Source organism: Virgibacillus sp. DJP39 (assembly GCF_049310925.1).
GTDB lineage: Bacteria > Bacillota > Bacilli > Bacillales > Amphibacillaceae > Virgibacillus_F.
Genome location: NZ_JBMERP010000019.1, coordinates 1 through 54,454, shown reverse-complemented (window position 1 = coordinate 54,454; position 54,454 = coordinate 1). Strand labels below are relative to the sequence as shown.

49 protein-coding genes and 1 pseudogene are annotated in these 54,454 nt (G+C 37.9%); 17 read left to right on the top strand and 33 right to left on the bottom strand.

Features of this window, described 5'->3' with window-relative positions; translation table 11 throughout:
- Nucleotides 1-47 precede the first annotated feature (47 nt).
- The 5 genes from perR to ACOI1D_RS08635 form a co-directional block, all read right to left on the bottom strand.
- A complete protein-coding gene (perR, locus tag ACOI1D_RS08655) occupies nt 48-491 on the bottom strand; it encodes a peroxide-responsive transcriptional repressor PerR (RefSeq protein ID WP_422500866.1) in 444 nt (147 codons plus the stop codon).
- A gap of 156 nt (nt 492-647) precedes the next feature.
- Complete coding sequence (locus ACOI1D_RS08650; protein ID WP_422500864.1) at nt 648-1,205, bottom strand: cob(I)yrinic acid a,c-diamide adenosyltransferase; 558 nt, start codon at nt 1,203-1,205, stop codon at nt 648-650.
- A 2-nt stretch (nt 1,206-1,207) separates the two neighbouring features.
- Entirely contained in the window at nt 1,208-2,158 is a 951-nt protein-coding gene (locus tag ACOI1D_RS08645; RefSeq protein WP_422500863.1) for a D-2-hydroxyacid dehydrogenase, read from the bottom strand.
- A gap of 155 nt (nt 2,159-2,313) precedes the next feature.
- Nucleotides 2,314-2,724, bottom strand: a complete 411-nt coding sequence (gene bcp, locus ACOI1D_RS08640) for a thioredoxin-dependent thiol peroxidase (RefSeq protein WP_422500862.1) — start codon at nt 2,722-2,724, stop codon at nt 2,314-2,316.
- A gap of 60 nt (nt 2,725-2,784) precedes the next feature.
- Complete coding sequence (locus tag ACOI1D_RS08635) at nt 2,785-3,192, bottom strand: ion channel (protein WP_422500861.1); 408 nt, start codon at nt 3,190-3,192, stop codon at nt 2,785-2,787.
- 139 nt (nt 3,193-3,331) lie between these two features.
- Here ACOI1D_RS08635 and ACOI1D_RS08630 point away from each other — a divergent pair, with 139 nt between their 5' ends.
- Nucleotides 3,332-4,633: a glutamate-1-semialdehyde 2,1-aminomutase gene (locus ACOI1D_RS08630; RefSeq protein WP_422500859.1), complete on the top strand. Its 1,302-nt coding sequence runs from the start codon at nt 3,332-3,334 to the stop codon at nt 4,631-4,633.
- 130 nt (nt 4,634-4,763) lie between these two features.
- Here the strand turns inward: ACOI1D_RS08630 and ACOI1D_RS08625 are convergent, their stop codons facing one another.
- From ACOI1D_RS08625 to mutY, 4 genes are all read right to left on the bottom strand, one after another.
- Nucleotides 4,764-6,530 (bottom strand): ABC transporter ATP-binding protein, encoded by a 1,767-nt coding sequence (locus ACOI1D_RS08625; protein ID WP_422500857.1) that lies wholly within the window; start codon nt 6,528-6,530, stop codon nt 4,764-4,766.
- A 371-nt stretch (nt 6,531-6,901) separates the two neighbouring features.
- Entirely contained in the window at nt 6,902-7,429 is a 528-nt protein-coding gene (locus ACOI1D_RS08620) for a DUF402 domain-containing protein (protein ID WP_422500855.1), read from the bottom strand.
- Between the two features lie 260 nt (nt 7,430-7,689).
- Nucleotides 7,690-7,899 carry a gamma-type small acid-soluble spore protein gene (locus ACOI1D_RS08615; protein WP_422500853.1) on the bottom strand — a complete coding sequence of 70 codons (210 nt, stop codon included), beginning with the start codon at nt 7,897-7,899 and terminating at the stop codon, nt 7,690-7,692.
- A gap of 160 nt (nt 7,900-8,059) precedes the next feature.
- Entirely contained in the window at nt 8,060-9,124 is a 1,065-nt protein-coding gene (gene mutY, locus ACOI1D_RS08610; protein ID WP_422500852.1) for an A/G-specific adenine glycosylase, read from the bottom strand.
- Between the two features lie 85 nt (nt 9,125-9,209).
- Here mutY and ACOI1D_RS08605 point away from each other — a divergent pair, with 85 nt between their 5' ends.
- The gene (locus ACOI1D_RS08605; protein WP_422500851.1) at nt 9,210-10,196 is read left to right on the top strand and encodes a metal-dependent hydrolase; all 987 of its coding nucleotides are present in this window, start codon (nt 9,210-9,212) and stop codon (nt 10,194-10,196) included.
- Between the two features lie 33 nt (nt 10,197-10,229).
- Here the strand turns inward: ACOI1D_RS08605 and ACOI1D_RS08600 are convergent, their stop codons facing one another.
- Nucleotides 10,230-10,562 (bottom strand): YfhH family protein, encoded by a 333-nt coding sequence (locus tag ACOI1D_RS08600; RefSeq protein WP_422500850.1) that lies wholly within the window; start codon nt 10,560-10,562, stop codon nt 10,230-10,232.
- A 99-nt stretch (nt 10,563-10,661) separates the two neighbouring features.
- On the opposite strand from ACOI1D_RS08600, the gene ACOI1D_RS08595 reads away from it, so the two are divergent.
- Nucleotides 10,662-11,318, top strand: a complete 657-nt coding sequence (locus ACOI1D_RS08595; RefSeq protein WP_422500849.1) for an SDR family NAD(P)-dependent oxidoreductase — start codon at nt 10,662-10,664, stop codon at nt 11,316-11,318.
- Nucleotides 11,319-11,465: 147 nt separating this feature from the next.
- On the opposite strand, the gene recX is transcribed toward ACOI1D_RS08595, so the two are convergent.
- Nucleotides 11,466-12,287, bottom strand: coding sequence for a recombination regulator RecX (recX, locus tag ACOI1D_RS08590; RefSeq protein WP_422500848.1), 822 nt, complete (start codon nt 12,285-12,287; stop codon nt 11,466-11,468).
- 1,513 nt (nt 12,288-13,800) lie between these two features.
- Between recX and ACOI1D_RS08585 the strand changes: the two genes are divergently transcribed.
- The 6 genes from ACOI1D_RS08585 to ACOI1D_RS08560 all read left to right on the top strand — a co-directional run bounded on the left by ACOI1D_RS08585 (nt 13,801) and on the right by ACOI1D_RS08560 (nt 17,926).
- On the top strand, nt 13,801-14,724 hold the full coding sequence (locus tag ACOI1D_RS08585) for a TIGR01777 family oxidoreductase (protein ID WP_422500847.1): 924 nt from the start codon (nt 13,801-13,803) through the stop codon (nt 14,722-14,724).
- Nucleotides 14,725-14,937: 213 nt separating this feature from the next.
- Nucleotides 14,938-15,495 carry a GNAT family N-acetyltransferase gene (locus ACOI1D_RS08580; protein ID WP_422500845.1) on the top strand — a complete coding sequence of 186 codons (558 nt, stop codon included), beginning with the start codon at nt 14,938-14,940 and terminating at the stop codon, nt 15,493-15,495.
- Between the two features lie 58 nt (nt 15,496-15,553).
- Nucleotides 15,554-15,694: a YfhE family protein gene (locus ACOI1D_RS08575; RefSeq protein ID WP_422500844.1), complete on the top strand. Its 141-nt coding sequence runs from the start codon at nt 15,554-15,556 to the stop codon at nt 15,692-15,694.
- A gap of 343 nt (nt 15,695-16,037) precedes the next feature.
- The gene (locus ACOI1D_RS08570; RefSeq protein ID WP_422500842.1) at nt 16,038-16,241 is read left to right on the top strand and encodes a PLD nuclease N-terminal domain-containing protein; all 204 of its coding nucleotides are present in this window, start codon (nt 16,038-16,040) and stop codon (nt 16,239-16,241) included.
- The gene (locus ACOI1D_RS08565; RefSeq protein WP_422500840.1) at nt 16,242-17,150 is read left to right on the top strand and encodes an ABC transporter ATP-binding protein; all 909 of its coding nucleotides are present in this window, start codon (nt 16,242-16,244) and stop codon (nt 17,148-17,150) included.
- Nucleotides 17,150-17,926: an ABC transporter permease gene (locus ACOI1D_RS08560; RefSeq protein ID WP_422500839.1), complete on the top strand. Its 777-nt coding sequence runs from the start codon at nt 17,150-17,152 to the stop codon at nt 17,924-17,926. Before ACOI1D_RS08565 ends, ACOI1D_RS08560 begins: the two co-directional genes overlap by 1 nt.
- Nucleotides 17,927-18,105: 179 nt before the next feature.
- Here ACOI1D_RS08560 and ACOI1D_RS08555 read toward each other — a convergent pair whose 3' ends face one another.
- The 3 genes from ACOI1D_RS08555 to mbcS all read right to left on the bottom strand — a co-directional run bounded on the left by ACOI1D_RS08555 (nt 18,106) and on the right by mbcS (nt 23,195).
- Nucleotides 18,106-18,978 (bottom strand): ComEC/Rec2 family competence protein, encoded by an 873-nt coding sequence (locus ACOI1D_RS08555; protein WP_422500838.1) that lies wholly within the window; start codon nt 18,976-18,978, stop codon nt 18,106-18,108.
- A gap of 305 nt (nt 18,979-19,283) precedes the next feature.
- Complete coding sequence (locus ACOI1D_RS08550) at nt 19,284-21,416, bottom strand: AAA family ATPase (protein WP_422500836.1); 2,133 nt, start codon at nt 21,414-21,416, stop codon at nt 19,284-19,286.
- Between the two features lie 201 nt (nt 21,417-21,617).
- Entirely contained in the window at nt 21,618-23,195 is a 1,578-nt protein-coding gene (gene mbcS / locus ACOI1D_RS08545; RefSeq protein WP_422500835.1) for an acyl-CoA synthetase MbcS, read from the bottom strand.
- 224 nt (nt 23,196-23,419) lie between these two features.
- On the opposite strand from mbcS, the gene ACOI1D_RS08540 reads away from it, so the two are divergent.
- Nucleotides 23,420-24,121 carry a hypothetical protein gene (locus tag ACOI1D_RS08540; protein ID WP_422500834.1) on the top strand — a complete coding sequence of 234 codons (702 nt, stop codon included), beginning with the start codon at nt 23,420-23,422 and terminating at the stop codon, nt 24,119-24,121.
- An 88-nt stretch (nt 24,122-24,209) separates the two neighbouring features.
- On the opposite strand, the gene pdaA is transcribed toward ACOI1D_RS08540, so the two are convergent.
- The 4 genes and pseudogenes from pdaA to ACOI1D_RS08520 form a co-directional block, all read right to left on the bottom strand.
- Nucleotides 24,210-24,995: a delta-lactam-biosynthetic de-N-acetylase gene (gene pdaA, locus ACOI1D_RS08535; protein WP_422500870.1), complete on the bottom strand. Its 786-nt coding sequence runs from the start codon at nt 24,993-24,995 to the stop codon at nt 24,210-24,212.
- 54 nt (nt 24,996-25,049) lie between these two features.
- A pseudogene (locus tag ACOI1D_RS08530) lies at nt 25,050-26,366 on the bottom strand (Na+/H+ antiporter family protein).
- Between the two features lie 112 nt (nt 26,367-26,478).
- Nucleotides 26,479-27,282, bottom strand: coding sequence for a YfkD family protein (locus ACOI1D_RS08525; RefSeq protein WP_422500832.1), 804 nt, complete (start codon nt 27,280-27,282; stop codon nt 26,479-26,481).
- A 67-nt stretch (nt 27,283-27,349) separates the two neighbouring features.
- Complete coding sequence (locus tag ACOI1D_RS08520) at nt 27,350-27,739, bottom strand: OsmC family protein (protein ID WP_422500830.1); 390 nt, start codon at nt 27,737-27,739, stop codon at nt 27,350-27,352.
- 258 nt (nt 27,740-27,997) lie between these two features.
- On the opposite strand from ACOI1D_RS08520, the gene ACOI1D_RS08515 reads away from it, so the two are divergent.
- On the top strand, nt 27,998-29,158 hold the full coding sequence (locus ACOI1D_RS08515; protein ID WP_422500828.1) for an MFS transporter: 1,161 nt from the start codon (nt 27,998-28,000) through the stop codon (nt 29,156-29,158).
- A gap of 61 nt (nt 29,159-29,219) precedes the next feature.
- On the opposite strand, the gene ACOI1D_RS08510 is transcribed toward ACOI1D_RS08515, so the two are convergent.
- A complete protein-coding gene (locus ACOI1D_RS08510) occupies nt 29,220-29,912 on the bottom strand; it encodes an amino acid ABC transporter permease (RefSeq protein ID WP_422500827.1) in 693 nt (230 codons plus the stop codon).
- Nucleotides 29,913-29,922: 10 nt separating this feature from the next.
- Nucleotides 29,923-30,798 (bottom strand): transporter substrate-binding domain-containing protein, encoded by an 876-nt coding sequence (locus ACOI1D_RS08505; RefSeq protein ID WP_422500825.1) that lies wholly within the window; start codon nt 30,796-30,798, stop codon nt 29,923-29,925.
- A 225-nt stretch (nt 30,799-31,023) separates the two neighbouring features.
- Here ACOI1D_RS08505 and ACOI1D_RS08500 point away from each other — a divergent pair, with 225 nt between their 5' ends.
- Entirely contained in the window at nt 31,024-32,964 is a 1,941-nt protein-coding gene (locus ACOI1D_RS08500) for a heavy metal translocating P-type ATPase (protein WP_422500823.1), read from the top strand.
- 166 nt (nt 32,965-33,130) lie between these two features.
- Here the strand turns inward: ACOI1D_RS08500 and ACOI1D_RS08495 are convergent, their stop codons facing one another.
- Together ACOI1D_RS08495 and ACOI1D_RS08490 are read right to left on the bottom strand one after the other, a co-directional pair.
- Nucleotides 33,131-33,958 (bottom strand): YihY/virulence factor BrkB family protein, encoded by an 828-nt coding sequence (locus ACOI1D_RS08495; RefSeq protein ID WP_422500821.1) that lies wholly within the window; start codon nt 33,956-33,958, stop codon nt 33,131-33,133.
- 25 nt (nt 33,959-33,983) lie between these two features.
- Entirely contained in the window at nt 33,984-34,298 is a 315-nt protein-coding gene (locus tag ACOI1D_RS08490) for a YtxH domain-containing protein (protein ID WP_422500820.1), read from the bottom strand.
- Between the two features lie 235 nt (nt 34,299-34,533).
- Between ACOI1D_RS08490 and ACOI1D_RS08485 the strand changes: the two genes are divergently transcribed.
- On the top strand, nt 34,534-35,895 hold the full coding sequence (locus tag ACOI1D_RS08485; protein ID WP_422500818.1) for an alanine/glycine:cation symporter family protein: 1,362 nt from the start codon (nt 34,534-34,536) through the stop codon (nt 35,893-35,895).
- A 434-nt stretch (nt 35,896-36,329) separates the two neighbouring features.
- On the opposite strand, the gene ACOI1D_RS08480 is transcribed toward ACOI1D_RS08485, so the two are convergent.
- The 4 genes from ACOI1D_RS08480 to ACOI1D_RS08465 all read right to left on the bottom strand — a co-directional run bounded on the left by ACOI1D_RS08480 (nt 36,330) and on the right by ACOI1D_RS08465 (nt 39,846).
- On the bottom strand, nt 36,330-37,004 hold the full coding sequence (locus tag ACOI1D_RS08480) for an SOS response-associated peptidase (protein WP_422500816.1): 675 nt from the start codon (nt 37,002-37,004) through the stop codon (nt 36,330-36,332).
- Nucleotides 37,005-37,037: 33 nt separating this feature from the next.
- Complete coding sequence (locus ACOI1D_RS08475) at nt 37,038-38,033, bottom strand: glutaminase (RefSeq protein ID WP_422500815.1); 996 nt, start codon at nt 38,031-38,033, stop codon at nt 37,038-37,040.
- A gap of 202 nt (nt 38,034-38,235) precedes the next feature.
- Nucleotides 38,236-38,958 carry a lysophospholipid acyltransferase family protein gene (locus ACOI1D_RS08470; protein WP_422500813.1) on the bottom strand — a complete coding sequence of 241 codons (723 nt, stop codon included), beginning with the start codon at nt 38,956-38,958 and terminating at the stop codon, nt 38,236-38,238.
- A 105-nt stretch (nt 38,959-39,063) separates the two neighbouring features.
- The gene (locus tag ACOI1D_RS08465; RefSeq protein WP_422500811.1) at nt 39,064-39,846 is read right to left on the bottom strand and encodes a CAP domain-containing protein; all 783 of its coding nucleotides are present in this window, start codon (nt 39,844-39,846) and stop codon (nt 39,064-39,066) included.
- 461 nt (nt 39,847-40,307) lie between these two features.
- On the opposite strand from ACOI1D_RS08465, the gene mreBH reads away from it, so the two are divergent.
- From mreBH to ACOI1D_RS08445, 4 genes are all read left to right on the top strand, one after another.
- Nucleotides 40,308-41,315 carry a rod-share determining protein MreBH gene (mreBH, locus tag ACOI1D_RS08460; RefSeq protein ID WP_422500809.1) on the top strand — a complete coding sequence of 336 codons (1,008 nt, stop codon included), beginning with the start codon at nt 40,308-40,310 and terminating at the stop codon, nt 41,313-41,315.
- Between the two features lie 941 nt (nt 41,316-42,256).
- Nucleotides 42,257-43,402, top strand: a complete 1,146-nt coding sequence (locus tag ACOI1D_RS08455; protein WP_422500869.1) for a CaiB/BaiF CoA transferase family protein — start codon at nt 42,257-42,259, stop codon at nt 43,400-43,402.
- Nucleotides 43,403-43,516: 114 nt separating this feature from the next.
- Nucleotides 43,517-44,704, top strand: a complete 1,188-nt coding sequence (locus tag ACOI1D_RS08450) for an acyl-CoA dehydrogenase family protein (RefSeq protein WP_422500808.1) — start codon at nt 43,517-43,519, stop codon at nt 44,702-44,704.
- A gap of 44 nt (nt 44,705-44,748) precedes the next feature.
- Nucleotides 44,749-46,194, top strand: coding sequence for an NAD-dependent succinate-semialdehyde dehydrogenase (locus ACOI1D_RS08445; RefSeq protein WP_422500806.1), 1,446 nt, complete (start codon nt 44,749-44,751; stop codon nt 46,192-46,194).
- Between the two features lie 68 nt (nt 46,195-46,262).
- On the opposite strand, the gene ACOI1D_RS08440 is transcribed toward ACOI1D_RS08445, so the two are convergent.
- The 7 genes from ACOI1D_RS08440 to ACOI1D_RS08410 form a co-directional block, all read right to left on the bottom strand.
- Nucleotides 46,263-46,574, bottom strand: coding sequence for a DUF3870 domain-containing protein (locus tag ACOI1D_RS08440; protein WP_422500805.1), 312 nt, complete (start codon nt 46,572-46,574; stop codon nt 46,263-46,265).
- Between the two features lie 13 nt (nt 46,575-46,587).
- Complete coding sequence (locus tag ACOI1D_RS08435; RefSeq protein ID WP_422500804.1) at nt 46,588-47,358, bottom strand: IclR family transcriptional regulator; 771 nt, start codon at nt 47,356-47,358, stop codon at nt 46,588-46,590.
- A 145-nt stretch (nt 47,359-47,503) separates the two neighbouring features.
- Nucleotides 47,504-48,676 carry a saccharopine dehydrogenase C-terminal domain-containing protein gene (locus tag ACOI1D_RS08430; RefSeq protein ID WP_422500803.1) on the bottom strand — a complete coding sequence of 391 codons (1,173 nt, stop codon included), beginning with the start codon at nt 48,674-48,676 and terminating at the stop codon, nt 47,504-47,506.
- Between the two features lie 31 nt (nt 48,677-48,707).
- On the bottom strand, nt 48,708-50,207 hold the full coding sequence (locus ACOI1D_RS08425) for an aldehyde dehydrogenase family protein (RefSeq protein WP_422500802.1): 1,500 nt from the start codon (nt 50,205-50,207) through the stop codon (nt 48,708-48,710).
- A 43-nt stretch (nt 50,208-50,250) separates the two neighbouring features.
- Nucleotides 50,251-51,888, bottom strand: coding sequence for a thiamine pyrophosphate-binding protein (locus ACOI1D_RS08420; protein ID WP_422500868.1), 1,638 nt, complete (start codon nt 51,886-51,888; stop codon nt 50,251-50,253).
- Between the two features lie 66 nt (nt 51,889-51,954).
- Nucleotides 51,955-53,127, bottom strand: a complete 1,173-nt coding sequence (locus ACOI1D_RS08415; RefSeq protein WP_422500801.1) for an aminotransferase class I/II-fold pyridoxal phosphate-dependent enzyme — start codon at nt 53,125-53,127, stop codon at nt 51,955-51,957.
- 351 nt (nt 53,128-53,478) lie between these two features.
- On the bottom strand, nt 53,479-54,454 hold a 976-nt coding region (locus ACOI1D_RS08410), incomplete at its 5' end, for a Na+/H+ antiporter NhaC family protein (protein ID WP_422500800.1).

The window sequence follows — 54,454 nt, the reverse complement described above, 5'->3', positions numbered from 1 at the left end:
TAATAAAAACCCCTGCACATTAAGTTGCAGGGGTTTTTATCATTGGCCTAATGCTTTTGCGTCCCAACTTTTTGACAAGATTCACATTTACCATAAACTTCCATTCGATGATGACTGACGTCAAATCCGGTAACCTGTTCAGCTAGAGATTCAACTTCGTTCAGTGGTGGATAATGGAAATCAACAATTTTACCACAGGAATCACAAATAATGTGATAGTGGTCAGATGTGTTGCAGTCAAACCTACTGGACGAATCTCCATAAGGTAACTCTCTAACAAGTCCAATTTCTTTTAAAACGCGTAGATTATTGTATACGGTGGCTACACTCATATTAGGAAATCTTCCTTCAAGTGCTTTATATATATCGTCTGCTGTTGGGTGAATGATGGAATTAAGAAGAAATTCAAGAACCGCATGACGTTGCGGTGTAATCCGTACGCCTGATTCTTTTAATGTACCAATAGCTTCACGTAGTTTTTGTTCAGACATCGTCATGCACCTCACTTTCATTTATAATTAATTGCATTTACTACTATTATTACATTGTAATTACTATAATTAGTGTACCTGCTACAATGGTCATCTGTCAATAAAAGTATATGCAATTAAATCTATCTTAGCATCTATTCACCGATTTTATAGAACCTATACATCCGCTTGCAAAGGAATTTCTTCTCCCCCTAAGCTATGATTCACGTACCTTGCTGCTACAAATAGAAAGTCAGAGAGTCGATTCAGATAAGATACCACTAACGGATTGGTAATTTCATCTTCAAGTCCAACTGCAGTTCGCTCTGCTCTTCTTGTTACAGTACGAGCAGTATGCAGGGCACTTGACGTGCAATGACCAGATGGAAGGATAAAGTTTTTTAACGGTGCTAGTTCTTTGTCCCACTCGTCAATTTGATTCTCCAGCTCCTGGATATATTCATCTTTTAATTTCCATTTCACTTCTTTATCACTTGGTGTAGCAAGTTCTGCCCCAACATGGAAGAGTATTGTTTGCACACGGTGCATTACTTTTAGGAAGGATTCCTTTTCTCCCCACTCTTCCTTTTCCAGGAAACTTAGCGCAAGACCGATCATCGAGTTTGCTTCATCACATGTCCCATAGGCCTCTACACGTAAGTCGTTTTTCGATACACGTTGTCCATATATTAATGAGGTTTTACCCTTATCACCAGATCTTGTATAAATTCGCATCATTAATACCCCCTTGTAATATCAATCCTGTTTATAAAGTTTGTTCCATTCTGTCTATAAGTATGAAGGTTTTGTTCAAAAATTTCTAATGCTCGTATTTGATAATTAGGTGTCAGCCCAGACAAATGTGGTGTAATTGTAATATTTTCTTCCAACCAAAGCGGATGCTCAGCTGGCAGTGGTTCCTTTTCAAACACATCCAGTATTGCGTGTGCAATCTCCTTGGATTGAATGGCTTCCAGGATAACCTCACCTGATACAGCACTACCCCGTCCCATGTTTAGAAATACAGCATGATTCGGTAAGGATTCAAAATGCTCCTTTGTAAAAAATCCCTTTGTTTCAGGTGTATTTGGCAAGACTGATATAATAAAGTCCACTTCCGGCAACAGAGTTTCCATTTCGTGTGGTCTCACACTTTTATCAAAAAACTCAAGTTCTCCCCCACTTCTGGATACGCCATACGTTTGCATACGAAATGCTTTTGCTAAACGGGCAACTTCTTGTCCAATTGCTCCAGCACCTACCACTAACATTGTTTTACCTGTTATCTCTTGTGCACGAACAGTACGGTCCCACTTCTGATTTTTTTGGTTTTCCAGCAGTTGTTTTGTTTGTTTAGAAACCTGGAGAATGTGTGATATCGCATATTCCGCCATTGGAATCTTATGGATACCTCTGGCATTTGTTACTAAAATATCCCTTTTACTAATAGCAGTAAATGGCATCTGATCTAATCCCGCAGATATTACCATAATCCATTTCAGATTTTTTGCATTTTCAATCATTACATCTGTTAAATCTTCACCGTATGTTACAAGCACTTCCGCTGTAGCCAAGTGCTCTTCTGCAGCCCCCATATTATCGCAAAAAACAAACGTTTCGTCTGTAAAAAGTTGTTTCAACTTGTCTCGGTGAGGTGCTGTTATTTTGGCTGAAAAAATAATGTTCAACTTGCTTCCTCCTCGTACACGCGTATATGTAGTTATACTTTAATTCTTGGTCAAATGACAAGACAGCCCGCTATAAACAAGGGGACTGCCTTCATTAACTATAGACTTTCACGAATAAATGTTAATGCATCTTCAACATGACCCTTAACACTTACTTAACGATATTCTTTTTGTAGTTTTCCATCTTTATCAATAATAAATGTCGACCTTTCAATACCGTAATATTCCTTGCCAAAGTTTTTCTTTAGCTTCCACACGCCATATTCATCAGCAACTTTATGTTCTTCATCAGCAAGTAATAAAAAAGGTAGATCGTGTTTATCAATAAACTGTTGATGCCTATCGACTGGATCTGGGCTAACCCCTATTATTACTGCGTCAAGATCCTCGAAACTTGTATAGCTATCACGAAAGTCACATGCCTCCGTTGTACAGCCTGGTGTCATGTCTTTTGGATAAAAATACAACACAACGTGCTTTCCTTTAAAATCTGTTAAACTGACCTTTTCACCTTTTTGATTTGGCAGTGTAAATGTTGGTGCTATTTTTCCTGTTTCAACTGTCATTCCAAGTCCCCCAAACGAGTTATTTCATTATTTCTACTATAGCATAGTTTCTTATTTACCCTAATCATCTTGCTTATTTTGTACAATTCGAATTACAAATGCTGTCGGTAAAATATATCCAATTAATGCCTGGATTAAAGCGATTAAACGTCCAAATCCGACTGGTGTAATGTCACCATATCCAATCGTCAGCATAGTAACACCACTAAAATAAGCAGAGTGCATTAGAGATCCCGTCACACTAACCTGCCTAAGCTCGCCACCTTCTACTAAGACAACCCTATGAAAGGAAAGAACAAAGTAAATAAGCGCAAACCCAAGAATGACAATAATGTAAACCACAAGTAAAGTATAAAATATATCCATTGAAAAATTTCGTTCATTATTGCCACTTTTAATAAAGTAGACAACACTGCCTACCATAGTTATACTAACTCCGCTAACCAACAACCATGAAACTATTGTCATCTTATCCCCTTCTTTTTATTACAATACGTCTTGTCCAAGTCGTCTATGTCATTTATTTTCTTATGCATTTGAGTTAGGATAAACACAAGCAGGAAATGCCAAAGTTTTTTTGTTAGTTAATTTGCAGGAGGAATAACAGATGAAATCTTATACTAAATCCAAAGCATTACATGAAGAAGCCTTACAACACATAGTTGGAGGTGTAAACTCCCCATCCAGAGCCTATAAAGCTGTTGGTGGAGGGGCACCGGTATATATGGAGCGTGCAAAAGGCGCATATTTTTGGGATGTAGATGGGAACAAATACATTGATTATCTAGCCGCATACGGACCAATAATCACTGGTCATGCTCATCCCCATATTACAAAAGCGATCTCTGATGCTGCTTCAAATGGTGTGTTGTACGGAACCCCGACAAAGCTTGAAAACAAGTTTGCAAAAATGATTAAAGCCGCAATCCCATCACTTGAAAAAGTTAGGTTCACCAATTCAGGTACAGAAGCTGTAATGACAACAATTAGAGTTGCACGTGCCTATACGGATCGTACAAAAGTTATTAAGTTCGCGGGTTGCTACCATGGCCATTTTGACGCAGTTCTGGTTCAGGCGGGCTCAGGTCCCGCTACTCTCGGCACACCTGATTCTGCCGGAATTCCTAAAGCTGTTGCGGCAGACGTAATCACTGTTCCTTTTAATGATCTCGGAGCTTTTGAAGAGGCAATTAAAAAATGGGGAGATGAAGTCGCAGCTGTACTAGTTGAACCAATCGTAGGCAACTTCGGTATTGTAGAACCACATGAAGGATTTCTACAGGCAGTAAATGATATAACACATAATGCAGGTGCACTAGTGATTTACGATGAAGTAATCACTGCGTTCCGCTTCACCTATGGTAGTGCGCAGCAAATATACGGTATTGAGCCCGACATGACTGCCATGGGTAAGATCCTGGGTGGCGGCCTACCAATTGGAGCATACGGAGGCAGACTCGATATTATGGAGCAGGTAGCACCACTTGGCCCTGCTTATCAAGCTGGTACAATGGCTGGTAATCCTGCGTCGATGGCATCTGGTATTGCCTGTTTAGAAGTATTACAACAGGACGGCGTTTATGAAAATTTGGATAAGCTTGGCGCTCAACTTGAAAAAGGAATTTTAGAGAGGGCAAACGAACATGGCGTCACCATTTCCTTAAATCGTTTGTGCGGCGCACTCACTGTTTATTTTGGTGAAGGTACGATTACCAATTATGATCAGGCAGAGGCAAGTGATGGTGAAGCTTTTGCTCAATTCTTCAGATTAATGCTAGAACAAGGTATTAATTTAGCTCCATCAAAGTATGAAGCATGGTTTTTAACAACGGAACATAGTGAAGATGATATAGACAACACGATTGAGGCTGTAGACTATGCATTTAAAGTAATGACTGAAAACAAGTGATTTAGAAAACTTGGCTTATCGCCAAGCCTTAATGGCGAAAGCCTTAGTTGCACTTATGCAGTAAGAAAGGATTTATACTTTCTTACCTGCAAAAAAACTCCTGTTGCAACTGCAACAGGAGTTTTCTAAATTATCCTTTAGCCAGTTCTGGCTGATCTAGATTTTGTACCTGATACAAATTGTAATAGCTACCTTGTTTTCTCATTAATTCATGGTGAGTTCCGGTTTCTTGGATTTCTCCACCAACAACTACGACAATTCGATCTGCGTGCGTAATAGTAGCTAACCTGTGAGCAACTATAAATGTTGTTCTATCTGAAGCCAACTTTTCTAATGCCTCTTGAATAGTGTGCTCACTTTCCAAATCAAGTGCTGATGTAGCTTCATCAAATATTAATATCGGGGGATTTTTCAAGAATACACGCGCAATCGCAATACGCTGTTTTTGTCCTCCAGATAATTTCACTCCGCGTTCACCAACTAGGGTGTCATACCCATGTACTAACTCCGTGATGAAGTCATGTGCATTTGCAGCCTTAGCGGCGGTGATAACCTCTTCATCAGTGGCTTCTGGATTCCCCATCCGTATATTCATAGCAATTGATTCACTAAATAATGTGTTGTCCTGCAGAACCATTCCGATGTTATCCCGCAGTGAACGAGCTTTGACATCACGAATATCTGTACCATCTATCTTAATAGAACCCTCGGTAACATCATAAAATCGTGGAATGAGGCTGATTAATGTGGATTTCCCTCCACCACTCATACCAACTAAAGCGATTGTCTCACCTCTATTCACGTTAAGAGAGACATTTTTTAGTACTTCGGGTTCATCATCACTATATCGGAAGGAAATATTTTCGATGTCTACATTTCCCTTTACATTAGAGATAGCCTTAGCGTCTTTTTTATCGACAATATCATATTTTTCATTTAAAAACTCAAATACTCGATCTATAGATGCGATTGATTGCGTTAATACAGTTGATGAATTGATCAAACGACGTAGTGGACTATAAACTCTTTCCATATAAGCTACGAACGCAACCATCGTTCCTACTGATAACCCACCATTTATAACGTGATAACCGGCATAAGCAATCACCAGCAATGGCGCTAAATCAGTTATTGTATTTGTTACTGCAAATGTCTTAGCATTCCACTTGGTATGGTTTAATGCACTATCAAGGAATTTTTCATTTCTTTTATTAAATTGCCCTTGTTCATAATCTTCAAGTGCAAAGCTTCTCGTAACTGGAACCCCTTGAACTCGCTCATGGAGGTGTCCCTGAACCTCAGCCAAGGCCTGGGAACGATCACGGGTCAAACGTCGCAATCTCCCATAAAAGTATTTGATGGAAAAACCAAATAAAGGGAATAGAATAATAGAAACCAAAGTAAGTCCTACATCCATTGTAAGCATAATACAAATTGCAATTAAAATGGTTATTATGTCTAACCATATATTCATTAAACCAGTTAGAACAAAATTCTTTGTTTGTTCGACATCATTTATTACCCGGGAAATAATTTCCCCGGTTTTTGTCTGAGAGTAAAAACGCAAGCTCAGTTTTTGTATGTGGTCGAACAGTCTATCCCTTATGTCAAACAGGATTTTATTACCTACCCATTGCGCTAAATATTGTCGAATATATTCAACCGGTGGACGTAAAATCAGAAAAATAACAAAAGCTCCACCCATAATCCATAGAAGTTCACTTGTTTTGGCACTGTCCGTCATATTTTTTTCATTAATAATATCGTCAATAATATATTTTAAAATTAATGGCATTAACAAAGGAATAGCAAACTTTACGATTCCTATGAGAACGGTCCACACTATCTTCCCTCGGTACGGTTTAACAAATTGCATATATTGCTTTATACTGCTCATTTTTATATCTTCCTCATCTATTTCTGTATTCTCGTTTTTTTCTTGTGGGGGCAAGAAAAATCCTTGCTACAGTTGTAACAAGGTTGTTGAAAAGATTCCGGACCAGTCGCCTACGCTTTTCTTTGTCTAGCTGCAGCTCCTAGCGGCTAGCAAATAGTTAGTCCTGATGAACGTACGTAAAGTTCGACGTACTTTTCACAGTCCTATCTATTTGTACGCCACTGACCAGTCGCCTACGCTTTTCTACTGTCTAGCTGCAGCTCCTAGCGGCTAGCAAATAGTTAGTCCTGATGAACGTACGTAAAGTTCGACGTACTTTTCACAGTCCTATCTATTTGTACGCCACTGACCAGTCGCCTACGCTTTTCTTTTCACCTATAGGTTAGGAATCTTTCGTACCATTGGTCGACGAATTCTGGTGAGAAGGGACCTTTTCTTTGGTGTACCCACCTTAGCAGGTAACTCATTTGTTTTTGCAGGATTTGATCAAGTACTTCTGGATACCCCATTTGTTCTCTATGTTCTTTATACTCATCTTCATCCAATAAATTATAAGTCATATCAGGAAATACTTTAACATCTAAATCATAATCAATATATTTTATACCTTCCTCATCATATACAAATGGAGAACTAATATTACAATAATAATGAATTCCGTCATTTCTTAGCATACCTATTATATTAAACCAATATTTAGCGTGAAAGTAACAAATAGCTGGCTCCCTTGTGACCCATACTCTTCCGTCACTTTCAATCACATTTGTTTTATCGTTTGCTCCAATAACTACATTTTCTGTCCGCTTTAAAACAAGGCAATTTTCCCAAACACGATGTAGTTGGCCGTTATGTTTGTAGCTCTTAATTTGAGTTTTAGAACCTGTCTCAGGACCAACCATGGTATCTTCCTTTCTTAGAAAACTAGGCTTGTCGTCAGCCTTAATGGCGAAAGCCTTAGTTGCACTTATGCAGAAAGAAAAGTTTTTATACTTTCTTTACTGCTAAAAAATCTCCTCGTCCTTTTTTTTCATTATAATGGTAACTCTAGTAAAGATAAAGACACACGCTCATATTTTGTCTCTTTTTGAAAACAAAAAAAAGAGCTTTCTTGGGAGAAGAAAGCTCTTTTTCTGAGTCAGAAAAAAACGGGGTAGGTGTATTAACTTTTATTTTGTTTGTTTTGTTGTGCTTGTTGATTTTTTCTTCTTACTTCTTGTGCGTTTGTTTCAGATGCAAATTCTGTTCCAAACTGGCCTTGACCTTGTTGACCTTGTTGACCTTGACCTTGAGCTGCTTTTTGGTTTTGTTGTCTTACTTGTTGAACATTTGTACCTGCAGCAGATTTGTTAGGTTGTTGTTTGTTAGCCATCTATATCACCTCCGCAATAATTAATTTAACCAATTTGGGAGATGTTATGCTTTTAAAATAACTGTTAATTTTAGCATGTACTGGTACAAATTAACAAACCGGTATAAATGCCGTTACATCACATATATTAAAAAGTATTATAGAGTAGAGCATACATTTTTTAAATATACTGCATCACTTTCTGGTGAGAAACTGAAAATGGATAAGAATCCATTTCTTCCTTGTTTACAAACTGTGCATCAGAGACAGCTGTTTGTGTATTGATTGAAGTTGCTTCATGCAGCTCCAACTGCCAGATGATATGGGAAAAAATGTGTTTCACTTTTCCTACTTCTCTGTTCAATTGTACTTTAATACCATATTCCTTTTCAAAGTAGTTTGGAATTTCATTAAATCCCATTTCAGATAAAGAAATCATTGGAAATTGCCATAGATTAGCCAAGAGTCCTTCATTAGGTCTCTTTTCAATTAAGTAGCTATTTTGTTTGTTTTTAATTAATAAGACAATGTAAGGAATTGTCTTTTGTTTTTTAGCTTTGGATTTTATGGGTAGTTCCTTCTCTATTCCTTCAGCAAAAGCCTGGCAATGCTGTTGAACAGGGCATAACATGCATGCAGGATTTTTGGGTGTGCAAACCGTCGCGCCAAGCTCCATCATACCTTGATTAAATGAAGAAGGATCCGTGTGAGATATAATATTTCTAATATGGTCTTCAAATATCTTTTTTGTTCTGGGTTTTGCGATGTCTTCCTGAACTTTTAGTATACGTGACAAGACACGCATTACATTACCGTCGACAGCTGGTTCAGGTTGATCATATGCAATAGAGAGAATCGCACCTTTTGTATAAGGTCCTACTCCTTTTAACGATCCAAGCTCTGATGCACTTTTAGGAACTTCCCCACCATAACTCGCAACTACTTCTTTTATCGCGTTTTGTAAGTTGCGAACTCGGGAATAGTAACCTAGACCCTCCCATGATTTTAGGACATCCTGCTCGTTTGCAGTTGCCAAATCATGGATGGTGGGAAACTTTTCAATGAATTGGTTAAAATAAGGAATAACAGTGTCTACCTTTGTTTGCTGCAGCATTATTTCAGAAACCCAAATTCTGTATGCATTTTTCTCTTTACGCCAGGGTAGATCACGTTTATTAGCTTGATACCATGTGATTAAATCATTTTGGAATTGCGATATATCAATAAGTGGCGTATTATCTTTCATATAAACACAACCTTTGTTAACACTAATTTTGGAAAACTTAAATTTTGGATAATCGGGCACAAACTTCTAAGGAGGAACTCGAATTATGGATACTGGCACCCATGTGGTCATGGGGGTTGCTCTTGGAGGACTTGCAACTCTTGACCCAGCCGTGCATAATGATCCTACATTATTTAGTGCGGTTCTAGTAGGAACAATTATCGGTTCACACGCACCTGATTTTGATACAATATTAAAACTAAGAAATAATGCAGTATATATCCGCCACCATCGAGGTATTACCCATTCCATACCAGCTGTAATTTTTTGGGGCATTTTATTAGCAGGAATTATACATTTATTTGTTCCACAAGTTAACTTTTTCCATTTGTGGCTTTGGACGTTCCTAGCAGTCATTATTCATGTATTCGTTGATATTTTTAATGCTTACGGTACACAAGCATATCGGCCTTTCACTAATAAATGGGTCGCCCATGGGTTTATTAACACATTCGACCCTTATATCTTTATCCTCCATATCGCAGGTATTGTTGCATGGATTCTCGGAGCTAATCCAGGATATACGTGGCTGACAATCTATGCAGTAATCACCCTATATTATATTAAACGGTATATGGATAAAAGGGAAATCATTAAAAAGATCGATGACCATTTTTCAGACGTAGAAAAAATTGCGACATCGCCAACCATGAAGCAAAACTTTTGGAGAGTGGCAATAACAACTACAGATAATTTCTTCGTTGGAAAAGCTGAAAATGGACATATTAAAATCGTTGATGAATATGAAAGGGTCCCATTACCTGATACAAAAGTGATTCAATTAGCTAAAAAAGATAAAAATGTATCAGCATTCCTATCATTTTCTCCAGTTTACCGTTGGGAAGTAAACGAATACGATGATTATATCGAGGTTAGATTTGTTGATCTAAGATACCGTTCAAAAGGACATTACCCTTTTGTTGCAGTCGTTCAAATAAGTGAAAACATGAGAATTATGAGTTCCTATACTGGTTGGATATTTTCTGAACAAAAGCTTCAAAGTAAGTTATTTGTTGGGGATAATCCTATTTAAAAACAGCGAGGCGACCCACTAGTCGCTCCGCTGTTATTTAATTTTATCACCGAGCATTGAAATCGGGATTGCATCTTCTTTTTCGTATGTTTCATCTAGCAAATTTATCCTATGTCCCCAGGCAAATACACCATTTATATAATTTATCTTAAAACGATGCCCAGGGTCACCTTTAATTTGGTGCGTATCCTCAGCCTTAAAATCCTCAGGGTTTAACATATATGCCATCGCTACCTGCATTTTACGTTCATTGATAGCAACTTCACTTACATTTCCCACTTGTTCGGCTTTAAGTGCTTTCTCTTTTAATTTCCCCACTTCTTCTCGTAATTGCTCTATCGAATAATCACTAAATCGAATATCCACTATTATCGCCTCCTTTACTTTCATTTTACATTTTAACAATTCTTTAGGACAATGAACATATCAAAGCTCTATATTAAAAAATATTAGGAGGATTTCACCTTGCCAAACATAGCAATAACAGGTGCTGGAAGCGGACTCGGTCGGTCTCTAGCATGTACATATGCAAAAAATGGATATACTGTTTTCTTATTAGGTAGATCAGATACAAAACTACACATTGTACAAGATGAAATAACTCAAGCTGGAGGCAAAGCCTTCATTGTCTTATGTGATGTCAAAGAACCCGCCTCTGTCAGTATTGCATTTCAACAAATTGGTAAACTGGATGTATTCATAAACAATGCAGGTATTGGTGTGTTTGGTGCAGTAAAGGAGTATACGGTTGAAAATATAGAATCTACTTTGGACACCAACGTAAAAGGAACAATATTAACCGTTCAATCCGCGTTACCACTAATCAGAAAAAGCGGCGGAAGGATGTTAACAATCATTTCAACTGCTGGACTAAGAGGAAAAACAAACGAATCTATTTATTGTGCCAGCAAATTCGCTATCAGAGGTTTTACAGAAAGCTTGCAAAAAGAATGGGAAAACGAATCATTCACTATAACAGGTGTATATATGGGCGGAATGAAAACCCCTTTTTGGGATTCCTCTTCACATGTGAAAGATACATCCTCCCTAAAGGACCCGGAAGTTGTTGCAGCACAAATTTTTAGTGAGGATGATGGACGGAACGAAATATTTATTTCATAGAAAACTTGGCTTATTCCATGCCTTAATCGCGAAAGTCTTAGTTGCACTTATGAAGAAAGAAATATTTTTACTTTCTTTACTGCTAAAGAAAGGCAGTCACAATTCCCCTATGCTGGGAGTATGTAACTGCCTTTCTTAACATCTTTTCTAGAACTCGTCCTCATCTTCGTCCCTGTCCAAAAACTTATTAATTAAATCAATCCCAAAACCTTTTCGATACAAGCCCTCTTTCACCTTGTTACGGAGCGCATACCCTGAAGACTTTGTTTTGTGTTTACGCAACAACTTTTCACCCTGACTAATGATGGCTGTCCATTCCGCGTCGTCATCTTTTTCGTCACCAAGACCTGAAACCGCTTCTTTTATAACATCCTGTTCAAAACCTTTTTGCATAAGTGTTACTTGAAGCTGTTGTACTTGTTTTTTAAAAGAGTCCCTTCCTTGTTTATTCATCTTTTTATCTATCCATTTTTCTATTTTCTCCATTTGTACATCGAAGGTATATTCCTTAATAGCCTCACTGGCAATTGTTACTGAAACACCTTTTTCGATTAATTCTTTTTTTACTAACATTGGACCTTTAATAGATGTCTGGATTCTTGTTCGAACAAATGAATCAGCAAACATACGATCATCTAGCAACCCTTCCGTCAGGAGACGATCCATTATTTGCTTAATATGTTCCTCATCAACTTCTTTTTTCACTAAGTAATCGTGAATTTCTTTTTTTGTTCGCATTCGGTAGCTTAAGAAATTAATTGTTAGGGTATATGATTTATGTAGATCATCTTTTTGGATTAATTCATCAATCATGGAATCTTCCAATTCAAGATTCTTTTGAAGCTTGTACTCAATTAGAACGGCTTCATCAACACTAAAGCCATAGTATTCGTCGTTGCCATCATCCAAAAAGATATTATAGCGATTCTTACGTTTTTTCTGCGTGGTGATTCGGGTAATTTTTTTCAATGTACTCTCCCCTTTTTTTAATAATAACATGAATTTTTTTACCAATCACCACAGTAAGAATCAAAAACTTGCATATAATAAAGAAAAGCGGAGCAGGCTTGCTCAGAGACGACAAGCATAGACAAGAGACCGTAAAGCACATGGGCTACGTGCTTGGAGTGTCTATTGACTATGTCTCGAGTCTCTAGCCTGCGCAGCTAGACAATAAAGAAAAGCGAAGGCGACTGTTCTGAAGCAGACGCATAAGCAAGAAACCGTAGAACGCATGGTTTAAGCGTTCGAAGTGTTAATTGCTTATGACGGCAGCTTCAAGGAGCCGTAGCTAGACAATAGAAAAGCGGAGCAGGCTTGCTCAGAGACGACAAGCATAGACAAGAGACCGTAAAGCACATGGGCTACGTGCTTGGAGTGTCTATTGACTATGTCTCGAGTCTCTAGCCTGCGCAGCTAGACAATAAAGAAAAGCGGAGGCGAGTGGTTAGTGGCGTACAAATAGATAGGACTGTGAAAAGTACGTCGAACTTTACGTACGTTCATCAGAACTATCTATTTGCTAGCCGCTAGGAGCCGAGCTAGACAATAAAGAAAAGCGGAGCAGGCTTGCTCAGAGACGACAAGCATAGACAAGAGACCGTAAAGCACATGGGCTACGTGCTTGGAGCGTCTATTGACTATGTCTCGAGTCTCTAGCCTGCGCAGCTAGACAAAAGAAAAGCGGAGGCGACTGGTCTTTCACTTTTAATTTATAGCTGTTTTCAAAAAGATAATTGTTTTTGACACAATATCTATAAAATGCGAACTAGTGAAAGTTTCTTTAGCCGCCGTTCCGGCAGAATACTTCGCTTTCCGCGGGCACGGCCTCAGCCTCCTCAGAAGCAAAGAACGCTTCTTCCGGGGTCTGCGGACTCGCGCTGTTCCCGCAGGAGTCTTCGTATTCTGCCTTCACTAGGATTCCTATGTTTTCGCGGGGTTTTTCACCTTGTACAGTAAGCTAAACTAAGCTGCGTAAAAATGCGAGACCCCAGTGGGAAAGGAACGAGGCCACTGAAAAAGCGGTGGATTTTAAAAATTTAACTTTCCACCTCAACTTAGCATCTTGAATATACGTAGACTCCTGCGGGAAGTAAGAGATCGACGAGACCCCGCAGGACGGCAGTCCGAGGAGGCTCGGCACTCTCCCGCGGAAAGCGAAGTATATTCGAAGATGCGACGGTAGATCGACACATTTTGTACCATATTTAAGTTTTTCAGCGGCCTAGGAAAAGGAACAGTCTGAAGACCCCGCAGTGAGCGGTTTTTGCTACGAGGAGGCTGAAGTGTTCCCCACTGAAAGCGAGTGTTTTTTAAGCAGCGCTGGAGCAGCACCAATTTTGTAAAGCTTGGTAGAAACTAGATACAGCAGTTATTTCGCATTTTGTATCAACTACGAGTGTGACAGAGCAACAAAACTTATGCAAAGAATCAATTTTGTATTCATTAATTTCACTAAATATCTTGATTGGAGTTGTTCGCATTGAATATATTGATCACAGGTGGTACTGGATTTGTAGGTTCACGCTTAACAGAAAAATTAACAAATGAAAATCATCATGTATACATACTAACCCGCTACCCTGACAACTATGAAAACACAGAACTTATCACACATATTTCTTATCAACACTATGTAAGGGATTTGCCAACAATCCATGCTGTAGTGAACCTTGCCGGTGACTCACTTTTCGGATACTGGACCACTGACAAGAAGACTAACATTATGAAGAGTAGAACAGAAATTACACAGCATGCAGTTGAAATGATGCAGCAGATGGAGAAGAAACCAGAAGTATTTATTAGTGCCTCAGCAATTGGATTTTATGGTACAAGTGAAGATATTATTTTCACAGAAAAAACTACAGAACACGGTGATGATTTTCTTGCACGTGTTGCACTTGCCTGGGAAACAACTGCAATGCAAGCTGCAGATGAACTGCATATACGCACTGTTTGCACTCGTTTTGGTGTGATCCTTGGTGAAAAGGGTGCATTGCCCTACATGACTTTACCAATAAAATTATTCGCTGGCGGTAAAATTGGCAGCGGGGAACAATGGATGTCATGGGTGCACGTAGAAGATGTGGTGGATTCCATTAATTTTTGTATCAGAAATAATCATTTGGTAGGTCCTGTTAACATCACAGCACCTAATCCAAAACGTAATAAGGAGTTTACGAAGGTTCTGGCAAAAGTACTAAAACGACCTTATTGGTTTACGACTCCTTCCCCAGTAATTCGCACAGCAATCGGAGAAATGAGTGAACTGATGACAAAGGGGCAATACGTTTTACCTGGAAAGTTAGAGGAACAAAATTACCAATTTTCATATCCACATTTGGAAGATGCACTACGTGAAATTAACCTTCACAAAAAGCCCAAAAAAAAATCTCAAATTGACTAAAAAAATGATTCACATTTTAATTAAATCTGTGTAAAATAACAGTAATGAGAAATAAATTGTCTAGGGAAGGCAAATGGTGCGCCACCAGTGTTTACTGGTCCTAGTGGGTTCGATTCCCACCCCGAATTTTTGTTGATCGCTAAATAAAAATTCGAGGGTGGGGCCACCATGTTTTTTTGAGCTACCCACCTTACTATAAGGAGGGTATTTTTTATGCTTAAAAAACGTGATTTACACGAAGCACCAGCACTATTTGATTTGCTATTACACCCAGAGGTTTTCCCTTATGTGAGACATAAAGCAGAAACAAGTGATGAATATTACTTTGTTACAAAACAAACAATGGAAGCAGAAGAACAAGGAGAATTAATTTCTAGAACCATTCTAGATGAATTCCACCAACCTATTGGAACTATAAATCTATTTGATATACAACAGCAACATGGATTCTTGGCAACCTGGATTGGGCAGCCTTATTTCGGTAAAGGTTACAACAAACAGGCTAAAGAACTGTTTTTTGAGGAACTATTTTTTCAGCATGATATAAGAGGAATCTTTATGAAAATACGGAAGACAAATCAGCGTTCATTAAAAGCGATATTAAAGATTCCGTATGTATCTCTAGCTAATGAACTTTATCCTGATGTATTTCAAGCAATTAATTTTGAAAACGATGTTTATGAATTATTTATCATTTCAAAAGACCATTATATGTCTTACCAGCAATTTCTTATCCCCACTATTATGGAAGATGGGGAAGAGGTTTCCTAAATTATGTATAATTTAACGCTTGATAAGCCATCATACTAATAGAAAAGAGGGATTTTCTATGGTAAAAGGCAAATCAAAAGTTGAAAATAAGAATGCAATTGGTTACCTAAACAAAACACAAGAGGTTTTGTATCAAAAAGAATTTAAACGTGCTAATAATGTTTATGATCAGCTTAGTCACAAAAACAATCGATCTTAAAAAATCGGTTGTTTTTTTTATGACTAGCTTTAGTAATTTATAATGGTTATCCACATTAAAGCACTCATTGTGGATATAATTTAAGAAGCAGCATTAAATCAACAATAATTATGCATAGTTTGATGTTAGTAACTTTTAAAAAACTTGTGAATTAGGTGGATAAATTCAAAAAACGTTGTTATTAGTTGTTCAGGGATGTGGATAAGGTTGTGGATTGTTTAATCTAGCTTATCTACTCATCATCAACAAAAATTTCTAACCCAAAACATAAAAATACATTGCCAAATTCAACCTCTTGTTATACTATATATATAACAGTTAACACAAAGAAAGAAGTGAATTTATGGAGGAATTGTTAAACGAAATAAACTGGGCGGTTATTGCACCTATTCTTATTATTCAAGCAATCTTACTTACCGTTGCATTAGTTGACCTAGTCCGGATCAGCAAAACAAATGGTCCTAAATGGGTATGGTTACTCGTTATCTTATTTGTAAATATTATTGGTCCTATACTATATTTTATCTTTGGAAGGAGACCCCATTAAATGTCCTTGCTTACCGTAGAAAACCTTTCAAAAAATTACGATGGAAAACCTGCTGTAAAACCTGTAAGTTTTCAGTTTGAAGCTCAAAAATGTATTGCTTTAATTGGACCAAACGGAGCTGGTAAAACCACAATATTACGTTCGCTGTCGGGTTTGCTGAAGCCAAGTACAGGTTCAATTACTTTTCACAATATGAAGCCAAAGGAGGATATACGGCATTATATCGGCTATCTCCCACAGTATCCTTCCTTCCATACTTGGATGACTGGAAAAGAATTTTTAGTTTACGTTGCAAAACTGGCCTTTATTAAACCGTCTGAAGCAGAGGAGCGTGCAGATTCATTACTAGCACGTGTTGGCCTGGAAGATGCAAAGAATCAACGAATCGGAAAATATTCAGGTGGTATGAAGCAACGATTAGGGATTGCCCAAGCAATTATTCATAAACCAAAACTTTTATTACTTGATGAACCTGTTTCATCACTTGATCCAATCGGTAGACGTGAGGTTCTAACCTTGATGGAAGAATTAAAAACAGATATGACGATTCTTTTTTCTACTCACATTCTGAGTGATGCAGATAAAGTTAGTGATGAGCTGTTACTTTTGCATCAAGGACAAATTGTTGAAGAGGGTTCGATGGATTTCCTTCGTTCCAAATACCAAACATCTAAAATAGAACTTACATTTTCAAATGGAACTAAAACCTATAAATCAAAAATAGAAAGTCTGAAATTTGTTCAAGAATGCTATATTGAAAAAGAGATTATCCATGTTGTCTCCAGTGATATCGCGTCAGCCCGAAGTGAAATTTTAGCGGCTGTGTCAAAAGATAATTGGCCATTATCTACTTTTTCAATTAGCCGAACGACGCTAGAAGAAATGTTTATGAAGGCGGTGAGCTCCTAATGCAGTGGATTACTTTATTTAGAAAAGAAACTCTGGAAAACTGGCGTAATTTTAAATGGATATGGGTACCTCTCGTCATGATCCTAATTGCTTGTATGGATCCTGTTTCAACCTATTATTTACCACAAATCATTGATGCTGTCGGCGGTATGCCTGAAGGCGCTGTAATTAATTTACCTGAATACAATCCAAGTGACATTATCTTTATGAGCCTAAGCCAATTCAGTAGTCTCGGTGTCTTAATAATCGTGTTAATGTCTATGGGATCTATAGCAAGTGAAAGAAAAAGCGGTGTTTTAGAACTAATATTAGTAAAACCTGTATCCTATAAGAACTACATTACAGCGAAATGGATGTCACTTTTATTACTGGTTTGGTTATCGTTTATACTTGGAATGCTTGCTAGCTGGTATTACATCAACCTACTATTTGGTGGGATGCCATTTTCTAGCCTTCTTTATGTGATCCTTTTTTATGGACTTTGGTTAACATTAGTAGTTACCTTATCCATATTTTATAATTCACTAGTAAAAACTCCAGGTCTTGTAGCCTTTTTGACTATATTAACTATAATGATCATGTCAATTATCACAAAAATATTTGCGCAATACTTGGAGTGGAGCCCTTCTAACCTTTCAGGACACATCCAACAATTGCTTGCAAAAAATGAAATTCCTGTTGACCTCCTTGGTAGTACTGGGATAACTATTTTGATGATAATTCTGTTACTTACTGGATCCATTTACACATTCAAATCAAAAGAATTAGCAAACTAGAAATGGCTGGGTACATATTAACTGTACCCAGCCATTTTATTACTCTATTGTGATTTTGCGAATTAATCCCCAAGATAGTAAGTACAGTATTGCACTAATCCCTGATTAATACTATCGACCTAACAACCATTATAAAAAGTATAACAGATAAAAAAAGAGCTCGGCGATTCCCGAACCCTTCAGCTTCTCTCTTTAGCTATCCCACTCATTGGACTTTTTTCTGTCCAGAGATAATAATCAAATCCATTTGTTGAAATCGTGATCGTTCCAAATACAGCAGTGGAATAAATTAGAGAATTTACTTTGTACAGGTTTTGAATAACCCGACCTACAGGGTGCCCATAGTCATTTTGTTTACTATATGTGATTATGGCAACTTTTGGTCTGACCTTTTCTAAAAATTCAATAGATGTACTTGTTTGACTACCATGATGTGCCACTTTTAAAAACTCCGCCTGTAAATCCTCGTTCTTTACTAGTTGTTGTTCCTGCTCTTTCTCAACATCACTCATAAACAGGAAATCCATTTCTTTATACGTAACTTTTAATGCAATAGATGATTCGTTGTTGTTTTTAAAAGGCTCATACGTATTCAATACCTTAATATCTAACACAGGATCCAATTTAATGACTTGATTCTTTTTAGCAATTTCAACAGGTATTTTTTGTTTGCCTATTTGATTAATATATCTGCGGTAGGTTTTCGTAGTATAAAGCTTACCAGAGTCGAGAATCTTATCGATATTGATGGATTTCATTAACTTGGGCAGGCCACCAATATGGTCAATATCCGGATGTGTCACCACTAACAAATCAATGCTAAGGATATGTTTCTTTTCTAGCAAATCCAGTATTTTATTACCTGAATCTGGTGTTCCACCATCAATCAGAATCGTCTTATTAGAGGGAGTTTGGATCAAAATACTATCTCCCTGTCCAACGTCAATGAAGTGTACATCCATTGTTTGTTGTTCACTACTAAAGGCAATAATGGGTTGACCATTAAGCAATAAAATAAGAGAAAATGTAATTAAATACCTTAGACTTCTCATGAACAACATCCTTTCTAAAAAATTATGTAGTAATTGTATTGTGGAATGGGTTGAGGAAATCAACCGTTATCCCGACAGCACTTTTTTAGTTTCTCTCTTTTGCCTGCCAATTATGAGTAACATTTATTAGAAAAAGAACTCTTTTGAAACAGCAAAGAGAAAATACTTCCTACAAATTTAGAAAACTTGGCTTATCGCCAAGTCTTAATGGCGAAAGCTTCAGTTGCACTTATGCAGTAAGAAAGAATTTATACTTTCTCACCTACTTAAAAAGCCGCTGACACTTGGTCAGCGGCTTTTTAATCTTATGCTTTTGAAACTATTATCTGTTCATTTACTAAATCCACTTTAACACTTTCTACTGTTTCTTCTTCTAGTATTAAATCAGTTAACTGATCCTCAATTTTATCTTGAATCACGCGCCGTAGTGGACGTGCGCCAAACCGTTTGTCATAACCTAATTTTACTAATTCACGCTTTGCAGTGTCAGTGATTTCAATTGACAGTTGATTTTCTTCTAAATTTTGCTCAAGGTCAATAAGCATTAGGTCGACAATCTTAATCAGATCATCTTCGGATAGCTCATTGAATGAAATGATGGAATCAAAGCGATTCAGGAATTCTGGTTTAAAATATGCACTTAAGTTTTCGAGTGTCGTTACTGCTTCATGCTCTGCATTAAAACCAACATTAACTTGTTTTTCTCCTGTTCCAGCATTACTTGTCATAATAATTACCGTTTCTTTAAAGCTGACTGTTCGCCCATGTGAATCGGTTAAATGACCATCTTCCATGATTTGCAGGAACATATTTTGTACGTCTGGGTGTGCCTTTTCGATTTCATCCAGTAGAAGAATGGAATATGGGTTACGACGTATTTTTTCTGTTAGTTGTCCTGCCTCTTCATGGCCGACATAACCTGGAGGTGAACCAATAATTTTGGAGATGGCGTGTTTCTCCATGTATTCACTCATATCAAGGCGAATTAATGAATCACGAGAACCGAATAATTCATTTGCCAGTGCTCTTGTCAGCTCTGTTTTACCAACACCAGTTGGTCCAACAAATAAGAATGAACCGATTGGACGAACTTTCGATTTTAGACCCGCACGGCTACGACGAATAGCTTTTGCAACTTTGTCAACAGCCTGCTCTTGCCCAATCACATTTTTACCTAAGTTCTCTGCAATGTTTTTCATTTTTTCCTGTTGATCTTTTTGTAATTTTGTAACGGGGATACCGGTTTTTTCTTCAACAATTAACAAAATGTCTTCTATTTCTACATCGGTTATTTGCGCTTCATTAGTTGCTTTTTCCAATTGCTTTTGTAATTGTATTTCCTGGTATCTTAAGTTTGCTGCTTTTTCATAGTCTTCCGCATCTGCACACTTTTCTTTTTCCTGGACTATTTCATCTAGACGTTGCTGGAGTACAGTGGTGTCTTTTTCGGTATTTGCTAAATTTAAACGCGCTCCCACTTCGTCCATTAAATCAATAGCTTTGTCAGGTAAAAATCTATCCTGGATATAACGTTTAGATAGTGTAACGAATGAACGAATTGCCTCATCTGAATAGCTTACTTCATGAAACTTTTCGTAGCGATCTTTAATGCCCGTTAAAATTTGAATTGCTTCATCTTCTGACGGTTCTTTTACAATAATTGGCTGGAAGCGGCGTTCTAATGCAGCATCCTTTTCAATATTTCTGTATTCCTTAAGTGTTGTTGCGCCAATAAGTTGCAATTCACCACGTGCCAACGCTGGCTTAAGGATATTTCCTGCATCCATCTGTGAACTTTCTGCTGTGCCTGCTCCTACTAATAAATGAATTTCATCTACAAACAGAATTACATTTTTTCTCGTCTGCAATTCTTGAATTAGTTGTTTCATACGCTCTTCAAATTGTCCGCGCATGCTAGTGTTTGCTACTAGTGAAGCAACATCCAGCAAATAGATTTCTTTATTCATAAGCTTTGTCGGAACGTTACCTTCAACTATTTTTAGCGCTAATCCTTCTGCTATTGCAGTTTTACCTACACCAGGCTCACCAATTAGAACTGGGTTATTTTTATTTCTTCTATTTAATGTTTCACTTACCCGTTTTACTTCATTATCCCGTCCAATTACTGGATCTATTAGTCCAGCTCTGGCAGCATTTGTAAGATTTTTCCCTAAGTTATCCAATAGGCCATTACCTTGTTTTTGTTGCGTTTTGGTTCCAACATTTGCAGAACCTTGACCATTGGCAAACTTCTCATTAAAAGCATCTTGCTGCTCTTGGTTAAACTCAGGTCCTGAAAAGAAACCATTAGAATTCATAAGCTTTCCTTGTATCTCCTTGAAGCATTGATTGCATAGGTGCATTTTAACTTTTTCATTATTTAATTGCATCATTACATTTATATCTGCCGGACGAACTCCACATTGTTGACAATTCATATTGTAATTCCTCCTTGAAAATGGATAAGGACAAATTTGACTTTGACCATATTTGACCTTTGACTTCATTATACTCTGACCAATTTTGACTTTCAAGTGTTTTGTTTCACTTTATTTTAGAAAAATTGACCTATCACCTTTCTGCAAAAAAAAACAAAGGTTGGAGCCATGCCGGCCCCAACCTTTGTTTTTAGCTATTTATCAGATACTATGCTTTTCTTTTTGACGTAACTCTATCCGCCGAATTTTCCCAGAGGTTGTCTTAGGTAATTCTTCAATAAATTCAATTTTACGTGGATACTTATATGGTGCAGTTAATTCTTTAACGTGATCCTGTAGTTCTTTTACTAAATCAGGGTTACTCTGATCAACGTTCTCCTGTAATACAATAAACGCCTTAACGATGTTTCCCCGTATTTCATCTGGACTCGCAACTACAGCACATTCTTGTACATATGGATGTTTGACCAAAGCATCTTCTACTTCAAAAGGTCCAATTGTATAACCAGAGCTGATTATGATATCATCACTGCGTCCTTCAAACCAGAAGTAACCATCTTTATCCTTATAGGCCTGATCGCCTGTTACATAGTAATTTCCACGGTGTGACATTTTTGTTCGCTCACTATCTTTATAATACTCCTTAAATAGTGCAGGGCAATCCAACTTAACAGCTATATCTCCAATTTCATTTGTCTCAACTGGATCTCCATTTTCATCGATAATATCTATCTCATTACCTGGTGTTGGTTTACCCATTGATCCCGGTTTTACTTCCATATCTTTCATTACACCAAGTAAAAGTGTATTTTCCGTCTGACCATAACCATCACGAACAGTGACATTAAAATACTTATTGAACGTATCGATCACTTCCCTGTTCAACGGTTCCCCTGCAGAAACTGCACTATGCAAAGCAGGTAATTGGTAGTCATCTAAATTGTCCACTTTTGCCATTAAACGGTATTCAGTTGGCGTACAACAAAGAACATTGATGTCATTGTCACTAAGTAGCTGCAGATATGTTTTTGGGTTAAACTTTCCATTATAAACAAAACCGGTTGCTCCAGACCCTAATACAGATAGAAATGGGCTCCATATCCACTTTTGCCATCCCGGTCCAGCAGTTGCCCAAACCGTGTCGCCATCATTGATGCATAACCAATTTTCAGATGCGGTTTTTAGGTGTGCGTAGCCCCAGCCATGTGTATGAACTACACCTTTCGGATTTCCTGTTGTTCCAGAGGTATAGGGCAAAAAAGCAATGTCATCACTAGTTGTTTTGGCGATGTCTAACTGATCGGATGAATCATTCATCAAGTCTTCTAAGTAGAGCCAGTCCTCTACAGGTTCTCCTACCACAAAACGCTTTAAGTCATTGTATTCCTTAATCTCTTTATATTGTTCTACGAATGGAAAATAACTCACAACACCATTGACTTCTCCGTGACTAACCCGGTACTGTAAATCCTTTGTCTTTAACATTTCAGAGCTCGGGATAATGATGATGCCAGTTTTTAATGCTGCAAGGTAAACTTCATATGCCTCAATCACGCGAGGAATCATTACTAAAACCTTGTCTCCTTGTTTAAGACCATTTTCCAAAAAAGCGTTTCCAATTTTATTAACATTTTTTATTAATTTACTGTAAGTAATATCTTTCTTATTGCCAGCTTCATCTTGCCATAATAAGGCTTTTCTTGTTGGGTCAGTTGCATAACGTTCCATTTCCATAATGATGTTGTAATCTTTGGGAGCTAATAAGTCTTCTCTGTTCATTATTGTTCATCTCCAATGCAAGAATATATTTATAGTATAGCAAAGGTTATGAAAATTTTAAATTAATACCAATTAATCCGCATATAATGTTCAAGGTTCTTGGTAGGGCAATAATTTATGATAAGATGGGAGTGAAAATCAAGAGATACGTGGAAAAATACAGGTAGACTGTTTTAGTAGTCTCTAACAAACTCTAAATAGGATCTATAGTGAGGAGATTTGCTGTGAAAATGTATGTTGAATTTATCATTGTTTTAGCAATATTGTTGTCTGGGTGCGCACATAATGAAACAGTATCTATTAAAGGGAAAATACATAGCGTGAACCATAATCAAAATACAATTGTCATCTACGCTGGAGATACCTTGACAGAAGAACAAAAGCAAAGAATAGATTACGACGAAAACGGTAAATTTTTCGAAGCATTTCTAGTTCATGCCGACAAAGAAACCGTAGTAAAAGGGGATGTCAATTCTTTTGGTGATTTGAAACAAAATCAAAAAGTAACTATTGAAATTCAAGGGGACTATAAAAAGAAACTTGTTACTATTGAAACTCTTTTTGAAAACCATGAAAAGCTGCCTGCCTATGAAACAGCAAAAATAACAGTAAATCCATATTCAAAAAAAGACATTGTTGAGAAGATGACAGTTAAAGAAGGTCATTATGGTCTCTACATTTATAACCCCAAGTATAAGGATAACAAGAGTTACACCATTCCTAGATTTATCGAAAATTTCTCTTTCCAAAGTATTCATATTATACCTTCCGTTAGTGAAGTTAAAGACACGGATGAATTGTTAGGATTATATACAGGTTCGTCTACTTATATTGTTACAGATGATAAAGGAATTGTATTAAAAACAAAGCATGTTAAAGAACTTGAAAAATTTCTGGATACATTAGAAAAAAAGGAATCAAATTGATTTAGTAAGAGAATGGTTAGGTTAATCGAGTATCAAGCACAAAGCTAAAGCTCAGGGCATAAAAGCCCTGAGCCTTGTATTTTTCTAATTAATAAATAAAGTCTGTTAACATGTCCTTAACAACCAGATCATCCAAACTTTTAAATGTGTATCCTTTTTCCTTCAATTCATTAATAATACGGGGCAGTGCTTCTGCATTGTCCGCAGAAACTGTATGCAGTAATACAATCGCACCTGGATGAATTTGTTTCATCACCTGCTCAAATGCAAATGATCCACCCTTTTGTTGATCCGTATTCCAATCGGTAAAGGCCAACGACCAAAAGACATGAATGTAGCCAAGCTCCTTTGACCACTTTAACGTATCCTCGTTAAACATACCGCGTGGTGGTCTAAGGTACTTCATCTCATCTTGTGCAGTAATTTTAGCTACTGCTTCTTCAAGTGTCTCAAGCTCTTCTTTCATCGCCTTTTTCGATATAACTGTAAAGTCAGGATGGTGATAGGAATGGTTACCAATTATATGGCCTTCTTTTACCATTCTTTTAATGAGATCTGGTTTACTTTTAACATAATGACCTGTTACAAAAAAAGTGGCTGGAACATTCTCTTCTTTTAATGCGTCCAGAACTTTACCGGTATACCCTTCCTCATATCCATTGTCAAAAGTGAGGTAGATAACCTTGCCACCAGAATCGTCCACATAATAAGCGCCATATTCCTCAAGTATTTGCTTATACTTACCTATCTCAGGCACTTCATGGTTTGCGTTTTTCTTATATCCCCAACCGTAATTTGCTGCATCAGCACTTTGAGGATAAACAAAGAAAAAGATAAGAAATGTAAACGTGAGATACTTGGTTAATTTCTTCATCATAACTCACCTTCTTTTTTCTTACCTTTTCCTTTTAACGAATAGATTATACACCTAAAATACCATTGCACCGATCCAGCCAAATATGAATAATGGAATATTATAATGCATAAATGTTGGCACACAAGTATCCCAAATGTGGTGGTGACGGCCATCAGCATTCAAGCCAGATGTAGGACCAAGTGTACTGTCAGATGCTGGGGATCCTGCATCACCAAGTGCCCCAGCAGTTCCAATTAATGTTGCAGTTGCAATTGGTGAAAACCCTACCGATACGCAGATTGGAACAAATAGTGCTGCTAGTATTGGAACTGTACCGAAAGAAGAACCAATTCCCATTGTAACTACTAAACCTACCAATAATAAGATAAATGCAATTAACGCCTAATTATTTTCACCAAAAACTCCGGAAGACACTTCAACTAGAACATCAACCGCACCCGTTTTTTGTAATATATTTGCAAAGCCGGAAGACACCAGCATAACAAACGAAATTGTACCCATCATTGCAATACCATCTGTCATAACTTTATCACCCTTATGGAAGGGTACAACAATAAATAGAAACATCAGAACTAAACCTGTTAGTGCACCCAGAATTAAATTGCCTACAGTTAGCTGTACTACTACTGCCGCCACTATTGCAATTAGTGTTAAGAAGTGTTTTCTATTAAAGGTTACGTCTTTTGGCGCAGCGGTAGAAACTTCTTCAACTTCACCACCACCTGCACCAGGCTTTGAAACGCGATCTTTGCGGTACGTTATGAAAACAGCAATAAGTAATCCCACGATCATGCCAATTCCAGGAATCAACATTGAAAGAGTTATCTGATCCAATGAAATACTTAAACCATTTGATTCCATACTCTCTTTAATTGTTTTGTGAAAAATCAAACCAAATCCTGCTGGTATCATGATGTATGGAGCTTTTAATCCGAAAGTTAAAGCGGAAGCTACTCCTCGTCTATCTAATTTCATATCATCAAACAGCTTTAAAAGTGGTGGTATTAATATAGGTATAAATGCAATATGCACTGGAATTACGTTTTGAGATAATGATGCTACACCAGCTATTGCCAGCATCATCATTGTTTTCTTTCCTGTTAATTTTTTAATTAAATAATTTACTAATAACGTTGTAATACCTGTATAACTAATTGCAACAGCAAATGCACCTAATAATATATAACTAAGTGCTGTCTCTGCTTGGCCTCCCATACCACCAACCAGCATACCAACTGACTCAGTTAACGATAATCCTGCTAGCAAACCAGCAGTAATTGCTGCTATTATTATTGCAATAATCACGTTCACACGTAACAAACTTAATAATGTCATAACTAAAACTGAAACTACAACAACCCATTCCATCGTGATTCCTCCTCAAGCTCTTTTAACACTTCATCATGATAAAGCATTAAAGCAGAAAAATCAACCCTTTTTTTTGCAGACAAAAAGCCCTGTTTCAAAGGGCTATCATCGACTATTTCAAGGTGAACGAAAATGCCAGATGGTCTTGAATAGGTATCCATGCTCCGATTCCCTGTTTAGTAATGTTTTTCACGACAATTCTTTTTTTGTTTCCCTTTAGTTGTATATATACATCTCCAAAGGTAATTTGACCTTTGTCAATAACAGCGGGTACATAAGCCGTTAGCATCGCGTATTTATTCATAGGAACTGAGTATTCATTGTCCTTTTGCGTATCCTTTCCAATAATGGTTCGATAGGAAAGCGGTAACTTGGTTTCATTTGATGCATGTAATAGGATCATTTTCTTTACATCATCAGGACTTGCAATTTTATTAACCAATGCTCCTGTAATACTTTTCTCTTCTTTTTGCACGTAATGCATTTTTTGCGGGCCTTCACCACCAAAATTATTGTGTTCATTCGTATTGATTTTCTGATATTCCCAATTGACTGTTGTCTTCGTTGATTTATAATTAATTGCCCATCTTCCTAAATAAATCATACCGCGATAACCTATGGAAAATGGGGTTGGATTAACACTTGATTCATTAATCATTTTAATTAAATCAGGATTTTCAACAGGGATATCGAGATCTTCTATAAAGTTTTTCGTTTCCTTACTGGGTTCAACAATTTCCTGGTCCTCTGTTGAATTGTTATAGTTGTTTTCCTTAGAAATTGTAAGCACGTGACTAGGTAAACTGTATTCATCATTTGATGAAGGCTTATTTTCTTTGCTGTAAGCAGATGCAGGTAAAACAACTAACAAACTAATCAGGGTAATTACAGTCCAAAATATTGCTTTTCTATTCATGTGTCACATTCCTTTCATTTCCCCTTAGTTTTTTCTGACACACGAATATTATACCTTAATCTTTTTATCAATTAGAGTCGATTATTTCCAGTGTTTCGTCAATAATGATACTGGATTCAACTGAACGAACCATTGAACAGTTTTTTCTTGATAATTCCAGATTCTTATATAATTTCTCTTTATTAAGATTGGAACCTGTAACACTATAATGCAAAGAGATCCTTTCTATTCGGTCTGCTTCATCTGGGTTTCGTTCAACTTCTGATGAAATGCTCAAACCTTCTATTTCTATTCGTTGCTTATCTAAGATCTTTCTAAAAACTGACCCACTACAACCAACAATGGAGGCCACCATTAGCTGAAATGGTCGATAGCCGTAGCTTTCATTTCCTGAAACCTTAAGATTTCCATAATCCAGATCAACTTGCATACTATTATCTTTCAAGTAAAAGTTCATTTTCTTCATTCTCCTAACCATTTAATTATAAGGCTCATTTTTATTTTTGTTGCTGATTAATCTTCACAGTTGATAGATTTTGTGTTTAAAACAACAAACTTTTAAAAACCAACCAATTATAAAGACAAAACTCCTAGTTTACTTTTGTATGATTATTGTAACCTTTCCTATGATTTCTATCGATCATCTTGTTTGACCTTTTTCTTTAATACAATTAGATTTAATAAGGAAATGTTACGTATAAAGGGGGGATCCATTTTGGCTTCAGCAAGAGCAAGATTCTGGATTTTGGTTTCTCTTGTTGCCATTTCCGGGTTTTCACAAGGAATGGTTCTACCACTTCTTGCTATTATTTTAGAACAGAATGGGGTCGCATCCTCAGTTAATGGACTACATGCTACAGGGTTATACATAGGTGTGCTAATTGCCTCACCATTTCTGGAAAAGCCCATGAGAAAATATGGATTTAAACCTATTATCGTATATGGAGGAATGCTTGTATTCGTATCTCTTGCGTTGTTTTCTTTATGGGATGCTCTGTGGTTTTGGTTTATCCTTCGCATGTTAATTGGTATCGGTGACAACATGTTGCATTTCGGAACCCAGACTTGGATTACAACTACAAGCAGTCCCCAATCCAGGGGAAGAGACATAGCTTTATATGGTTTATTCTTTGGGGTTGGATTTACGCTCGGACCGTTGATGACCCAGCTATTAGCTATCAACGAAGCATTACCTTTTCTATTATCGGCTCTTTTAAGCATGGTCGTCTGGTCTATGCTGTTATTTGTTCGCAATAGATGGCCTGAAGAGGATGTAAATACCGGACATGGATCAAGTTCTTTTAAACGCTTTATCCAAACCGGAAAAATTGCCTGGGTTGCATTGCTACCCGCATTTGGCTATGGATTCCTGGAAGCTACTCTACATGGGATCTTCCCTATCTATGGATTAAGAATTGGTCACAGTGTAGAAATGTTATCCCTAATCATACCTTGCTTTGCTGCAGGCAGCGTTCTTTCGCAGCTTCCACTTGGTATACTAAGTGATCGGTTTGGCAGACGCAACATTCTTATCACTGTGCTAACAGCAGGAAGTATTTGCTTCTTTTTGGTAACGTTTTTTGAATCATCTATACTTGCATTATTTATCCTATTTACTTTAGCTGGTACATTTGTTGGTTCACTTTTTTCACTGAGCATTTCGTATTTGGCTGATATTCTGCCCCGTTCATTACTTCCAACAGGAAATATTATGACAGGAGTAGCCTTTAGTATCGGCAGCATTACAGGCCCTTATTTAGGTGGTTTATTTATTGAACTTGTACCAGGAATTTCCTTTTTTTATGTAATCGTAGTTATGCTGCTGCTCGTTCTCGCAGCTACTATTTATAAAAAGAATCTTGTAACAGCAAGCTAGTGGAAAATTAGCATTACTTTACTGCTAACAAAGACACCCGTTCATCACGAGTGTCTTTGTATTAGATAAATTTGCTATACTTTTTCTCCAACCGATCTTGCATAAACGAAATAACCAAACAAATTGGCCAATAGATTAGCGCAATTGTGATATACATTGTCATTGAGTCAAATGACCGTCCAGCAACTATTTGTGCCTTTTGAAAAATTTCAGGCACAGTAATTACAGCTGCAAGTGACGTGGCTTTAACAATGTCCATAAACACATTCGTTAAAGGCGGGATTGCAATGCGCGTAGCTTGTGGCAAAATAACTTTTCGCATTGTTTTCCAGTAACCAATATTTAGAGCCTTCGCTGATTCCCATTGTCCTCGATCGATACTGTTTAGTGCAGAACGGTTAATCTCTGCAATGTAAGCTGCACTATTTAAACCAAATCCGAGTGTTGCTGCAAGCACTGCTGATAACTCGATTCCCATGTAAGGCATTCCAAAATAAAGGATAAATAAGAATACTAAAATCGGGGTGCCGCGCATGAATGAAATATACATTCTAGCTGGATAACGCCAGATTTTTGACTGTGAACCCCTCGCTAACGCTAAAAATAACCCGATTACTAAACCCGAAACCATGCCTAGTATCGCTATCATCAATGTTAACGGAATTCCTTCCAACAAAAAAGGCAAGTTATCCCAAGCTAATTCCGTGTCGAAAATTTTTCCCAGTTTAACATCATTAAATTCAATATGAAACATTCTTATACACCTACAAATCTAATCCTTCAATTTCACGAACTTGCGCCTCAGGTTTTTTCGATACATCTTCCCCACCATAAAATTTCTTGGAAAGTTTCGCTAATGTTCCATCTTCACGCATCTCCTGTAAGGCTTCGTTCATTTTCTTCATTAACTTGTTAGCATCTTTGTGAACGACAATCCCTTGTTCTGTTGGGTGAAACTTAAGGTCTGGATGAATTTTAATATCAAACTTTGTGATTGCTTTAAGTGCTAACTTTTGCAAATAATAATCATTTATTACAGTATCGGTACGTCCATTAGCAACATCCTGTAAATAGACATCATTTGCGACGTTACTATATGTTTTAACTTCTGCTCCAAAGTGACGCGCAATATCACTAAATACCGTTGTAGCACCACCGCCAGCTTTTTTACCTTTTAAATCCTCTAATGTTTTAATACCAGATAAATCTTCTGATCGAACAATCATGGAAGTAAATGAGTATTTATACGGTTCGGAAAAGGAAAATTTCTTTTTTCGCTCATCTGTAATTTCAATATCATTAATCGCAACATCAATTCGATTACTATTAACCGCTGCTAATAAGCCATCGATTCCTATTATTTCAAACTTTACATTTAATTCTAAACGCTTAGCAATTTCACGAATCACTTCTGCATCATACCCTGTTAACTTGTCCGACCCTTTCGGATAATACGACGCGGCAAATAGTGTACCTGATGTTCCAACTACAAGTTCCCCAGTTTCTTGTATTTCTGCCCACTTACTATCATTTACGTTATCTCCTTTGGCTTCAGAATCACCTGATGAACCGTCACCACATCCAGCTAAGACAGATGAAATAATGATTATAATTATTAAATAGTAACTTTTTTTTAACATTTGAGCACTTCCTTCTATTGTTATATTAATTAATAATAAATAGTATAACAGCATTATTCGACTCAAACAATATTAATCAATACTGTTATATATAAAAAAATACCCTGTATCATACTAAAATTAAAAACTTGACTTTATAAGCTTTAATGATAAAATAATATTTAGTATTAATTAATAATTATTCTAATTAGTAATAAAAATCATTATCAATTAGGAGGTTCAAAGATGATACCTAAATCAGAAATACTAAGCGATACAAATGATAGCAGTGTATCTAATCCTTTTAAATCGTTACGTTTTAGTTCTTTTTCCAAACACATAGAATTAATTGCAGCTGTTTTGAGCGGGTTTATCATCTTAACTACCTGGCTTATTTCTGACAATATTAATCATCCAACATGGGTATTCCTCCATCTCTTGGCATTTGTAATTGGCGGTTATGCGAAGGCTAAGGAAGGGATAGAAGAAACAATTGCAAATAAGGAATTGAATGTTGAAATGCTGATGGTTTTTGCGGCTGCAGGTTCAGCAACCATTGGTTATTGGACAGAAGGCGCTATTCTTATTTTTATTTTTGCATTATCCGGTGCTCTTGAGACGTATACAATTAATAAAAGCAAAAAAGAAATTTCTTCTTTAATGGATTTACAACCCGAAACCGCAATTCTTTTACAAAATGGAACTGAAAAGGTTGTTGCTGTGTCGGAACTTGGAGTTGGTGACCTTATTTTAGTTAAAGCCGGGGAGCGAATACCAGCCGACGGTATGATCAAGAAAGGTTTATCCTCCATTAACGAAAGTGCAATAACTGGTGAGTCCGTTCCTATTACTAAACAAGAAAGTCATGAAGTTTTTGCTGGGACGGTTGCAGTTGATGGCACCATTCATGTACAAATAACAAAATCGAGTGATCAAACCCTATTCCAAAAAATAATTAATCTTGTCCATTCTGCCCAGGATGAAAAGTCACCATCACAACTCTTTATTGAAAGGTTTGAGGGAACATACGTAAAGGTGGTCCTTCTTGCTGTTGTAGCAATGATGTTTCTCCCCTATTTACTTTTAGGATGGACGTTTACTGAAAGCATTTATCGCGCAATGATTTTGCTTGTAGTTGCTTCCCCTTGCGCTCTTGTTGCTTCAATTATGCCAGCGACATTATCAGCAATTTCCAGAGGAGCAAAAAATGGCGTGCTTTTCAAAGGTGGCGTTAATATTGAAAATCTGAGTCACGTTAAAGCTATTGCATTTGACAAAACTGGTACATTATCAAATGGAAAACCGGTTGTAACAGACACTCACTTCAAACCGGGAACAGACAGCAATTCTATTATGGAAATAGTTGGTGCAATTGAGCACGAATCACTTCATCCCTTAGCAAAAGCACTTACAAGTTACAGTAAACAAAAATTAGGAATTGAATCTTTTTCGATTGATATTGCGAATCATACTACAATTAGTGGAAATGGTATCCGTGCTTCGGTAGGTGATGATACATGGGTTATTGGAAACACGAGGTTTGCTGGTGATAGAGAGGCTATGGAATTTCAGAATGGTATAGCAAATAAACTAGCTTCCGAGGGAAAGACAGTAGTTTTTGTACTAAAAAATGATGAAATAGTTGCATTAATTGCATTGAAGGATACCATTCGAAAAGATGCAAAACACGCTATCCAACTACTTAAAAAACATAATATTTATACAGTAATGCTTACTGGTGATAATGAAACCACCGCAAGGGCAATTGCTAATGAAGCTGGTATAGATGATTTTATAGCAGGTTGTCTACCCGAAGAGAAAGTGGACCACTTGAAGAACCTACGCAGGAAATACAAACAGGTGGCCATGGTTGGGGATGGAATCAATGATGCACCTGCTCTCGCCACTGCAAATGTAGGCATTGCAATGGGAGAAGGAACTGATGTTGCATTAGAAACTGCTGATATAGTCTTAATGAAAAATGATTTAGCAAAAATCGCTGGTGCATTCAATCTTTCCAAAAAAATGAATAAAGTTGTAAAACAAAATGTTGTATTTTCATTAAGCGTTATAACCTTTTTAATAATAACTAATCTTTTTCAGGTAATTGATTTGCCTCTCGGAGTAATTGGTCATGAAGGAAGTACGATATTGGTGATATTAAATGGATTAAGACTTCTGAGATAAAAGTAATTTTGTCCTTAAAAAATAAGATGAGGCTGGGACAAAACCCTATAAAAATGAATAAACCGCATGAAATCAAATTTAAACACCTTGATTTCATGCGGTTTATTTTCACGGTTTGTACTAAATCAATCAGTTTTCCACTTATGTCCCAGCCTCATCTTTAAGTTTATGTTTCCATTTTACCGACACGTCTGTGCTGTAGAATTGCATTAATTACTCCACCAGTAACAATAATAATTCCAGAAAGGTAAAACCAAATCATTAAGGTAATAACCGTCCATAAACTTCCATAAGTTGCTGAATAACTCCCAATCGTACTAACATAATAGGAGAAACCTAGTGAAACTAGCTCCCACCCAATTGTAGCGAATATTGCACCCCAGATTGCTTCTTTTAGATAAATCCTTTTGTTTGGGGCCAATTTATAAAGTGCTAATAGTACGATGAAAAATACTACCGAAGATACTACCCAACGTAATGTGTCCCACACCTGAATGAAACCTGCTGACATCCCTAAAAATGAGAACAAATACTCGCCGATTGCCTTGCCAAAAATGGGGAGTAAAAATGCAATACATATTACAACAACCATTGCTACTGTTAAAACGATAGCAATCAGACGCGAAACTACAAATGACCGATCCTCGTCCACTTCATAGGCCACATTAAAGGCCTTCATTACAGCATTAATCCCAGCAGACGCTGACCAAATTGTACCTAAAATACCAATAGATATTAACCCACCATTTTGTTGATTAACAAGTTGATTAATATTTTTATCTATTAAAGCCATTATCTCATCTGGTGCATAGGTACCAACAAATGAAATTACTGTTTGCGGATCCATATAAAGTCCTATTAAGGTAACTAAAAACAATAGAAAGGGGAATAAAGACAATAAGAAAAAAAAGGCGAGCTGTGCCGCCATTCCAAAAACATCTACCTCCATTAACTTTTGAAAAAGTTGTTTTGATAATGTAACAGCTTTTTTCATACCTGTCCCCCTAACGAAGCAATATTTATTTTATAGATTTAAGTTTGCTTTCATTTTGATTTTCATTCTTATTTGTGATCGTATCGATAGTTTGCTCTACCTGTTCTAATGCGCTAATGGCATTGTCAGCACTTTTGTTAAATGTATCATTAAATTTGTTACAGGCAACTCGAGCATTCCGTATTGCCTCAGAGGGGTGCTTTAAATAATAATTTGTTTGTCTTTTTGAAATCTGGTACTGACCTTTTGCTGTTGAACGTGTGTCCTGGTCAAACAAAGTAATTAATCCACCAATTATTCCACCAAGAATAATACCAAGTACCATTTTTTTATTTTGCATCATTTATCTCTCCTTTAATTTGTATGTTAATTATTTTCTATTAGACTTCCTCATTATACATTAGTAATAAAAAAACATCTTTTTAATTCTACTTACTTTTTCCCTTAAATCGGGGAAATAAACAACCATTTCCAAAATATAAATAAAAAAGTTTTAAAATAAGCTTGACTTTTCTATACAATTTTCGGAATATTGACTATAGGTATACAATACAAAATATTAAAGGGGGAATAACATGGATCAGATAATTAGTAATATAAGTAGTTTTGTTTGGGGTCCACCAACACTTATTTTAATTGTCGGAACAGGACTTTATCTTACATTTAGACTTGGCTTTTTACAGTTTCGTACACTTCCTTATGCGTTAAGATTAGCTTTTAGCCCAAAAAGACAGGATAAGGCCTCTAAGGGAGATATTAGTCACTATCAGGCCCTCACCACCGCCATGGCCGCCACGATTGGAACAGGTAACATTGTAGGTGTTGCTACTGCTGTTGTACTTGGTGGCCCTGGTGCCGTCTTCTGGATGTGGATTAGTGCACTATTTGGAATGGCTACAAAGTATGCAGAGGCACTTCTTGCAGTTAAGTATCGTGTCGTTAACAGCAAAGGTGAAATGTCTGGTGGACCAATGTATTACTTAGAACGCGGACTCAAGCAAAAATGGCTTGGTGTAACTTTCGCAGTTTTCGGATCGGTCGCAGCTTTTGGTATCGGTAATATGGTTCAATCGAATTCCGTTGCTGATGCTTTGGCGCGCTCATTCAGTGTACCTACTTGGGTTACTGGAATTATTCTTACACTCTTAACTGGTTTAGTAATATTAGGCGGAATAAAAAGTATTGGTCGTGTTACAGCACTTTTTGTTCCTGTAATGGCATTATTTTATGTTATTGGTGGTTTAGTAATTATTGTTATGAATTTAGAAATTGTTCCAGCTGCCATTGGATTAATCTTTAGTGATGCCTTTACCGGCAGTGCTATTGGTGGTGGTATCTTAGGTACAGTAATTCGATACGGTGTTGCTCGAGGAGTGTTCTCGAACGAGGCGGGTCTCGGATCTGCACCTATTGCCGCAGCAGCTGCAAAAACGGACTATCCTGGACGTCAAGCTCTTGTGTCCATGACACAGGTATTTATCGATACCATAATCGTATGTTCTATCACTGGAATAACAATTGTTATGGCTGATATGTATTCCGGCACATCCTTAAATGGTGGTGATCTTACTGCTGCCTCATTCTCTTATTTCCTAGGTGACACCGGAGGATATATTGTTACAATTGGAATTGTATTATTTGCCTTCTCAACACTTGTTGGTTGGTCATATTATGGGGAAAAATGCTTTAGTTACCTTTTCAATGACAAAGCAGTTCCTTATTATCGCGTAGTATTTGTACTAATCGTATTCTACGGTGCTGTTGAAAAGCTTGGTATCGTTTGGGGAATTGCAGATATTATGAACGCCCTTATGGCGATCCCGAACTTAATTGGCCTACTCGGTCTATCAGGAGTCGTAGTTTACGAAACCAAGAAATTTATTAAAGTAGCAAAAGAAGAAGAAGCAGAAAGAAAACGAGCAAAAACCGCAGCTTAAGGTTGAAAAGCGGAGGCGACTGGTCTGAAGCGGACGCATAAGCAAGGGACCGTAAAACGCACGGTTTTTGCGTTTGGAGTGTCAATTGCTTATGACGGCAGCTTCAAGGAGCCGCAGCTGGATCACGAAAAGCGGAGGCGACTGGTTAGTGGCGTACAAATAGATAGGACTGTGAAAAGTACGTTGACCTTTACGTACGTTCATCAGGACTACCTATTTGCTAGCCACTAGGAGCCGCAGCTGGATCAGACAGAAAAGCGGAGGCGACTGGTCTGAAGCGGACGCATAAGCAAGGGACCGTAGAGCAAATGAACTTGTTGCTCGGAGTGTCAATTACTTATGACACGAGCCGCTAGCCCTCGAAGCTAGACAGAAAAGCGAAGGCGAGCCAAATACAAAAAAGGATCGAAGCCCCATTGGGTTTCGATCCTTTTTTAATTTGCCAAAGGTTCAATACAAGTGAAGTCATTATTTTTGGCTGAATTTACGTAGGTAGATACATTTTGTGCTTTTAAATCATTAACTTGTATCGACTGCAGAAACTGATGTGCTGCCCTCGTATCCATCTCCACAGGTGCTATCCATTCTTCCTCTTTATCTTTTGGAAGAATAATGGGCATTCTGTGATGAATATCCTGCATAAAATCATTTGCCTCTTTTGTTAATATCGTACACGTGAAAAGATTTTGATTATTCTCCTTGTCTTGCCACTTATCCCATAGACCTGCAAATGCAAACAGTTTACGATCAGCTAATTGAATTCGTTTAGGTTGTTTTCCGGTTTCATCCTTTTTCCATTCATAAAAGCTGTCAGCTACTATCAAACATCTTTTACGTTTTAATAAACTTTTAAAGCTTGGCTTTTGATGAACTGTCTCACTTCTTGCATTGGTCATTTTATAGCCGATCTTTTTGTCGCTTGCCCATGAAGGTACAAGCCCCCATTTCAAGTATCCTGCCCGCTTGCTTTTCCCGTTATGAATGATTGCGAGTATGTTCTGGCCAGGAGCTATATTGTAGCTTGGTGTATACGAATCAATTGATTCATCAATATTGAAATCCCTAAGAATATCAAGTTCATCACTGAGTAATGTATATCTACCACACATCCAATTTCCCTCCTTTGAAAAGCTGATCACTCTTTAAAAAATACTTAAATCCCATTGCTTTGCGATATGACGTAACAATCGAATTCCTGCGATACTATTACCTTTGTCATCCAGAGCAGGACCATAAACGCCTATTCCACATCCCTCCAGAAAAGGTAATTCTTCTTCCCGGACCCGCGGAGGTGCAGCAGCAATTATTCCACCAGATACCCCACTTTTCGCAGGAATACCAACGTAAGTAGCAAACTTCCCGGATGCATCATACATGCCACAAGTCAGCATAAGTGCTTTTGAAATTCTAGCTTCCTGTCTCGGGATAATTACTTCCTGTGTATCTGGATTCACCCCATCATTCGCCAGAATCATGCCAATTCTAGCAAGATCATCTACTGTTATTTCAATCGAGCACTGCTTGAAATAAGTATCCAGTGTTACATGCAAATCCGATTCAAGGAATCCTGTTTCGAGTAAATAATATCCAATTGCTTTATTACGAGTAGATGAAGTCTTCTCTGACAGATATACATCCTGGTTAATAGCTGGACGATATCCAATCATCTTTTCTAGCAAATCTAAAATTGGTCCGATTTTCTCTTCAGAAGATTCACCCTCTAGAATAGATGTTACCGTAATTGCCCCAGCGTTAATTAATGGATTGAAGGGCTTTTTTACTTGCTTCATCTCTAAGTGCATGATTGAATTAAATGCTTCTCCAGCTGGTTCAACATCCACACGGTCAAGCATATATGCAATTCCGCGCTCCACACAACCAACAATGAAGCTGATTATTTTTGATATACTTTGCAAGGTAAATGGTACATCTACATCCCCTGAACGAATCACCATTCCATTCTTACCTAATATTGTTATTCCTAAATGATCAGGGTTGGCCTCAGCCAAAATCGGAATATAGGATGCGACTTTTCCGTCACTTGTATGTTTTCGGTAAAAGGAAACCCAGTCATCCACATAATTCTGCAACCATTCTTGACTCAACTCCGTATTCCAATTAGCAGCTCCTTGAACCATTTAATCACCCCTTCTAATTAGTATGATTTATTTCCCATATTTAATGTAGATAATGATAATCCTGTATATTGGCAGTTACCCTTATAATAGGAGTGAAAATTAAAAAAGGAAAATAATACGATTTCTACCACCAAAAAACCCCACTAATCATTGATTAGTGAGGCAAAATTATTGTTGGATTATTATTTTTACATACTTCAATTTATACCTTTTGCTGCTGAAGGGAATTTTCGATACTTGATTGTATTACTGGTGCCAAATCACTAGGCTTCAATTCTTGGTAATCCTGCGGAAAAATCGGGTCTAATATTTTCATGGTTATAGTTGAACCTTTCACCCTACCATTGCCCTCCTCGAGCATTTGATAGGTCCCGTTTATCGCAATTGGCACGATTGGTACATTTGCTTTCGTCGCCAACCTCAGACTACCTGACTTAAATGTATTTAGGTTACTACCACGACTTCTGGTGCCTTCTGGAAAAACAACTAGGGAATGGCCATTTTTCAAATTTTCGATTCCCTCGTTAATTGCTTTGACAGACTGCCGTCGGTCGTTACGGTCGATAAATACACCATGCATCAAACTCATCCACGAACTTACAATAGGGATTTTTTCCACTTCTTTTTTTGCAATGAAACCTAGAGGCTTACCTACATAACCGATTAGAGCTAGAATATCAAATAAGCCTTGATGGTTGGCAACAAATAAGACAGCCTCATCAGGTAACTTTTCCTGTCCAGAAACATGAACTTTCGTACCGGTTAGTCTAATAACTCTTTGGGAAACTAATTTTGGCGCTTTGAACATTTTTATTTCGGACTCTTTACTACCTTCTTTGGAAAGTTTTTTTCCTTTATGTAATTTTAATCCACTTTGTAAAACAATTATAATTGCACAAAAATAAATCCACAAACTACGAATCATATGATCACCCCTTTTTCTATTATACGATGAATGAAACAATTTTTATACAAAAAAAGATTAGCAAGTATGAAACTTGCTAATCTCCCTTTCTAAGAATCTATTCTATTACTTACCGATGAACTGCTGCGTCCAGTAGTTTCCATCCGAAATATAACCCACACCAATGTGTGTAAACTTAGTGCTTAGGATATTTGCTCTATGACCTTCACTATTCATCCAGCCATTAACCACTTCTTCAGGTGTACGTTGACCTTTAGCAATATTTTCTCCAGCACTACGATAAGTTATTCCATAGGACTTCATCATATCAAATGGAGAACCGTATGTCGGGCTTGTGTGAGAAAAGTAATTATTAGCTGACATATCACGAGATTTTTCACGTGCCACGCGACTTAACTCAAGATCAATTTTCAATGGATTCAGTCCACGTTCCACACGTTCAGCATTTGTTAGTTCTACCACTTGCTGCTCATATTGACTTAGCTGTTCTGATTGGGTTTGTGGTTCTTGGTGTTTAGTAGGCTGTTGTTGCACGGGAGCCTCCTGAACAGGTGCTTCCTTTGGTTCCACTTGATCAGGAACTTCTTGCTTCTGCGTTTGTTGTTTAGTTTGTTCTTGGTCTTGGTCTTCCTTAACAGGTTCTGCAGGTTTATCAGTTGAGTTTTGATCATTCCAGTTTACCTGATAGTTGGTAAAGAAGTTTTTCAAAAAACCGTCTACATTAGTATTCGTGTACCAATTTTCATTAGAAGAATAATAGACTTTGTATTCATACTGTTGATATTGGCTATAATTCGTGCTTTCAGAGGCATCAACAGTATTTGTAAATGCACTACCGATTAATAATGTTGCCGAGAGTGTTGTTATCACACTTAATTTCTTGAACATATAGTGTACATCTCCTTCAAGTATGTTTTGTCTTGCACAATAATAGTAGCACGCCTTTCTTGTAATAATTTTGGCAAGCCTTTCCATAGTTTGATAGCGAAATATTATTTTAGATAAACTACTAAATTAATAGGATTGTTTGTATGGGTAAAGTATTTTGTATTGGAATAATTTTGCTGAAATTACTTTATATACCTAATAATCACTATTGACAGGTATCAATTTTCTGAAAAATATTACATTATCATGTTTTCATGTAACAGAAATGATAAATATGGTAATATCAACAGAAACTTCATCATTTCAAGGAATAAATCCCTTTGTAGCAAGGCTTATAGAAGAAATTCATTCTATCAGGTACCGTAAATCCAATATCTGTAAAGCACTGACATACCCCCATAAATGATGATATAGTATAGAAATGCTATAATTGAAAAACTGTCATCAATGGAGGAGCTAATATGTTATCTAATGCAGAAATCGGTATCGATTTAGGTACTGCAAATATACTCATTTATTCTAAAACTAAAGGAATTGTATTGAACGAGCCATCTGTGGTGGCTATTGATATTAACACGAAAAATGTTGTTGCAGTTGGAATAGAAGCGAAAGAAATGGTTGGTAAAACGCCACAAAACATCGTTCCTATCCGCCCACTTAAAGATGGGGTAATTGCTGATTATGATGTTACTGCCCAAATGCTAAAGGAATTTTTGAAAAAGGTAAGTAAGAAAATGGGATTATCTATGCGTAAGCCAACTGTAGTTGTTTGTACACCTTCTGGAAGCACTTCAGTTGAAAGAAGAGCAATTCACAATGCCGTAACCAGCTATGGCGCTAAGCATGTTCACTTAATAGAAGAACCAATTGCAGCTGCAATCGGTGCAGATCTCCCAGTTGATGAACCAATTGCGAATGTCATTGTTGATATCGGTGGTGGTACATCAGAAGTAGGCATAATCTCATTTGGTGGCGTAGTATCCTGTAATTCAGTACGTATTGGCGGAGACAAAATGGATGAAGAAATTATTCAACATGTCCGCAAGAACTATAATATTTTAATAGGTGAGCGTACTGCAGAAAACATCAAAATAGAAATTGGTTATGCTCATGAGAATCATCAAGAGGATATAATGGAAGTTCGTGGTCGCGACTTGGTAACCGGACTGCCAAAAACAATTACAGTTTCATCTACGGAAATACATTCTGCACTAAAAGAATCGCTCCAAAAAATACTTGAAACCATCCGTGCTACATTAGAAAATTGTCCCCCTGAACTTAGTGGTGATATTGTAGACCGTGGTATCGTATTAACTGGTGGCGGAGCATTACTTAAAGGAATGAAAGACTGGTTAACAGAAGAAATTTCCGTCCCAGTACACCTAGCACCTAACCCGCTAGAATCAGTAGCAATCGGCACAGGCCGCGCATTAAAAATGATAAATAAACTACAAAAAGCCGCAAAGTAAAAAGAAAAGCGGAGGCGACTGGTCTGAAGCGGACGCATAAGCAAGGGACCGTAAAACGCAAGGTTTTTGCGTTTGGAGTGTCAATTGCTTATGACGGCAGCTTCAAGGAGCCGCAGCTGGATCATAAAGAAAAGCGGAGAGGGCTTGGTAGCGGCGACATGCGTAAGCAAGGGACCGTAGAGCACATGAACTTTTTGCTCGGAGTGTCCATTGCTTACGACACGAGCCGCTAGCCCTCGCAGCTGGATCAAAAAGAAAAGCGGAGGCGACTGGTCTGAATCGGATAATGTGAAAGCTGAATTAGTTAATTCTAATTCAGCCTTTTTTATAGGCTCTTAAGGGTTCTGCATGACCATGACCTGCTATATCAAACAAAACTTCGGGCTGTACTGCAGAAAAACCAATTGGTGGTAATCACTAGAACTGAACTTAGATACCACAAGTTTTGTTGCTTTTAATCTAATACGTGTCTAAATACCTCGCAGCCTCGGAATCAACTGTTATATGAAAATATCAATCGTCACAGCTCGATAATCAACCGTTATCCTCGAATAGTGGCGTTTTCCTCAGCGCTGGAACACAAGGGTGGCAGGAAATAAATAAACTTAGCAGTTATGTCGCTTTTCACAGAATTTCTAGCAACAACAATCGTTTAGAGTACAGCTTTTTTTAAAAAACATTTACATATTATTCAGAATATAATAAGATAGAATGAATCATGTAAAAACGCACAAACGTTTATAACACATGATCGGCACATTTAATCGAATCAAAAAGCGAAGCGGCTGTCTGGGTGACACGCATAAGCAAGTACTGTCTAATCTGTTTTCATGCCTATACCAGGTGGATTCCAACAGATCATGAGCCAGTTCAAGTTGACTTACAGCATGACTGTGGTCATTTTGAATTGGCTTTTTTCAATTGATGGAAGGGGTGATTTTTTGACAGGTGCATTGGAACATATTAAGGTTCTTGATTTATCACGCGTGCTTGCAGGTCCCTACTGCACAATGATATTGGGTGATCTTGGTGCGGTGGTAATTAAGGTGGAAGCTCCAGGGGGTAGTGATGACACCCGAACATGGGGGCCACCTTTTCAGAACGATGTAAGTGCCTATTATTTATGTGCGAACCGAAACAAGAAAAGTATAACAGTAGATTTGAAGACAAAAGAAGGTATTGAAACGATTAAAAAGCTCGTTTTTGAAAGCGATGTCATTATTCACAACTTTAAGTCAGGTACAATGGATCGGTTTGGTTTGGATTATGAAACCCTTGACGAGTTAAATCCTCGTCTTGTCTATTGCTCAATCACTGGCTTTGGTGAAACAGGTCCATATCAAGCAATGCCAGGCTATGATTTCATTATCCAGGCGATGAGTGGACTAATGAGTATTACCGGAAATGAGCAATCTGGTCCGCAGAAGCTAGGCGTTGCCATAACAGATATTGTAACAGGGTTATATGCTTGTATTGGAATTCAGGGTGCGCTTTTAGAAAGAACCATATCTGGTAAAGGCCAAAAGCTAGATATTTCCCTGTACGATTCAGCTGTTAGCTCATTGGTTAATATCGGCAGTAACTACCTCATGTCAGGCAAAATTCCATCTCCACTTGGGAATCATCATGCAAACATTGTGCCCTACCAAACATTTGAAACAAAAGATGGCCAAATGGTAATCGCTGTTGGTAATGACACACAATTTAAAGCATTGTGTACTGTTTTGAAAAGTCCAGAAATAGCCGATGATAGCCGATTCAAAACGAATTCAGACCGTGTGGAAAACCGTGATGTTCTGGTTCCAATATTGCAAACTGCTTTCCACAGAGAATCAACAGCTGTTTGGCAAAAAAGATGCGAGAATAATGGCATTCCCTGTGGACCAATTCAAAATATGAAAGAAGTAACGAATGATCCGCAGCTAAATGCTAGAGAGATGTTTATTGAATATGAGCATCCAACTGCAGGGTTAGTAAAAATGATCGGAAGCCCCCTCAAGCTTTCACGTACACCTGTAAAATACGTTAACCACCCACCAAATGCTGGTGAACATACGAAAGAAATTTTAGCGCGATTTATTAAGTAAACGAATAGAAGTTTTTTAGAAAACTTGGCTTATCGCCAAGCCTTAGTTGCACTTATGCAGTAAGAAAGGATTTATACTTTCTTAACTGCTAAACCAAAAATTGGAGATGATTAGATGAATTTTGAATTCTCGGAAGAACAAACCATGCTACGCACTACTGTTAGAAATTTTGTTGATAAGGAAATCATGCCACATATCGCTGAGTGGGATCGGGTAGGTAAAGCTGACCCTGCGGTAATGAATAAATTGGCAGATCTTGGTTTAATGGGCGTGTGTATTCCTGAAGAATACGGTGGAAGTGGTATGGACTATAACTCACTCGCAATCGTATGTGAAGAACTTGAACGTGGGGACACTGCATTTCGTACGGCAGTTTCTGTACATACAGGATTAAATAGTATGTCCCTGCTCCAATGGGGAAATGAAGAACAAAAACAAAAGTATCTTGTACCTCAAGCTAAGGGTGAAAAAGTTGGTGCATTTGGCTTAACAGAGCCTGGTGCTGGATCTGATGTTGCAGCTTTAAATACTACAGCCACTAAAAATGGAGATTATTATATTTTGAATGGGCAGAAGACATGGATTTCTTTGTGTGACACCGCCGATCATTTTCTGGTTTTCGCCTATACTGATAAGGACAAAAAACATAATGGCATCTCTGCCTTCATCGTTGAACGAAACTGGGAAGGTTTTTCATCCAAGGCCACAAAAGGGAAGCATGGTATTCGTGCTGGTAACACGGGAGAACTATTTTTTGATCAAGTAAGGGTACCTAAAGAAAACCTCCTAGGTTCGGAGGGTGAAGGTTTTAAAATAGCTATGGCGTCACTTGATAATGGTCGTTTTACTGTTGCAGCTGGAGCATGCGGGCAAATTATGGCATGTATTGAAGCAAGTGTAAACTATTGTCACGAACGCGAAACGTTTGGCAAAGAAATTGGCCGTCACCAGCTTGTTCAGCAAATGATTGCCAAGATGGAAGCTGGTCTGCAAATGAGTCGTCTTCTTGTTTACCGTGCAGGTGAGTTAAAAAACCAAGGAAAACGTAATACCCGTGAAACATCTCTAGCTAAATGGCAGGCATGTGACTTTGCTAATAAAGCTGCTGACGATGCCGTTCAAGTTCATGGTGCCTATGGCTATTCCGATGAATATCCAGTTGAACGCTACTTACGTAATTCCAAAGCACCAGTAATTTATGAAGGTACTCGTGAGATTCATACCGTTATGCAGGCAGAATATGTACTTGGGTACCGAAAAGATAAACAACTAAACAACATGCTACCTGCATGGCAAGGATAATTAGGTGAAAAGAAATAAATGGTAAATACCAAGGGGGAAAAAGAATGATTGAAAAAAATATTGATAGTATCTTCATAAATGGACAATGGCAGGGTGCTACATCCAAAGAAACGGAAACAATCTATAATCCCGCTACACTAAAAGCAATTACTGAAGTTTCCTTTGGCGGAAAAGCCGAAGCACAAAATGCGATACAGGCTGCTTCCGATGCTTTTAAAATTTGGGGGCAAACAACAGGACGCAAACGTTCCCGTATTTTATATAAAGCTTCAGAGATTATGCTGGAAGAATCTGACAGATTAGGTGAAATATTAACTACTGAACAAGGAAAACCGCTTAATGAAGCAATTGGCGAGGTTAAGGGTGCCGCTAATTTTTTATTATGGTATGCAGAGGAAGCAAGCCGTGGGTATGGTGAGTTAATACCCTCATCAGTTAAGTCTAAGCGGCTAATGGTTGTCCCCCAACCTATAGGGGTTATCGGTGCAATCACACCATGGAATTTCCCATCGTCCATGATTACAAGGAAAATTGGTCCGGCATTGGCGGCAGGTTGTACAGTTGTCTTAAAACCCTCGCCTGAAACACCAATTTCAGCCATCGAGATAGTTAAGATACTTGAACGAGCTGGCTTGCCAAAGGGAGTGGTCAACCTTGTTACAGGTGATTCACAAGCGATTGGCGAGGCATTTCTTCAAAACAAAGACGTTCGTTTAATCACCTTTACCGGATCTACTAAGGTAGGTAAATATTTGATGCGTGAAAGTTCTGAGCATGTGAAAAAACTATCCTTAGAATTAGGGGGACACGCACCAATTATTGTGTTTGACGATGCCGATATTGACAAAGCTGTAAGTCTATCACTTGGAAGTAAATTCCGTAATAATGGTCAAACATGTATATGCGCTAACCGTTTATACGTCCATGAATCCATACAGGAAAAATTCACAAATAGATTAGCAGATCAGGTTAAACAATTGAAATTAGGTAATGGACTTACAACTGATACTGACTTAGGGCCATTAATTAATGAAAATGCAGCTAAAAAGGTTCAGGCACATTTAGATGACGCAGTTGAGAAAGGGGCAAGTATTATCACCGGGGGATGTAAATGGAAGAGTGACCTGGACGGGTATTTTTATCAACCAACAATTTTGTCCAATATTACTGATGATATGACCATTATGAATGAAGAAACTTTTGGTCCTGTGCTTCCAATCCAAAGTTTTACAGACGAGGAAACTGTTCTCCGTAAAGCAAACAATACCGACTATGGTTTAGCTGCATATATCTTTACTGAAAAAACCAGTCGTGCTATTCGCGTATCAGAACGACTGGAGTATGGAATTGTTGGAGTAAACGATGTCTTTCCAGCATTACCCGAAGCACCATTTGGTGGAATCAAGCAATCTGGTATTGGAAAAGAAGGCGGACACCATGGTATGCACGAGTTTCTGGAAATGAAATATATTTCCATTTCACTCGATTAGAGAGTTGGAGATAAAATAACATTAAAATCCTACCAGACAGCTGGTAGGATTTTTGATCGTAATCTATTTTATTCATTTTTATACTGCTCGTATTGTTTATATAAATCTTTAAGAGCTGAAATTAAGGCATTTCCAGCTTTCCCCAAATAATGTACCCGAACTTCTTCGACAGGTAGTTCAATTCCATCCTGCAGACTATGACCACGAAGTAATTGCTGAACGAATTCCCGTCCATGCAGTGTTGCTAATGTACAGCTGGCTGTGACTATTACTCCATATTTTTTGTCTACTTCAGCTGTTATGGTTAATGTTTCGTATACACTTTTTGCAGCCATACCTGCAGGAAGCTTGGCATGTCCAGCTATAAATATGGTGTTCATTATTTTCCCCTTCCTATACTTTAATAGCTTGATAACCAAGTTTTTCAGAAATCTTCTCTGCTGTAATTTGCGTTTTCTGCCTAATTACCTGCAAGTTTTCTCCTTCAAAATGACTGGACAATCCACTAACTGTTAATGCAGCTATAACTTTCCCACTATAGTCATAAAGCGGATAGGAAATTCCTGTTGTTTCCAAGTCCTGTTCACCAATGCTATATGCATAACCCTCCTGCTTGATACGCTTTAACTCTTTTTTCAGTACCACTTTATCAATAATCCGGTGGTCTTCCATTGTATACAATTCATCTTGACCAATAATTCTTTCCTGTCTATCTTTTTCCATAAATGCGAGCAAAAGCTTTGGACCAGATCCTATATAGAATGGTGAGCTTTTTCCAATTCTGGTATAAAGTCGAATGGCCCGAGTACTGTCTACCTTTTCTATATAGGTAGCTTCGTTTTGATTTGCAACTACAATATGGATTACCTCATTGATATCCTGGGCCAAGTCCCCCATATAAGGCAATGCTATTTCTCTGATTTCTAACTGGTTCGAAACCAAATTCCCTAGTTCAAGTAATTTTAGACCAAGCCTATAACTGCTTCCTTGTTCGTTATCTCGCGTTTTTTGCAAAAAACCGCATTCCACTAATGACGTCAAAAGTCTATATGCTGTTGGCTTGGGCAAATCAGACCGCATCGCAATTTCTCTCAGGGAAAATTCCTGTATTTCTTCTGTGAACAAATCAAGTAGTTTTAAAGCCTTGATTACACTTTGATTCATTGGTATGTACTCCTTAAATTTGTCATTAAATAGAAAATTAACCCTCTACCCAAATAGAGGGCTCTCTATAGTTTAAACCTTGTTTATCTTCTAGTCATCCACCCTGATTTCTAAGCGTAGTTATTTTGAATCAGAGGAGATGCATTTAGATTTTTACATGTTTCTTTGTATGATTACTTGTTTCTTTTATCAGAACACCACGTTTAGCCATTTCCTTAATGTATTTATCTCCTGGAACAATTCGTTCTGGTGGATAAACACCGGCCTTAGCAATTGTACCATCTCCAATCATCTGGGCTACTACAGAGATTGTGTTTGCGGTAGCTCTTGCCATTGCAGTTACATTTTTTTCCCGATCTTTGAATGTCGTCATTTCATAGTCAAAGGTCGTAGGGATTCCATCCTTTTCCCCGGAAACCTTTACGCGAAGCAGTACAGCATCGTCCTTGTCTTTTAAGTCGACAATTGGATCCAGTACTTTTAACAGCACCTCACGTGGGTTGATCTTTTGACCTCTAACTTCTACCTCGTAATCCATTCGGGTTAAATTAAGATCGACTAAAAGTTTAAACTTTTCTGCGTGACCTGGATAGCGGATGGTCTTGTATTCTAGTGTTTCTATAGTTGGGTAGGACAAGGATAAGGTTGAAGTACCTCCTGATGTATGAAATGCTTCCAAAGGTCCGAATTTCTCAAAATGAACCGTTTCTACTTCAGTTAACGATTCAACCTCCTGCTTTATCCCACCTCTAACGATTAGTGATGGATCTGTATAGTGATCAAGTACCCCTTCCATTGAAAATACATGGTTGTATTCAAATGGTGGCTCAGGACGGACAGGAATACCACCAACAAATATCTGAATCGCATTTAATTTGTCTAGTTTCTCTGCGCCATATCCGGACAGTATGTTGATCATTCCTGGCGCAACACCTAAGTCAGGGATCAACGTTACACCAGCTGCTTGTGCTTCTTTCTGGAGTGCCAGAACTTTATCTGTCATGTGGCCGATATGACCACCTAAATCTACTGAACTTACACCCACCTCAATAGCAGTTTTCGCTACTATCTCATTGAATGAATAGAATAGTGCATTGATGATAACGTCAAACTCACTCATGTAATTTGCCAACTCACCAACATCACTTGCATTTACTTGATAAGCAGTTAGTTTTGGAGAATCTAATTGCTCACAAACCGCTTGTGCACGTTTAATGTCAATATCCGCTAAACCAACGGCTGATACACCTGGATTTGAAACTAGATCACGTGCAGCTTCCTTACCCATTAAACCAGAACCGAGTACACCTATCTTCATTCATATCACTCCCCGTTATTTTTACATCTATTTACTCCACATCAATCTGAGCACGCTGTAATTTGCCACTATAATCGACATAGACTGCTTTCCATTCAGTAAATACGTCCAGAGCTTGAACACCTGAATCACGATGACCGTTTCCAGTGCCCTTCGTACCACCAAATGGTAAGTGAATTTCCGCACCTGTTGTACCTGCATTTACATAGACAATTCCTGTATCCAAATCTCGTTGCGCTTTAAACACTTGATTTACATCATTTGTAAATATTGAACTTGATAATCCATATTCCACACTGTTGTTCACTTCAACTGCTTCTTCAAAATTCTTAACAGGTATTAATGAAACTACTGGGCCAAAAATCTCTTCAAGTGCAATTCGCATCCCCGGTTTTACATCTGTAAATAATGTAGGCGCAAAATAATTTCCTTTTTGATGTTCGCCTTCCTCCATTACGTAACCACCTGCTAGTAATTTAGCACCTTCATCCTTACCGATTTCTATATATTTCTTAATCTTAGCCAATCCAGCTTTGTTGATGATCGGACCAACTTTATTTGTTTCATCCAAACCATTTCCAATTGTTAACTTTTCCATTTCGACAAGCAGACGTTCTTCCAATGCATCCTTCACTTTTTCATGAACAATCACTCGGCTGCACGCAGTACATCGCTGGCCACTCGTTCCAAATGCACTCCACAGAATGCCTTCAACTGCTAATGTCAGATCAGCATCATCCATAACAATTACTGCGTTCTTACCGCCCATTTCAAGAGAGACCTTTTTGAGTTGTTGACCACATTTAGCAGCAATATTACGACCAGTGTCATTGGATCCAGTAAACGAAATAACTCTGATTCCTTCGTGATTGATCATTGCTTCACCAACTGTAGAACCTGAGCCAAATACAACGTTTATAACACCTTTTGGCAAACCAGCTTCTTCAAAAATTTTCGCAAGCTCAAATGCCATAATTGGTGTTTCAGTTGCTGGTTTCCACACAACACCGTTACCTGCAATAATTGCTGGAAATGACTTCCAAGTTGCGATTGCAATTGGAAAATTCCACGGTGTGATTAAACCAACTACGCCAATTGGAGTACGTACACTCATTGCAAACTTATCTTTTAGTTCTGCAGGTGTTGTTTGCCCAAACATTCTACGGCCTTCACCTGCCATATAATATGCCATATCGATTCCTTCTTGGACTTCTCCACGTGCTTCTTCGATAACTTTTCCATTTTCCATTGTTAGTAATTGAGAAAGACGTTCTTTTCTGTCTTTCATGATACTGCCAACACGGTATAGAACTTCAGCGCGCATAGGAGCTGGAACTAACGCCCATTCCTTTTGTGCTTTTTTAGCTGCTTTTACTGCAGCGTCTACACTTCCCTCATCTGATAGTGGAACTTCTACAACAGTTTCTCCTGTCGCTGGATTGATAACCGGTGTGGTTTTCCCTTCTGACTCAATCCATTCCCCACCAATATAATTTGCTAGCTTTTTAACTTTTAGTAGAGTTTCTACCATGATAAATACCTCCTGAATATTATTATCTATATAGATTAATAGATTACTTTTTAACTCGATCTCTTAATTGTTGAATCGTTGATGAGACCGAAATGTCTTCACCGTCTGTTATTATTTCTATTACAGTTGGCCCATGATTATGAAGTGCTTTGTCCAATGCATTCTCAAAGTCAGAAAGCGAATGAACAGTAAAGCCGTGAGCTCCAACACTTTCTGCTAACTTACTAAAGGAAACCTCACCCAGACCCGTAGCAATTACTTTTTCAGGATAATGGATTTCCTGATGCATCCGAATTGTTCCATACATATTGTTGTTAAACACAAGACTGATTATTGGAATTTGATACCTTACAGCAGTCTCAAGTTCCTGCACCGTCATCATAAATCCACCATCACCAGATAGAGAAACGACAGTTTTACTTTGGTCAGCAAGTTTAACACCTAGTGCTGCTGGCATCCCATAGCCCATCGCACCTGACGTAGGACCTACATATGTTTTTGCTCTTGTAAAAGGATAAAAAGAATGAAACCACCCTGCAAAATTGCCTGCGTCATTAGTAATGACTGTATCTTTTGGTAGTTTTCTTTCTAATGATGCTATGATTTGTTTATTAATGACATCTTCACTTGTTGCACGCAAATCACTTACCTGTCTGTAAGCGGTATTTCTTTCGCTTGCCCAAGCCTTCCAGTTAACTGAACATGTCAGGTCAAGCAATTTTTCCAGTGCTTCACCGCTATCAGCTACTATTCCAACGTCCGGAGCATATACCTTTCCTAAAGTTTCAATGTTAATATCGATATGAATTAATTTTTTATCTGAAGTAATAATCGTGTAATCCTGTGTCGTCACTTCTGATAATCGCGTTCCAATAGCTAAAATAACATCCGATTCTCTTACTGTTTGCAGGACTTCTTTACTTGTTCCCAAACCTAAATGTCCAGCATATAATTTGTGATCATTCGGAAAAACGTCTTGTCTTCTAAAGGCAGCAATTACCGGTATAGAAAACTTTTCAGCAAATGCTATCAGGCTTTCCTCTGCATTAGATGACTTAACCCCACCCCCGGCAATAATTAATGGTTTTTTTGCTTTCTGCAGCAATGCATCTACTCGCATGATCTCGTCTGTAGCGGGGGCAGGTTTAGGTCTAACTGTTGCTGGACCAAAAGACATTTCAGCTATAGACGGGAGAACATTTTCCGGTAAAGATACAATTACTGGACCTGGTCTGCCAGTTTGAGCAATACGAAAAGCGCGTTGTACAAGCTCTGGCATACGATCTGGATCATTCACTTCAACAGCCCACTTTGCGATATGCCCAAAATATTGATCTAAATCTACTTCCTGAAACCCTTCCCTTCCCCTGAACTTACTATGTACCTGGCCCAAAAATACCACCATTGGAGTGGAGTCCTGAAAAGCAGTATGCACACCAATTGACAAATTAGCTGCTCCAACTCCTCTAGTTGCCATAACGACACCTGGCTTATTGGTAGCTTTGGCATAGCCTTCTGCGATAAAGGATGCTCCTCCTTCATGTCTTGCAGAGATTACCTCAATTGATTCCGTATCATACAATGCATCAAGTAAGGGTAGGTAGCTTTCACCGGGAACACAAAATACATGCTTGATTTCCTCCAGTTTCATACACTCAACAATTGCCTGCGCAGCTGTCATTTTGGTTTTCTTTTGCAAAGATGTGTTGACGACCAATCTAATTCACCTCACCTTAATTGAAGTCTTCTACCCTAGCGCACGCATCATGTTTTCCATCCGCAGAATAACTTCGTCTAATCTGTCACTTGTTACAGATAATGTAACCCGGATGTATCCTTCACCGGCTGTTCCAAATGCTGAACCAGGAGTAACGATCACACCTGCGTTTTCTAATAGTTGACCAGCAAATGATGCGGAAGTATGCCCTGTTGGAACTTTAGCCCAGATAAAGATTGTGCCTTTAGGCTTATCCGCTTCTAAACCCATTTCATTTAATGCTTTGTGTAACTTTTCCATCCGTTCCTGATAAACTTTGTTATTAGCTCTAACTACAGCTAAATCACTGGTTAACGCCGTTGCCGCCGCTAATTGAATAGGAAGAAATTGACATGTATCGATATTGCTCTTCAATGTTGTTAATGCCTTAATTATGGTTTCATTACCTACGAGATAACCAATTCGCCAACCTGTCATATTAAAGCTTTTTGATAACGATCCAAATTCGACAGCATGGTTCTTTGCTCCTGGCACCTGCATAATACTTGGTGCAGTGTAATTATTGAAGGTTACCAGATCATACGCAGCATCGTTAACCGCAATCAGATCATTATTTCGCGAAAATGATACCGCTTTCAAAAATACATTAAAATCAACGGTAGCTGCAGTAGGATTACTAGGGTAGTTTAAGAACATTAACTTTGCTGCATCGGTATCCTTCTGTGCAACCTCATTAAATAGAGGTTCATAACCATTTGAAGCATCTAATGGCAGATCAACGCACTTACCACCAGCTAGATGTACAGCCGTGCGGTACACTGGATATCCAGGATTTGGAACCAATACTGAATCTCCTGGATTAATTACGGCCTGCACTACATTAGCAATACCTTCTTTCGATCCAATTAACGCTAAGATTTCTGTATTGGGATCAAGGTCAACGTCGTAATGATTTTTGTAAAAATCAGCAACAGCCAGCTTAAACTCCTGGACCCCACTATACGTGGAATAGCGATGATTATGTGGTTTTCTAGCTTCCTCCACCAACCTATCAATTACAAAATCAGGGGTAGGGAGATCTGGTGCACCGATTCCAAGGTCAATGACATCTATACCCTTTTCTTCAAGCTCCTTCTTCCTCTTTTGAAATTCAGAAAACAAGTAAGGCGGTAACGTGTTTATTTTTTCTGAAACAAACGTCATCAATCTTCCTCCTATTTCAATTAATGAAACGGCATTTCATGAATATAGTATAAGTATAAATCAATGATTTAAGATTTGCAATAATTTAAAAAATAAAGTCTTCATTTCTTGTCTAGCTCCTGCGCCTAGGGGTTCGCGTCAGTAGCATTGGACACTTTGAGCACATAAACCGTGCTCTTCGGTCCTCTGCTTCTGCGTTTCACCCCTGTTCAAGGCGCCTTCGCTTTTCTTATCTAGCTCCTGCGCCTAGGGGTTCGCGTCAGTAGCATTGGACACTCCTGAGCACATAAACCGTGCTCTTTGGTCCTCTGCTTCTGCGTTTCACCCCTGTTCAAGGCGCCTTCGCTTTTCTTATTTAGCGATACTTTCTTCTATGGTTGAAACTTTTTCAGGCTTTTTTAATGTGAAAAACAATATAACTAGACTTAAGATTACTACTAGTAGTCCTACCCATACGTTTCCAACGATCCCCAATACCAAATAGCCCAGTCCAGCAATTCCTGCTGCTAGAAGTGCATATGGTATTTGGGTGGATACATGGTCCATGTGATCACAGTTTGATCCTGTCGATGAAAGGATCGTAGTATCTGAAATTGGTGAACAGTGATCACCAAATACTGCTCCAGCTAAAACAGCTGCAAGCATTGGAAGTAGTAATGTCACATCTGTTGACACAGCAATTTCACCGGCAATCGGTAGTAGTATTCCAAACGAACCCCATGAAGTTCCTGTAGCAAATGCTATGAAACCAGCCATTATGAATACAATTAGTGGTAATAACATAATACTTAAGTTTGATGACTCAACAACTCCAGCTAAATAGGTTCCAGTTCCAAGTTCTCCAATAAGTGTAACAATTGCCCAAGCGAATATCAGGATTGAAAAGCCCGGAATCATTGACTTCGTACCTTCAATAAGCCCGACTCTAAAATGCTTTCCAGATAAGTCACCACTCTTTAAATGTCGCATAAATAGAACAAAAGTTACTACTAGACCAGTTAACCCACCATATAGTAGTGATTTTGGTACATCAGCACTTCCAAAAATATTGATTAGAGTTGCTTCACCTTCAACTGCTTTTAGCCCTGTCCAGTAGATAAACCCGAGTGTTGCGATAAATAGAACAACAAGTGGTGCTATTAAATCACTTATTCTTCCGATTTTACTAGTTGGTAGATTTGATGAGATATCGACTTTCTCCTTCGTTTCCTTACTCATAACCTGCCCTGTTTTACGCGCTAAATCTTCATGCTTTTTCATTGGTCCGAAATCTGACTGCCTAATTGCAATGACAAACACTACACCAAGTGCTGCCCATACGTAAAAG

What these genes read in the sequence shown, in the direction of transcription:
- ACOI1D_RS08495 (WP_422500821.1), bottom strand. Translation starts at nt 33,958, where the DNA reads ATGAAAAAAGCTGTTACATTATCAAAACAACTTTTTCAAAAGTTAATG.
- ACOI1D_RS08560 (WP_422500839.1), top strand. Translation starts at nt 17,150, where the DNA reads ATGCAGTGGATTACTTTATTTAGAAAAGAAACTCTGGAAAACTGGCGT.
- ACOI1D_RS08475 (WP_422500815.1), bottom strand. Translation starts at nt 38,033, where the DNA reads ATGGTTCAAGGAGCTGCTAATTGGAATACGGAGTTGAGTCAAGAATGG.
- bcp (WP_422500862.1), bottom strand. Translation starts at nt 2,724, where the DNA reads ATGACAGTTGAAACAGGAAAAATAGCACCAACATTTACACTGCCAAAT.
- ACOI1D_RS08650 (WP_422500864.1), bottom strand. Translation starts at nt 1,205, where the DNA reads ATGCGAATTTATACAAGATCTGGTGATAAGGGTAAAACCTCATTAATA.
- ACOI1D_RS08480 (WP_422500816.1), bottom strand. Translation starts at nt 37,004, where the DNA reads ATGTGTGGTAGATATACATTACTCAGTGATGAACTTGATATTCTTAGG.
- mutY (WP_422500852.1), bottom strand. Translation starts at nt 9,124, where the DNA reads ATGAAAGATAATACGCCACTTATTGATATATCGCAATTCCAAAATGAT.
- ACOI1D_RS08620 (WP_422500855.1), bottom strand. Translation starts at nt 7,429, where the DNA reads ATGGTTGGTCCTGAGACAGGTTCTAAAACTCAAATTAAGAGCTACAAA.
- ACOI1D_RS08440 (WP_422500805.1), bottom strand. Translation starts at nt 46,574, where the DNA reads ATGAACACCATATTTATAGCTGGACATGCCAAGCTTCCTGCAGGTATG.
- perR (WP_422500866.1), bottom strand. Translation starts at nt 491, where the DNA reads ATGTCTGAACAAAAACTACGTGAAGCTATTGGTACATTAAAAGAATCA.
- ACOI1D_RS08420 (WP_422500868.1), bottom strand. Translation starts at nt 51,888, where the DNA reads ATGACAGCTGCGCAGGCAATTGTTGAGTGTATGAAACTGGAGGAAATC.
- ACOI1D_RS08520 (WP_422500830.1), bottom strand. Translation starts at nt 27,739, where the DNA reads ATGAACTTTTACTTGAAAGATAATAGTATGCAAGTTGATCTGGATTAT.
- ACOI1D_RS08425 (WP_422500802.1), bottom strand. Translation starts at nt 50,207, where the DNA reads ATGGTAGAAACTCTACTAAAAGTTAAAAAGCTAGCAAATTATATTGGT.
- ACOI1D_RS08630 (WP_422500859.1), top strand. Translation starts at nt 3,332, where the DNA reads ATGAAATCTTATACTAAATCCAAAGCATTACATGAAGAAGCCTTACAA.
- ACOI1D_RS08565 (WP_422500840.1), top strand. Translation starts at nt 16,242, where the DNA reads ATGTCCTTGCTTACCGTAGAAAACCTTTCAAAAAATTACGATGGAAAA.
- ACOI1D_RS08430 (WP_422500803.1), bottom strand. Translation starts at nt 48,676, where the DNA reads ATGAAGATAGGTGTACTCGGTTCTGGTTTAATGGGTAAGGAAGCTGCA.
- mreBH (WP_422500809.1), top strand. Translation starts at nt 40,308, where the DNA reads ATGTTATCTAATGCAGAAATCGGTATCGATTTAGGTACTGCAAATATA.
- ACOI1D_RS08505 (WP_422500825.1), bottom strand. Translation starts at nt 30,798, where the DNA reads ATGTTAAAAAAAAGTTACTATTTAATAATTATAATCATTATTTCATCT.
- ACOI1D_RS08625 (WP_422500857.1), bottom strand. Translation starts at nt 6,530, where the DNA reads ATGAGCAGTATAAAGCAATATATGCAATTTGTTAAACCGTACCGAGGG.
- ACOI1D_RS08635 (WP_422500861.1), bottom strand. Translation starts at nt 3,192, where the DNA reads ATGACAATAGTTTCATGGTTGTTGGTTAGCGGAGTTAGTATAACTATG.
- mbcS (WP_422500835.1), bottom strand. Translation starts at nt 23,195, where the DNA reads ATGAACAGAGAAGACTTATTAGCTCCCAAAGATTACAACATCATTATG.
- ACOI1D_RS08415 (WP_422500801.1), bottom strand. Translation starts at nt 53,127, where the DNA reads ATGACGTTTGTTTCAGAAAAAATAAACACGTTACCGCCTTACTTGTTT.
- ACOI1D_RS08605 (WP_422500851.1), top strand. Translation starts at nt 9,210, where the DNA reads ATGGATACTGGCACCCATGTGGTCATGGGGGTTGCTCTTGGAGGACTT.
- ACOI1D_RS08555 (WP_422500838.1), bottom strand. Translation starts at nt 18,978, where the DNA reads ATGAGAAGTCTAAGGTATTTAATTACATTTTCTCTTATTTTATTGCTT.
- ACOI1D_RS08575 (WP_422500844.1), top strand. Translation starts at nt 15,554, where the DNA reads ATGGTAAAAGGCAAATCAAAAGTTGAAAATAAGAATGCAATTGGTTAC.
- ACOI1D_RS08615 (WP_422500853.1), bottom strand. Translation starts at nt 7,899, where the DNA reads ATGGCTAACAAACAACAACCTAACAAATCTGCTGCAGGTACAAATGTT.
- ACOI1D_RS08470 (WP_422500813.1), bottom strand. Translation starts at nt 38,958, where the DNA reads ATGATTCGTAGTTTGTGGATTTATTTTTGTGCAATTATAATTGTTTTA.
- ACOI1D_RS08550 (WP_422500836.1), bottom strand. Translation starts at nt 21,416, where the DNA reads ATGAATTGTCAACAATGTGGAGTTCGTCCGGCAGATATAAATGTAATG.
- ACOI1D_RS08435 (WP_422500804.1), bottom strand. Translation starts at nt 47,358, where the DNA reads ATGAATCAAAGTGTAATCAAGGCTTTAAAACTACTTGATTTGTTCACA.
- ACOI1D_RS08485 (WP_422500818.1), top strand. Translation starts at nt 34,534, where the DNA reads ATGGATCAGATAATTAGTAATATAAGTAGTTTTGTTTGGGGTCCACCA.
- ACOI1D_RS08490 (WP_422500820.1), bottom strand. Translation starts at nt 34,298, where the DNA reads ATGCAAAATAAAAAAATGGTACTTGGTATTATTCTTGGTGGAATAATT.
- ACOI1D_RS08525 (WP_422500832.1), bottom strand. Translation starts at nt 27,282, where the DNA reads ATGAATAGAAAAGCAATATTTTGGACTGTAATTACCCTGATTAGTTTG.
- ACOI1D_RS08465 (WP_422500811.1), bottom strand. Translation starts at nt 39,846, where the DNA reads ATGTTCAAGAAATTAAGTGTGATAACAACACTCTCGGCAACATTATTA.
- ACOI1D_RS08510 (WP_422500827.1), bottom strand. Translation starts at nt 29,912, where the DNA reads ATGTTTCATATTGAATTTAATGATGTTAAACTGGGAAAAATTTTCGAC.
- ACOI1D_RS08570 (WP_422500842.1), top strand. Translation starts at nt 16,038, where the DNA reads ATGGAGGAATTGTTAAACGAAATAAACTGGGCGGTTATTGCACCTATT.
- pdaA (WP_422500870.1), bottom strand. Translation starts at nt 24,995, where the DNA reads ATGAAGAAATTAACCAAGTATCTCACGTTTACATTTCTTATCTTTTTC.
- ACOI1D_RS08445 (WP_422500806.1), top strand. Translation starts at nt 44,749, where the DNA reads ATGATTGAAAAAAATATTGATAGTATCTTCATAAATGGACAATGGCAG.
- ACOI1D_RS08580 (WP_422500845.1), top strand. Translation starts at nt 14,938, where the DNA reads ATGCTTAAAAAACGTGATTTACACGAAGCACCAGCACTATTTGATTTG.
- ACOI1D_RS08450 (WP_422500808.1), top strand. Translation starts at nt 43,517, where the DNA reads ATGAATTTTGAATTCTCGGAAGAACAAACCATGCTACGCACTACTGTT.
- ACOI1D_RS08500 (WP_422500823.1), top strand. Translation starts at nt 31,024, where the DNA reads ATGATACCTAAATCAGAAATACTAAGCGATACAAATGATAGCAGTGTA.